We start from the raw sequence: 45,928 nt of genomic DNA, 5'->3' as shown, positions 1-45,928 counted from the left end.
GCGGCTTCGAGCAGCATGCCGGCGGCCAGATGGACATTGAAGCCGGACCACATGGCCGAGCCGCCGGTTTCGGCGGCCACGGCGGCGGCGAAGGCGTCGGCCTTGGCTTCGAGGGCCTGGGCGGCCTTCATCAGCAGGCCGCGGCGTTCGCCCGGACCCATGGCGGCCCAGGCCGGGAAGGCGCGCTCGGCGGCCTCGACGGCGGCGATGGCGTCGGCCACGGTGGCGGCGGGGGCGACGGTGGCGACGCTGCCGTCGAGCGGGTTGCGGCGCTCGAAGGTGGCGCCATTGGAAGCGGCTTGCGATTCGCCGCCGATCAGCAGATCGGTCTTGAGCATCTCAGTCTCCTCGAGATGGAATATGGAGCGACGGGCCGGCGTGAAGCCGGCCCTCTCGTGTGTGCGGTTCGTGGCCCGCTGCGCTTCAGGAGCGCTTGTAGGATTGCAGGCCGGGCTTGATGGTCTTGTCGTCCAGGAACTGCTTCAGGCCTTCCTTGCGGCCCTTTTCCGGATCGCGGTAGTTGGACTGGTCGGTCTTGGCGTAGAGGTAGTCCTCGTTCTGGTCCCAGGTCAGTTCGCGGCAGCGCTTGAAGCCCTGCTTGGCATAGCGCAGCACCACCGGATTCTTCTGCAGCAGGTTCTCAGCCAGCTTGATCACCTCTTCGCGCAGCTGCTCTTTCGGCACCGCCTTGTTGACCAGGCCCATCTGCGCCGCCTGCGCGCCGGTGAAGGTTTCGCCGGTCATGATGTAGTGCAGGGCCTGGCGGTGGCCCATGGTGTCGGCCACGGCCTTGCTCACCAGGTTGCCCGGCGGGATGCCCCAGTTCACTTCCGACAGGCCGAACACCGCATCTTCGGCGGCGATGGCGAGGTCGCAGGCGACCAGCGGCGAGAAGGCGCCGCCGAAGCACCAGCCGTTGACCATGGCGATGGTGGCCTTGCTGTACATGCGCAGTAGCTTCCACTGCCATTGCGAGCAGTCGCGGCGGATGCGTTCCTGCATGATTTCCGGCTTGCCGTCGGTCTCGCGGAAATACTCCTTCAGGTCCATGCCGGCGGTCCAGGCGTCGCCGGCGCCGGTGAGCACGATCACCTGAGCTTCGTCGTCGAGTTCCAGGGTCTCCAGCACGTCGATCATCTCGCGGTTGAGCGTCGGGCTCATCGCGTTGCGCTTTTCCGGGCGGTTGAGGGTGATCCAGCCGATGCCGGCTTCCACCTGGACGTCGACGGTTTTCCAACGGGCTTCGTATTTGGACATACAATGTCTCCTGATGTGTGAGAGTAATATCAGGTAGCCTGATATGTGGCTTATACTATACGCACGTCCCCGGAATGACAAGAAAATTTTTTATGGCCTCGAAAAAACAAGCAGGGCCCGGCGCCGGGCCGCAAAAGCCTTCCGGCGTCGCCTACCTGATCGGCCGCCTCGACCACGTGCTCAACAAGCGCATGCGCGATGCGCTCGCGCCGATCGGGTTGACGGTGCCGCACTACACCGCGCTCTCGGTGTTCCGCTCGCTCGGCAGCATTTCGAATGCCCAGCTGGCGGAACGCACCATGGTGTCGCCGCAATCCGCCAATGAAATGGTGAAGGCGCTGGAGGCGAAGGGCTGGATCGGCCGGGCGCCCGACCCTTCGCACGGACGCATCATCCAGATCAGCCTGACCGAGGCCGGCGAGGAAGTGCTGCGGCGCTGCGACGGCGAGGTGGCGGCGATCGAGCGGCTGATGTTCCATGACATGGGCGAGGAGGAGCAGGCGCTGCTCTACCGCCAGCTCAGGGCGGCGGTGCGCTCGCTCAGCCTGCACGGGATCTGAGAAACCGTTCCTGCCTGCGGCCGTGGCACCCTCCCTTCGCGAGGGCGATCCATGCCGCGCTGAACCAGCGACACATTCTCCTGTCTATGCGGCATGGCCGTCAGCCGGACATCCTTCCTGGCGTGCCCGGATGCCGAGGAGGCTGCTTGAAAACCGAAAAGGAAAAGATGCTCGCCGGCGAGCTCTATGATCCCGCCGATCCGCAGCTGCGCGACGAGCGCCGCGCGGCCCGCCTCCTCCTCAAGATGTTCAACGACAGCCATGAAGCACAGACCGCCGAGCGGCTGCGGCTGCTGAGGCAGCTGATTCCCGCATCCGGAGAAGGCGTGTGGATCGAGCCGCCTTTTTATTGCGACTACGGCGGCAACATCACGCTCGGCGACAAGGTTTACTTCAACTTCAATTGCGTCATCCTCGACATCGCGCCGGTACGCATCGGCGCGCGCGTGATGTTCGGCCCGGCGGTGCAGGTCTATGCCGCCACCCATCCGCTCGACGCGGCGGAGCGTGCCTCCGGCCTTGAGCTTGGCGAAGCGATCGAGATCGGCGAGGATGCGTGGATCGGCGGCGGCACGGTGATCTGCCCCGGCGTGCGCATCGGCCGGCGCACCGTGATCGGGGCCGGCAGCGTCGTCACCAAAGACATTCCGGATGACGTGCTGGCCGCGGGCAATCCCTGCCGGGTGATTCGTTCGCTCAAGAAGTAAGGCAGCGGGACGAAGCGGGCAAATGGTCGTTTCCCCTGACCGAGTCGGCTCGCGGCCCTTGCGACCGTCGCCGACGCGGGGATGCGGTTCGGTGGCTGGAACATCAGCTTGGCGCATTCCCATCCACGTCTGAAACGGTGCAGAACGCAATGGAAGCGTTGCGAGCGTGATTGCCATACCGGCGCCCGGTTCGCCATGTTAACCTCGTGCCGTCTCAGCAAGAAGACGCGGATCGAGCGTGAATGAACCACGACCATATCCGGATACCGAAAACACACTTCCTGAAGCCTTCAGTGGACTGGTTGAACGACATTCGAATCAATTCAGTAAGGGCCAAGCATGGCAACAGCAATCGGCTTTGATAAGAAGCCATCGACCGCACCGGTCAATCGACCTCATCCCAGCCTTCCCGCTGGCGGCGTCAACCTGGTTGCAAGCGGTGGCGGGGAAATCTCCATTGATGTTTTCGGCAAATCCTGGAATGTGTTCGTCAATGGCTTGTCTACTCTTTCCGTCGCTGCGGCAAGCGCGTTGCTTTCTCTTTCGGCTCTTCAGATACGAAATCTGGTGCAGTCCGCGTTCAGGGAGAAGGCGCTGAATCTTCCGAAATTCGGAACGTGGCTGCTGGATAGTTATGCGTTGAATGAAGGCCAGCCGGTGTACAGGAAAGACAAGACGCCGCTGACGGACAACCGAGGCAGACCTGTTCTCCGGGATGGGAAGGGTTTGTATGTGGTGGGCGAAAAAGATTCCAGGACCGGATTGAGGCCGAAGATGCGGCTGCCAACAAAAAGCGCGCATGATATTGATCGCTTCGAATCGATTCCCCCTAAAGTCCCGGGTTTCGTCGGTCCATCCAATCCATCGGGCTCTGGTTGCATCTTAAGGACGATGGTTCATGAAATCGAAATGGATCTATTTCTCGTGACTGGCATTGGCGAGAATCGGAACGGCGGCCTCGTTACATTGGACGCCGAGATAATCAAGGACCCATTCGGCATCATGCCGGCGGAAGCTCATGCGCAAAATTTTGGCAGTGTGATGCTCAATGTCGATAATGTTCAACTTGGCGGAAGCGTTGTGTTCCATATCAGATGCGACGGCGCTGAAAAGCCCAGTGACACGGCGACCATAGAGTTGAACGAAGAATAGGCCTGGGCCTGCGCGCCCCATGTTAACGTTGAGAGCGGATTCTTGGTTCTCATGTTGATCAAGCACGTCAGTGAATTTGGCATTGGGCTTGCTAAGCCTGGAAGCCTTCGGTTCGGCCTGAGCTGACGAGGCGTGAATCAATTTAAATGGGGAGTCCTTCATGGCAACAGCAGTTACAGTCGGGCAGGGAGCAGGGATGCCTGTGTCCGTTAATCCAGCAGGTCCTGTCATCTCCTCCGCTGAAAGCGTCAGGGCGCGGAGCGGTCGACAAGTCAATGGCATGCAAATCGCTTCAAGTAGCGAAGTGTTGGATGGGGAGCAGCTGCGAGGTCTCGCAATAGGGTTATGGGATCTGCTGATGGAAGTCAAAAATACTGCCGTTGCAGGGGCAGTCGGTCTGCTTACGTGGGACCAGTGGAAGAACTTGGTGCAAGTGGCAAATCTTGGCAAATCTCCTACTGCGAAGGCAATGGGGGACTTTTTACTAAACACCTACTTCTTTCAGAACGATCCGCCTGTGCTTGATGACAAAGGCCGGCAAACAAAATACAGGGGACAGGTGGTCTATCAGAATGGACAAAAGTTTTATGTAAGAGGCGGGACTGATCCGTTAACCGGATGGACGCTGAAACAATTTGTAGACACAAAAGAGATCGCCAATGCCCGGCGAAACCTTGTTAGGCAGTGGCACGAGTCCGGGAGCGGGAGCGGCGGCTCGGTTCCATCGGGTCCCCTCCCTAACCCGTCCGGCTGCTTATTGCGCAGTGAAATCCATCCGGAAAATTCGGAAACGTTTACCGTTATTGGCATCGGTAAAAATGTAAGCGGGGGCCCTGTCAAGGTTGATGCGCGTGTGTGGTGGCATAAGGATAACAACGAAGGAAAAACTGCTGATGAATGGTTGCACGCCGAGGGGTCATATGAAATACCGCTTATGGTGAACCACATGCGGCCGGGAGCAAGAATAAAGTTTGAAGTCAGGTGCGACAATTCCGAGGATGCCAATGGGACGTTGATTACGGACGTGGAAAAGCCTCCCAAATAATCAGTGCGAAGTCCGTTTCATGGAGCCGGCGGACAGGCAAGGGCCACGACCACGTTTTGAGCCTCGAACCTGCCAGCCTTCTCGGAAAATATGAGGATTTAGCTCCATGAACGTGCACTCACTCGGATATAGCGGCACGAACCGTTAATCGTTCGTTAATGAATTCAGTTGTTTGTAAGCAACCAAATTCTCTAGGAAAGCGTGTTCGCCTATTTCAGTGTACTTTTTGATGGATCGCACCCATATCTGGCGCTATCATTCTTTCCCCACGGAAACGTGCGGCCTGCGCCGTGGTTTCCATGCGGGCAGCTTCTCTGCCTGGCGCCGCGATGCTTCCTCCCGTGAGTGCAGGAACATGCCCGGCGCGGAAAAACAAACGACAAGGCAAACCCGATAAAGATCGGCGCTTTCCCGGCTTCCGCTACCTGGCACGGGCCGGCAAGCCGACCGGGTGACATTGGATACATCAAGATCAATATTGGCGAACCGGTTCATGAAGCATTCACCCTAGTCCTTTCCCTCGAGCGTCCCGCTGCAATGGGAACGCTGCCCGCATCGATTGCTGACGTTGCGGCCTTCATGGCTGCACCACCCGACAATACCGCGCCTGTCCGCTGCCCTTCGGCCAAAGTCATGCGCCGTGCCGACCTGAACGGCATGGCTGGACTCCGCTCGACGTCGGCATGCGGCTCATGCTGCTCAACCACTCTGCCTCACCATGACTATCCTCACCAAGATGAAGATCGGCAACCGGCTCGCGCTCGGCTTTGCCATCGTGCTCGGACTCTCCATTCTCACCACCCTCATCGGCATCCTCAAGCTCAATGCCGTGGCCGATGCCGCGGAGCGCATGCTCGACGAGCCGATCAAGAAGGAGCGCCTCGCCAGCGACTGGAGCCGCAACATCGATGTCGCGGTGAATCGCACCACTGCCATTGCCAAGAGCAGCGATGCATCGCTTGCGTCTTTCTTCGCCAGGAAGGCGGAAGAGACCACGAAGAGCACCTCGGAGATCGTCAAGAAGATCGAGCCGCTGCTGAGCCGCGAGCAGGAGAAGCAGGCCTTCGCCAAGGCCATGGAGATCCGCAAGACCTATCTCGCCACCCGCGATCAGGTGATCAAGCTGAAGCAGGACGGCAGGCTGGAGGAAGCCAATGCGCTGCTGGACAAGAGCTATCTGCCGGCGGCCGAAGCTTACCAGGCGACGGTGGCGGAATTCGTCACCGCGCAACGCGATTACCTCGACAAGCTCGCCGCCGACATCGCCGTCATCAAGCAGGAAAGCCGCAATCGCGTCATCCTGCTGGCCCTGCTGTGCGTGGCGATCGGCGTGGCCAGCGCCTGGTGGCTCACCCGCAGCATCACCCGTCCGATGCGCAATGCGCTGGCGGTGGCGCGCCGCGTGGCCGACGGCGATCTCACCGGCCGCGTCGAAATCGAATCGAGCGACGAAGTCGGCCAGCTGCAGCAGGCGCTGAAGGACATGAACAACAACCTGCAGCGCATCGTCAGCGATATCCGCGGCGGCACCGACACCATCGCCACCGCGTCGAGCCAGATCGCGTCCGGCAACCTGGACCTGTCGTCCCGCACCGAGCAGCAGGCAAGCTCGCTGGAGGAAACCGCATCGTCGATGGAAGAACTGACTTCCACTGTCAAGCAGAGCGCCGACAATGCGCGCCAGGCCAACCAGCTGGCACTGTCGGCGTCCGAAGTCGCCGGCCGCGGCGGCGCCGTGGTGACGCAGGTGGTCAGCACCATGGCGTCCATCAATGAATCCTCGCGCAAGATCGTGGACATCATCGGCGTGATCGATGGCATCGCCTTCCAGACCAACATCCTGGCGCTGAATGCGGCGGTGGAAGCGGCGCGCGCCGGCGAGCAGGGCAGGGGCTTTGCGGTGGTGGCGTCCGAAGTGCGCAGCCTGGCGCAGCGCAGCGCCAATGCTGCCAAGGAGATCAAGACCCTGATTTCCGATTCGGTGGAAAAAGTGGATGACGGCGCCAGGCTGGTGGACCAGGCCGGCGCCACCATGAACGAGATCGTCGAGAGCGTGCGCCGGGTGTCGGACATCATCGGCGAGATCACCGCCGCCAGCGAAGAGCAGCGCGTGGGCATCGAGCAGATCAACCAGGCCATCGTGCAGATGGACCAGGTGACCCAGCAGAACGCGTCGCTGGTAGAGCAGGCCGCTGCCGCCGCCGAAGCGATGCAGGACCAGGCGTCCGGACTGGCGCAGTCGGTGCGGGTGTTCAAGATCGACGGCATGCAGTCAAGCGCTGTGGCGCTTCCGGCCGTGCGGCAAGCGAAGTCGGTACCGGCAGTCGGCAGGCCGGCCCCGGCCCGGACGGCGCCGGTGCTGAAGAAACCGGCAAGCGGCAAGCGCCCGGCTGCGCTGCCCGGTCACTCGTCGGCAGACGGCTGGGAGGAGTTTTAAGCCAGTCCGATGCCAGGGTGGGCAGGAGGATTGCGGCAGCATGCCGCTCGACGCCCTGCTTCGCCCTCGCGCTGCACGCCTTCATGCGTGTACGCATGCCGCAAGGATGCCGCAGCGATGCCGAACAGGCGTTGAGGCAGCGGTAAGTTGCCAAGCTCAAATCGGTAAACCGCTCGCCGCCATCGGCTCCGCCTTCGCTTGCGGTACGACGGGTACTGCATCCCGATACCCCTTCATTGGCCGATGGAACGTCCCGCGCGCCCTTTCTACACTCCGACCCATATCAATCGTCGGAAGGAGCGGGAAATGTGGGCCTGGGTATCTTGCGCGTTCATCGCATTCTTTTTCCTGGAAAGGCTGGTTCCGGGTTGGAAGCTCCCGGCAGTCAGGACATGGCCGATACGGGTCTTTGCCATCAATCTCGCCCAGTTGGGCGTCATGCTTGTCGCGGGCCTTCTGTGGGAACGCTGGCACCCGGAATACGCCGTGTTTTCGCTTTCCGGGCGCATACCGGATTGGGCGGGCGGTCTCATCGCCTACTTCATCGGCACCTTCGTTTTCTATTGGTGGCATCGGGCGCGCCACGAGAGCGACTTTCTTTGGAAGCACCTTCACCAGATCCACCACAGTCCGCAGCGGCTGGAAGTGATCACCGCGTTCTATAAGCACCCCATTGAAATGGCCGTCAATGCCCTCATCGGCGGCGTGCTGGTCTACATGCTGCTGGGGTTGTCGGCTGCAGGTGGCGGCTTTTTTGCGCTCTACTCGGCCCTGGGCACCTTCTTCTACCATGCCAGCGTGAGAACGCCGCACTGGGTCGGATACGTCTTCCAGCGGCCGGAGATGCACAGGACTCACCACCAATACGAGCGGCACCGGAACAACTACGGCGACATCGCATGGTGGGACATGTTGTTCGGCACCTATGAAAATCCGAATGACTTCACCGCCACGTGCGGCTTCAAACCGGAAGATGAGGAACGTCTCCTGGAAATGCTTCGTTTCGTTGACGTGCACAAGAGGAAGCGCCGCCTTGGCATCCTGGTCCCATCGCATTCTCGACCCGCCCATGCTTCCCCGCCATGTGGCCAATCTTCCAGGAAGCCGTAAAGCCAAGGACGAGCTGTGTCTTCGCCGACGATGCCGCTGAGGAGGATGCTTGCAGGTTCGGCCAAGGCGCGGCGGCCAGGGAATAGGTCGCGAAGTGGGCCCGCGTTGCATGTGCGAGGCAAGGAAAGCAGGCTGGCTCGACATGCAGTTCAATTTCGTCGTCAGCACGAACCAGGCCGTGGCCTCGCTGTGGGAAGAGTCCGGCTTCTCCATCGTCGGAACGCTGCCGCAAGCGTTTCGACATCATGCGTTGGGTATGTCGACGCATATGTGATGTACCGTTGTCCTGTAGACAGCCAGGCTTTAACTGGTCTTTCCGCATCCGTGAGGTTGACGCTTTCCGCGCCTGCACTCAGCGCCTGAGGAGCAGCCTCGAGAAGTGTGTCCAACCCATCCCGGCGCCCAGGCAGGATCATGCCCTCATCAAGAAAACGGCGCCGTCGCCTCGTCTTCGCTTCACGAGGCAACTGCCTGACACTCCAGATGGTGCCAAATTATTCTAAAGTATAAAAAACGCTATAGTTTTATACTTTGGTATAATACCAGAATAAAAACGTTGGCGTAAATTTATACGATAATGTAATTTAGAGTGACAAATTACACGAAAGCTTAAATGCGCCTCTTCCAGCAACTGAAACAGCGAAAGGCCTTGCTTGACAGGAACCTGGCGGAGATCAGCCAGCTGACCGGCATGCCTGCTTCCCACATCAGCACCATTCTCAATGGCCGCAAGGATGCCCAGGCGAGTACGCTGGAAGCCCTGGCCAGCGCCATGGACGCAAAATGGATGCTGATTCCCCGCCATCTTCTGCCCGAGGTGGAGCGGCTGCTGGCAGGGAAGGCGGTCGGGCCGGATGACGTGCCGTCCACCATCGACCGTCTCTTCAACCAGGACGGCCATGAGTGACGGCCTGGCGCCCCGCTATGTCGAGGTATGGCTGCACGACCGCCTGGCCGGGTGGCTGTGCGAAGCCGGCCGGGTGACGCGCTTCGTCGCGGCCGAGCCCTATCTGGCCGATCTGCGGCGGCCGACGCTGTCCCTGTCGATGACGGTGCCGGGTGAGGAAGGATTGACCCGGGAAACCCTGGGCAATCATTTCGATCCGGCGGTGTACCGCGAGCGCGGCGAGCTGCCGCCCTTCTTTGCCGGCCTGCTGCCCGAAGGCGCGTTGCGCCGGCGCCTGGCGGCAACCCGCAAACAGGTCCAGGACATGGACGACTTCGGCATCCTGGCGGCGGCCGGGGAGGACCTGCCGGGCGCAATCAGGATCCGCCCGGCCAACCTCGACCGGCTGACGGCGGCCGCGCGCGCCTTCGGCGTCACCGGCGGCGCCGATAACCTGGAGATCGGCGTGCCGGAAGCGGCGGCCGAGGGCGCCGCTTCGCTGTCCGGCGTGCAGGACAAGCTGGCGCTGTCGCTTGCCCGCAATGGCAAACGCTATTGCCTGCCGGTGAGGGGCAGCCAGTCCGACCTGATCGCCAAGCTGCCGCTGCCCGGCGACGATGCGCAGGTGCTCAATGAATACGCCTGCATGCAGCTGGCCTCGATGGCCGGGGTGCAGGTGGCGACATGCCGGCCGGTCGCCATGCGCGACATGGCCGACCATCCCGACCTGGTCGAAGCGCTCGGGCCGGACACCCGCTTCCTGGCGGTGGAGCGCTTCGACCGCACCGCCGGCGGCCCGTTGCACATGGAAGACGCCTGCCAGCTGCTCACCCTCATGCCCGCACAGAAGTACGCCGGCGCGGCGAGCTTCGTCAAGCTGCTGCGCGTGCTCGACCGCTTTAGCCCGCGCGGCATCGAGGATGTGCGGCAGTTCTTCATTCGTCAGGCGGTGAATGCCCTCATCGGCAATTCCGATGCCCACCTCAAGAATTTTTCCGTGCTGTATCGGGACGGCGCCCTGCCCGAATTGTCGCCGGCCTATGACATCGTCTGTGTCGCGGCGCTGCCGGGTTTTCGCGGCTTCGCCACCAATGTCGCCATCGATGACTTGCAACGCCGGGAAACCCTCGATGCCTATGCCGCCATCGCGCGCCAGGCCGGCATCGCGGAGCGCATCGCTAGGGCCGCCGTCAGGCAGACGGTCGCCCTGGCCAGGGAGCACTGGCCATCAGCATTGCGGGAGATGGATGTCAGCGACGCAGTGCGTACGGAAATCCTGGATCGGCTGGCCACCCTGCCGCTGGCCAGGTAAGAAGGCAATTCCTGCAGGCATGCGGCCCGGCCGCGGCGGGCGATCATGCAAGGAGCGTCTTGCGCCGGAATCGCGTCTTGCGTCGAGCGAACGGGCGCGATCATGCGCCTGGCCCGGCATGGACCCGTCCATGGCGCGAACCGGCACTGGATTGGGGCAGCATGCCCAGGAACGGTTTGCGCTAGCATGAGCCTGAAAGAGTAAGCCGTTCCGCGACACTGCACTGCCAACCGGATGACTCCATGAAACGCGACAACATACCCAATGCCTCCAGGCCGGGACTGCCCTTCGGCAGCCGGCAGCCGGGCGGGCCGAACAAGCCCGGCCAGAACAAGATGCCGCCGCGCCGGGCCTGGCTGATCTTCGTGCTGGTGCTGCTGGCCAATTACTTCGTGGCCAAGATCTTTTACCAGGGCGCGGATGCGCCGGTCACCGTGCCCTACACCATCTTCAAGCAGGAAGCGGCCAAGGGCAACGTCAAGTCCATCTACAGCCAGGGCGCCAGCATCGAAGGCCGCTTCGCCGCGCCGGTGACCTGGCCGCCGACCGAGACCGCCAACGACCCCGAGCACCGTCCGCCCGGCCAGAAGCTGCAGGTGCCCAGCCGCAGCTCGAGCACCTTCACCACCACCCTGCCGGCCTTCGTCGATCCCGGGCTGGAAGAGTTCCTCATCAACAACAAGGTCGAGATCAGCGCCGTGCCGATCCAGGAAGGCAACGCCCTGGCCAGCCTGCTGCTCGGCTTCGGGCCGGCGCTGCTGCTGATCGGCTTCTACGTCTGGCTCTATCGCCGCGCGGCGCAGCAGGGCGGCGGCATGGGTGGCGGCATCTTCGGCATCGGCAAGAGCAAGGCGCGCCGCTACGACCAGGAACAGGACGCACGGGTCACCTTCAACGACGTGGCCGGCATCGACGAAGCCGAGAACGAGCTGGTGGAAGTGGTGGACTTCCTGAAAGACCCCGGCAAGTACACCCGGCTCGGCGGGGCCGCACCCAAGGGCGTATTGCTGGTCGGCGCGCCGGGCACCGGCAAGACGCTGCTGGCGCGCGCCGTCGCCGGCGAGGCCGGCGTGCCGTTCTTCTCGATGAGCGCCGCCGAGTTCGTGGAGATGATCGTCGGCGTCGGCGCGGCACGGGTGCGCGACCTGTTCAAGCAGGCGCGGGAGAACGCGCCGGCCATCATCTTCATCGACGAGCTCGATTCCATCGGCCGCGCCCGCGGCCAGGTGGCGCTGGGCGGCTCCAGCGAGCAGGAGCAGACCCTGAACCAGATCCTGACCGAAATGGACGGCTTCTCCAGCCGCGAGGGCATCATCGTGCTGGCCGCCACCAATCAGCCCGACGTGCTCGACAAGGCGCTGCTGCGCCCCGGCCGCTTTGACCGCCGGGTGGTGGTCAACCTGCCGGACAAGACCGGGCGCGAAGCCATCCTGAGGGTCCACACCCGCAAGGTGCCGCTGGCGCCGGACGTCGACCTGTCCGACATGGCGGCGGCCACGCCCGGCCTGTCCGGCGCCGACCTGAAGAACCTGGTGAACGAGGCCGCGCTGCTGGCGGCGCGGCGCGGCCAGGACGACGTGCGCCAGAAGGACTTCATGGATGCGCTGGAGAAGATCGTGCTCGGCCCGGAGCGGCCCATCCTGCTGAGCCAGGCCGACCGCGAGCGCATCGCCTACCACGAGAGCGGACATGCCATCCTCGGGCTGGTGGTGCCGGGCGCCGACCCGGTGCATCGCGTCACCATCGTGCCGCGCGGGCAGGCGCTCGGCGTGACCTACCAGCGGCCCCAGACCGACCGCTACAACTATCCCGAGGCCTATCTGCGCGCCCGCATCGTCGGCATGCTCGGCGGCCGCGTTGCCGAAGAGGTGGTGTACGGCACCCGCACCACCGGCGCAGAGAACGACATCGAGCAAGCCACCAACCTGGCACGCAGCATGGTCACGCGCTGGGGCATGAGCGACAAGCTCGGCATGGTGCAGCTGGCGCCGTATCAAAATCCCTATCTCGGCGGCAGCGCAGGCTTCGGCGGCGAGAAGCCGTTCAGCGACGAAACGGCGCGGCTGATCGACCTGGAAGTGCAGCGCATCATCGATGAAAGCCATGCGGATGCGACACGATTGCTGCGGGCCCATCGCGGCGCGCTCGATGCGCTGGTGCGCGCCCTGCTGGACCGCGAAACGCTGGACGAGCAGGAAATCCTCGCGGTGACCGGCCTGCCGCCGGCGCCGGAACTGGAAAACCAGCACATCTCGGATGCGGCGGGCGGAGGCCGGGCCCTGGGCTGATCAGAACGGCTTCGACCACGTGATGCAGGGCTCGCCTTCGCATGCATCAGCCGCCATGCGGCATGGGATGGCCCGCGCCTTTATCGTTCCTGCGGCGGATGGTGGTAGGAGGGGCAGCCGTTGCGTCCCCACTGACCGCTGCACAGCCGCCATTTGCAGGCTTCCCGCGCGAACAGGCTCGGCTCGCGTTCGCACTGCGCCGTCCGGTAAGCCCCTGGCCAATGCGCCGCCCGCGCCTTGACCTTCGCACCGGCATCCTTGCGCTTGGCTGCGCGGGCGGAAGCGGAAGCATCCGCTTGCATCTGCTGCCGCGGTGCATGGCGCTTCTCGATCCGTTCAGCCTGTCTTGCCGGCGCGGCGCCGGCAGGGGTGCCGCCATTGGCATGTCGTCCCGCCGGCGCTGTCTCCGCCAGGGCCAGAGGCTGCTCGGGCGGAAGCGTTGCGCGCGCCGCCGGCGCGTCGGGCGGTTTTCCTTCGTAAGGCAGCTCGCGCGGATCGATGCCCTGGCGGCCGCCCGGCGCGGCCAGCCCCGCGGCTGCCTCGGCCATCGGCGCCCGAGCCGGTGCTGCCGGCACTGCTTTCACCGCCTGCGCCAGGGCCGGCGTCGCCGGCGTCCGCAGCATCCCGCCTCTTAATTCCGTCAGCACTGCCACGCCGAGATAAAGCAGGACCATCGAGGCGCCCTGGACCCAGGGCATCCAGGAACGGGTCCCTGCCGCGCAAGGCGGCGCGCCTCCCGGCACAGCATCTTTGTCAGGGGAGGGCGGCTCGCCCACAGGCGCGGCTTGTTTCACTGAAGAGGACGCGCCGATGGCGGGCTGGGGATCGTCGTTACGGGAGTCGAATGGAACCGTCATGAAGCCTTCGAAGTGGGCGCTGCAGAAATCTGCAGCGGCGCGATCTGGTTTCCGGCGCGGGCAACATGCCGCTGCGCCGGCGGGCAGCCATGGTGGCAGCCGCGATGTCGCACCATTCTAAGAAAGGGGAGGCGAGAGGCGTTGAGGCAAGTCACCGCCTGTTTTCGGAGCGGACAGCAAGCCGTTCGCAAATTGCAACCGGATGTATCGGGTCCGATACGGATCAAGGAATCGGGACGGCATGGCCGCCGAACTGCGGGAAGTACGTGATGAGGCTGCTAAGGTCGCCCGATGCGACGGGCGACCGCATGAGGGTTAGAGCGTGTCATGAGCTCAACCAGGGTTGCGCTCGAACCTGGTCGGTCAGCCACGGCGAGCAGATCCACGGCACTGCCTGCAGACAGTGCCGACCGCGCGGGCGCCGCGCATGCGTGGCGAAACCCCTGTTCGAGTCCGCAACACGCTCCAGGATCAGCCGGTCAGGTATTGACGTGCAGCCGCACGTCGATGTTGTCGCGGGTGGCGTTCGAGTACGGGCAGACGATGTGGGCCTTGTCCACCAGATTCTGCAGTTGCTGCTTGTCCATGCCGGGCGCTTCGATGGTGAGGTCGACTTCGATCCCGAAGCCGGTGGGAATCTGGCCGATGCCGACATCGCCGGTCACGCTGAGATTCTGCGGCAGCGTCACCTTTTCCTTGCCGGCCACGAACTTCAGCGCGCCGAGGAAGCAGGCGGAATAGCCGGCCGCGAACAACTGCTCCGGATTGGTGCCGGTGGCGCCGCCGCCGCCGAGTTCCTTCGGCGTGGTGAGCTTCAGATCCAGCACGCCGTCGGAACTGCGCGACGTGCCCTCGCGGCCGCCGGACGACGTGGCCTTGGCGCGGTACAGCACTTTTTCGATGCTCATGGTGCTCCTTTCTCGTTGGAAGTAAGCCGGTGCTTGCTCAACCCGCATCGGGGCGCCCGGCAAAAGCGCCTCGCGCGGACAAGGGATCGGAACGGGTCCGAACTCACATGGTAGCGAATTCCCGGTGCACGGTTTTGGCCCGCAGTCTTCGGTGCTCATCCCGCCGAAGCGGGATGAGCGGCCGCGCGCAGACCGGGTTCGACCATGGCGCGGCCGATTGGTGCGCGCCATGCGCACCCGCCGTGATATGCGGCAATGCGATCAGACAAGCGGCCGGCCGTGCAGCGCCGGCAGGGAGCCGCGCGCATCGGCATGCGCCAGGCTGCGGGCGAGATCGATCTTGGTATGCACGCCGAGCTTGGCGTACACATGGGCAAGATGGGTTCGAACCGTGTTGTGGGAGATGCCGCGGCGGCGCGCGATCTCGCTGTGCTTCATGCCCATGGCAAAATCGTCCGCGATGCGGCGCTCGGCGCGCGTCAGTTCGCCGCCATGGCCGATCGGCGCGGCTTCGCACACGGCGTAGCCATCCTGGGTGGCGAAGGCTACTTTTATGTGACGCCCTGTGTAGCAGGTGCCCGCGCGCCAGCATTGCAGCAGCGGCGCCGGCAGGCGGCGGCTGGAACGATGGTCGAACTCGAGCGCCAGCCAGCGATGGAAGCCGGGGTCGGCCATGCAGACGGCGCCTTCCGCGCCGATCACCGCGCGGGCCACGCCGCCATGGCCGCTGCCGGCCCGGCTGGCGGCGCGATTGATCGCCAGCGCCCGGTAGACATGCGGCCAGAGCGCGCTGATGCGTTCTTCGTCGGCGGGCCGGAAAGGCTCGTCGGCGGCGCGATAGAGCAGCAGCCAGATCGGAATCATGCGGGACAGCGGCGGGTCGCCCTGCAGCAGCAGATGATGGAGGCGATGGCGCCGCCCGAATGCAGCCAGCGCCGCGAGCGGCCGGTTGCGGCACACCAGGTGGCTCGGGAATTGAAGCGCCTGCGACAGGCCCTGCATCAGGCAGATGATGCTGGGTTCATGCCAGCAGGCGAGATTGTCGCCGCGCCACGGCGGGCAAGCCTCCGGAGCAAGCGGCGGCACCTGGGCCAGCAGGTGATCGGCGCTGGCCGGCGCGACCTCGCCTTCGCCGAGCATGGCGCCATCGCAGGGCACCTGCCGGCGCACGATCTGCAGCACTTCACTCGGGAAATCGCGGGTGGACAGGCACTCGGCGCTTTCGTACAGGTCCACCAGCGATCGGGATAAAGCCTTCATTGTTCTTCTCGGCCGGGCGCTTGGCGACGCCGGCGTCTTTCCCGACACCCTTGCCAGCAATAGGGAGACGAGGGAGTTGAATGACGTGATCAATGTAGCCCAGCGCCGGCGGATGTCCAGCGCAGTTTTTCAATCCCCATCGCGCCATCCATAGTGCGTCGCTCAGCGTGTGGGCTTGAGCGCCTCTGCGGCAGGCATTGGCGCGGAGGAAGGCGCTGCCTTCGGCTTCAGCCGGGAGACGCCGAACATCACCAGCGCCAGGCCGCCGATCTGAAAGACCGACAGGGCTTCGTCCAGCAGCGCCCAGGAGGCGAACAGGGTCATGACCGGCCCCAGGCTGCCTACCGCCGCCGCCTGCACCGCGCCGAGGCGCCGGATCGCCAAGGCCAGCCAGTAGATCGGCAGGGCGGTCGACACGATCGCCATCAAGCCTGCGTTCAGCCAGACGCCGGAAGGCAGCGTTGGCAGGGAAGACGGCCTGCCTGCGAGGAAGAAATGCGCCAATACCAGCAGGCTGGAAGCGCCGCCTGCCAGACCGGACAGGCGCAGCGAGCCGATCCGCTGCACCATGGCGCCGGTGCCGAGATAGTAGAGGGCATAGGTGACGGCGCTGGCGAAGACCCAGGCGGAACCGGTCGCCACGGTGATGCCCTGACCGGCGGTGCCGAGGTCGTGCACGAAGGCGATGCCGAGCCCCAGATAGCAGATGCCCATGGCTTGCACCGTGCGTCCGGCGGGCAGACGCCGCGTGGCGCACGCCTGGAACACCAGCACCAGGGTCGGGTACAGGTACAGGATCAGCCGCTCCAGCCCGGCGCTGATGGATTCCAGTCCATAGAAATCAAACAGGCTCGACAGGTAGTAGCCGGAGGCGCCGAGCAGGACGATGCGCACGCCGTCCATGAGGGTAAGGCTGCCCTGGCTCTCACCGCGTCCGAGCCAAGCCAGCCAGGCAAATAGCGGCAAGGCGATGCCCATGCGCAGCGCGAGCAGGGTCAGCACATCCACCGGTCCGGCCGCATAGCCCAGCTTGACGAAAACCGCCTTCAGGCTGAAGCCGGCGGCGGCGAGCACCGCATACAGGCGGCCATCCCTGGCCCATTGGGAAAGAAGCGGTTTCATGGCGTCCTCAAGATACGAATGGGAAATGAAGCCTTATTCTGAAGCGAAGCGTTCGCGGCTAGAATGCTCCATTCATGTACTTAGCCTTCTCTTCAGGAGAAACCTTGCATTTCGACCTGATTGATCTTCGCCTCATCGTCGCCATCGCCGATGCGGGCAGCCTGAGCAAGGCGGCCGCGGCCTTTCCGATCGCGCTGTCGGCTGCGAGCAACCGGCTGCGCCAATTCGAGCAGCGTTGCGGGGTGACCTTATTCCTGAGAACGGCCGACGGCATGAATGCCACGCCGGCGGGACGGCTGGTGCTCGACCGGGCGCGCCAGACCCTGGGCGAGGCGGACCGCCTGAAGGAAGTGCTGCACGACCTCGCTGGCCAGCGCCGGGTGACCCTGAAGCTCGGCGCCAACTCGGCGGCCAACAGCACTTTCCTGCCGGCGGCCCTCGGGCCTTTCCTGGCCGACTATCCCGAGATCGACCTGGAACTGGTCGAGCGCAACAGCCCGGATGTGCTGGCCGCCGTGCAGGCCGGCGAGATTGACATGGGCGTCCTCGACGGCAACCTCGCCACCAGCGGCGTCGTTTCCCTGCCTTTCCGCGACGACCGGCTGGTGCTGCTGGTGCAGGCGGAACATCCGCTCGCATCGCGCCGTTCCGCCCGGCTGAAGGATGCGCTCGGCCATGCCTTCGTGTGCCTGCCGCCGGCGCGGGCGATGCAGCGCTTCATCGAAGAGATGGCGGCGCGGAACGCGCGGCCGCTGAAGATACGGGTGCGGGCGCCGAGCTTCTACGCCATCGCGCAGCTGGTGGCGCAAGGCGCCGGCATCGCCATGCTGCCGCAAGCCGCGGCGCAGCGGCATGTGGAGGATTTGCCGCTGCGGATGGTCCTGCTGGAAGATGCGTGGGCGACGCGGGAATTGAGGATCTGCATACGCGCCTGGGAGGGCTTGTCGCCGCATGCGCGTCAGCTGCTGGAGTATCTCGGGCAACGTGCGCCGGCGTGAGCTCGCCGGAGCCGGTCAGCCTTGGCGCAGAAGTTCCCGAACCTGGCCGCACCAGTAGGCCGCGGCCTGAAGATAACCTTCCCAGACGCAGCCGTTGCAGCCGCGCCCGCAGCAGGTGGTGGGTTCCTCCGGCGGGTCGCGGAACAGGATGTCGCGCTGCGCCAGCTGCGCGCCGAGTTCGGCGATCCATTGCCTGGCTTGATGGGCGCTTTCGGGCATCGGGTCCGGCGCCGCATCAATCATGGCGTGCCATCCGCGTTCGATTCGTGCGTGGTCGAGGCTGGCGTGTTTGCCCGGATCAGCGCCAGCAGCCCATGCAGGTTCCGGTTTTCCAGGGCCTGATGAGAAGCGGCGCGCAGCGCGCCGGTATCGATGCGGAAGCAGAGGAAGTCGACTTCGTTGCCGCCGGCAACCGGCATCGAAAAGTCTTCCTCCGGGCAGTGCAGGAAGCCGAGCGAGCGCGCCAGCGCCGCCGAAGGCAGGTTGTCGGCACGGCTTTCGATGTTGGCGAAATCCATCTCCGGGTGAAGCTGGTCGCAGGCGAGGAAGGCGAGGCAGGTCAGCAGCTTCGCCAGTCCGCGTCCTTCATGGTCGGCGTCGACCGCATAGCTGAGGTTGCATCCGACGCCGCCGTCTTCGGTCTGCATCGGCGCGGCCCAGGCGCAGGCCGTCACCTTGCCATCCGCCACGGCGGTGAAGCAGACCGGCTCGGCCAGGAATTGCCATCCCGTGTCGGCGATACCCTGGATGTCGTCGCCGCAGATGTCGGCAAAGCGGCCATTCTCCTCGCCGGCCATCATCGCGCCGGGACGCGGCAGCGCCCAGCCATATCCTTCGAAGCAGATCTCGAAGCCGTCCCAGCGCGCGCAGGGCACGGGCGCGGCCTGGCTTGCTTCATCGATTTGGGTGCTGTCCTGCATGTGGGCCATCCTCGCGTCAATCGTGGGCGGCAGTATAGCAAGCGCATGCCATTGGAGAGGATGCGATGAGGGCGCTCGCCCGGCGCTGCAATCAGGTGCAAGCAAAAACGCCCCGGCCGGCAGCATGGCACGCTGCGCAAGTCGGGGCGATCGCAGGGAGCCGCAGGAGCGGCCTCATGCGGCTCAGGCCAGGTCGAAGCGGTCGAGGTTCATCACCTTGTCCCAAGCCGCCACGAAATCCCGCACGAACTTCTTCTGCGCATCGCGGCATGCATACACTTCCGCGATGGCGCGCAGCTGCGAATTGGAGCCGAACACCAGGTCGGTCACGGTGCCGGTCCACCTGACCTCGCCGGTCTTGCGGTCGCGGCCTTCGAGCACGCCTTCGTTGGCGGCGGATTTCTGCCACGCCGTATCCATGTCGAGCAGGTTGACGAAGAAGTCGTTGGACAGCGTGCCGGGACGCCTGGTGAATACGCCATGCTTCGCCTGACCGGCGTTGGCATCCAGCACGCGCATGCCGCCGATCAGCACCGTCATTTCCGGCGCGGTGAGGGTGAGCATCTGCGCCTTGTTCACCAGCATCTCCGCCACCGAACCCTGCACGCCCTGGCGCACGTAATTGCGGAAGCCGTCGGCAACCGGCTCCAGCGGCGCGAAGGAGTGCACGTCGGTCTGCTCCTGCGAAGCGTCGGTGCGGCCCGGCGTGAAGGGCACCTTCACTTCCACATCGGCGTCCCTGGCCGCTTGCTCGATGGCAGCCGCGCCGCCCAGCACGATCAGGTCCGCCAGCGACACCTGCTTGCTGCCGGACTGCTTGGCATTGAATGCCTGTTGAATCGCTTCAAGACTGGCGATCACCTGCTGCAGCTGCCCGGGCTGATTGGCTTCCCAATCCTTCTGCGGCGCGAGGCGGATGCGCGCGCCGTTGGCGCCGCCGCGCTTGTCGCCGCCGCGGAAGGTGGAGGCCGATGCCCAGGCGGTGGAGACCAGCTGGGAGACCGTCAGGCCGGAGGCGAGGATCTGCGCCTTCAGGCCGGCAATGTCCCGCTCGCCGACCAGCGGATGATCGACCGCCGGCACCGGGTCCTGCCACACCAGCACTTCGCTCGGGACCAGCTTGCCGAGATAGCGGGCGCGCGGGCCCATGTCGCGGTGGGTCAGCTTGAACCAGGCGCGGGCGAAGGCATCGGCGAACTCGTCCGGGTTCTCCAGGAAGCGGCGCGAGATCTTTTCGTAGGCCGGATCGAAGCGCAGCGCGAGGTCGGCGGTAGACATCATCGGCGCATGGCGCTTGCTTGGGTCATGCGCATCGACTACCGTGTCGGCGCCGGCGCCATCCTTCGGAATCCACTGGTGCGCGCCGGCCGGGCTCCTGGTCAGTTCCCACTCGTAGCCGAACAGGGTTTCGAAGTAGCCGTTGTCCCACCGGGTGGGGTTCGGCTTCCAGGCGCCTTCCAGGCCGCTGGTGATGGTGTGCGCGCCCTTGCCGCTGCCGAAGGAATTGATCCAGCCGAAGCCCTGGTCTTCGATGCCCGCGCCTTCCGGCTCGGCGCCGACATGGCCCGGATCGCCGGCGCCGTGCGCCTTGCCGAAGGTATGCCCGCCGGCGACGAGCGCCACGGTTTCCACGTCATCCATCGCCATGCGGGCGAAGGTGTCGCGGATGTCGCGCGCCGAGGCGACCGGATCCGGGTTGCCGTTGGGGCCTTCCGGATTCACGTAGATCAGGCCCATCTGCACCGCGGCGAGCGGTCCGGCGAGTTCGCGTTCCTTGCTGTAGCGCTCGTCGGCCAACCACTTGCCTTCGGAACCCCAGTAGATGTCTTCTTCCGGCTCCCAGGTGTCGGCGCGGCCGCCGGCGAAGCCGAAGGTCTTGAAGCCCATGGACTCCAGCGCGACGTTGCCGGTGAGGATGAACAGGTCGGCCCACGAGAGCGCCCGGCCGTATTTCTGCTTGATCGGCCACAGCAGGCGGCGCGCCTTGTCGAGGTTGCCGTTGTCGGGCCAGCTGTTGAGCGGCGCGAAGCGCTGCTGCCCCATGCCTGCGCCGCCGCGGCCGTCGGCGATGCGGTAGGTGCCGGCCGCATGCCAGGCCATGCGGATGAACAGCGGGCCGTAATGGCCATAGTCGGCCGGCCACCATTCCTGGGAATCGGTCATCAGGGCATGGAGATCCTTGGTCACCGCATCGAGGTCAAGCTGCTTGAACGCTTCCGCATAGTTGAATGATTCGCCCATCGGGTTCGATTCCGCCGAGTGCTGGTGCAGCGGCTTCAGGTTGAGCTGGTTGGGCCACCAGTCGGTGTTGGTGGTGCCCTTGTTCACGGTTTGCGTGGCGGGCTTGCGGGCTTGACCCGAGAACGGGCAGGTGGCTTCGGTCGACATGCTTGGCTCCATGGTTGTTTTCGAATTGCAACGGAGCCAGTGTAGGGGAACGGGTTTAATTTAAGAAACAAATTAAAATTATTGTGGCGATAGTAAATGGCAATGAATCCTCTGCCATCCGGGCATCGGCGCGGTCCAGGCATGTAAAGAAAAGCCGCATGTGAACCCGCCAAGTGACCTCCAGGCGTGGAGCAGGGGCGAAATCAAGCTTGGCACCGCGGTCTTGAGCACCCGCACATCGCTGTCGTTGTCAGGATTTGGCTGCAGCAGTCATCCGGGCAGGATCACACCGTTCAGCGGCGCATTGGCTGCCCACGGGAGCAGACATGGGAGCGCCAAGCCGTCCGCAGGGTTGGCCGGCGGGCAGATGCGGCTCACTGCCCCCGGCGGTTGTCGCCTTGCCCGGTCTGCGTGCCGCCCGGACTGCCCGCGGCAGTCGAGGCGCCGGAGGACGGCCCCGATGCGGAAGAAGCGGCGCCCGATGACTTGCCGCCTCCCTTCTTCCGGTTCTGGATCACTTCCTTGGTCGGCGATTCGCCGGCCGTCCCGATGCTGTCCTGGGGGCCGGTCGTCTTGCTGTCGATATGGGTGGGATGCTTTGCATTCTTCCCCGACCCGAGGCCTTGGGCCGGAGCCGTGCCCGAGAACACGATCGACGCCATCAGTACTGCCAGCCGGATCATCATTTGCCGCCTCCAGGGTGGGGTTCTCACATCGCATGACATGTTCGGCCCAGATGACGGGCGAATTCATGCAGTCTAAATTTCTTAGATGCCCCGCTCCCCCGAAGTTCAGCCATGTCGGCCCGGCGCCAACGCTTTGCCGGCCGCCGCCAGCATAAGGATTCGGCGTCAGAACCCCTTGCCGAGCAGGCGCGCAAACTGGCCCTGGACGATGCCGTAGCACTCGCATGACGTCTCTTCCAGGCCCTTGCGGTCGAGGATCTGCACCTTGCCCCGCTTGTAATCGATGATGCCGGCACGCTGCAGCACGCTGGCCACCACGCTGACGCTGGGGCGCTGCACGCCGAGCATCGCGGCCAGGTATTCCTGGGTCAGGAAGAAGTCCTGATGGCCCATGCGGTCATGACACATCAGCAGCCAGCGCGCCAGCCTGTGCTCCAGCGCATGCAGCCGGTTGCAGGCAGCCGATTGCGACACCATGCCGAGATAGGCATGCAGGTAGCGCAGGGCGATGCGGCGCAGCGGCGTATCGCCCTGCGCCATCTGCATGAACACCTCTGCCGGCATGCGCAGCGCCGTGCCGGGTATCTGGCACACCGTGGTTTCGACAGCGATGTCGCTGCCCATGATCAGGTCTACCGCGGCAAAGCCTTCGTAGCCGACCGTGCCGATTTCCACCGCCGAACCGTCTTCCATGGTGGCAAGGACGGAGTGCCCGCCGGTCAGCGGGAAGTAGACGTGGGGAATCGGTTTGTCACGTTCGAACAGCGTGAAATGAAGTGGCGTGTCGACCAGTTCCAGATGGGGTAGCAGCGCCTGGTAATCCGATTCCGGCAGCCGTGACAGCAGCAGGTTGGAACAGTCGGTCGGCGACTGCGCAATCGCATTCATGAAGGCTCCCGACGCCTGTATGTTTTTTCCTGGATTCGGCTAAGACGCGAAGGATTCGCCTTGGTTTCATCCGCCTTCGCCGGGATGAAGGTTTCGGTGAGAACGTCTTTCCTGCCGCGCCCATGGCGCAGGGAAGAAGCGGTGAAGAAGGCTTTCCCCGAGGTATGTCGGACTCATGACAGACAGCGCTCAGGCCGTCCACGATAATTATTTCTTTTGCAACACGAGGGCGCCGGAAATGAAAAGCCACGTGAAAGCATCTGCCCGCTACTGGATCTTCGGGACCTTCGTCGTCTATGCCAGAAGCGCGCAACTGGCGCGCAAGGTCTACGAAGAACAGTGCGCCAAGTCGTTGACGGAGCCGTTCGGCGTCGTCGCCCTGGATACGGGCGATGAAGTGATCTGGCTCAACCTCGAATCCCCGGGCCTCGCCAGGCAGCTTTTTCACTGATTTTTCACTGATCATCCACGCCAGGGTGAAGCCGCGCCGATGAACCAGCCATGCAAATTCGACCGACCGATCATTTGACTGAAGACCTCAAGACATCGACCAACCTGGTGCGCCGCCCCGTCGATGGCATCGTGCTTACTTCGAGCGGCCGCGCCATTCCCCAGCCTCCCTGGATCTTCCCGGACGACCCGCAATCGCAGGCGGATTACGACAACTGGCTTCTCGCACAGAGCAGGGAAGAGGCAGTCCTCCTCGATGAAGCATTGATCCTGGCCCGGCTGGACGATCTCGCCGCGGGCGGCTTGGACGGCACTTCCCGCCAGCTGCTGAGCGATTTCCTGTTCGGGATCCTGGCGCCGGAGTTCGAGGCAAGACCCTTGCCGGAAGCGGGGCTTCCCGAACTGCTGTCGGATGGCGTGCGGCTGCGCTGGTGATGCCCGCCGGCGCTAGGCTGCGCCAGCCGCAGCCGATTTCCCGCTGCGGTCATCGTCCGCACCCATGTCCTGCGCTTCGCGCGTAGAATCTTCCGCTTGCGAAAGTCATGGCTTCTCATTGGTTGGGAGACCATGGCTCTCGGGTTCAGCGGAGCAAACATGGAAAATAAGGACAGCCTGTCTCCAGCAGGGCTGGATGCGCTGCGCGCGCGGTTCGAGCAGCAATCGCGCAGGGCGCAGGCTTACTACACCGTCATGCATCTGGTGCGGGACGCGGTTGGCAGCGACGAGGCCGCGAGCGACTGGATGAATCAGCCATCGCCCGCGCTCGGCGGCCTGACGCCAGGGCAGTTGGTCGAACAGGGCCGCGAGGAAGAAGCGCTGAGGCATGCCGCAGCCCTGAAGCGGCCGGCACCCGGCTGATCGAGCCGGCTTTCATCAGCAGCGCCTTTCCTGCATTCCGGCAAACCCGCGTACACTCTTGCCTTTGATACGGAGACCGCGATGACGCAAGAGGAAATACTTGCCCTGTTCAGGGAACATGCGGACACGCTTCCGCTCGAGGCGCAGGCGCCGATGCTGCGCGATGTGATTCTCGACCTGGCCCAACTGCTGGCGGATTCGCGCGGACGCCTGTCGAAGGAAAACTTCGACACCCTGACGGCCATCGGCGGTGTGCTGTACCGACAGGCGAAGAGCGATTTCGACGCCATCTCGGATCTCGATTCGATGATGAAGCAATCTCTCAAGAAATAGCTCGCCGCCCCAGCCGATTTTCCCCTTGCCGGCGGTCGGTGCGCTGGCCGCCGCTCCTGACGCAAAGCCTTTTTTGCAATACACTTTGCCCCTCGCACGGGCCGGAGTGCGGGCATGGCAGCTCCGGCCCGGTCTATACACTCGCCTTTCATCGCGCGGCATGGCAGTGGGCCGCGTCCATCATCTCTGACCAGTATGGCAACGATCTTTTCCTTTTCCGTCCGGAACCTCATTTCTCCATCGTCCATGAAGCAGATGCTGGTGGCCGCCGTTCTCTCCTGCAGCGCCGTCGCCGCCCATGCGCAGGCATGGCCGACCGCGCCGATCAAGATGATCGTGCCGTTTCCTCCCGGCGGCGGCACCGACATCCTGGCGCGCATCGTCGCCGCGCGGCTGGCGGAGACGAACAAGTGGACCGTGTATGCGGAGAACCGGGGCGGCGCCGGCGGCACCATCGGCGTGGCCGAGGCGGTGAAGGCGGCGCCCAACGGCTACACCGTGCTGATGGGACAGAAGGACAACATGGCCGTCGCGCCGTGGCTGTACAAGAACCTGGCCTACGACCCGCTGCGCGACGCCATCCCGGTGGCCCACGTGGCCTATACGCCGGTGGTGATCGTCACCAGCGTCAATTCCCGCTTCAAGACCCTGGCCGACGTGGTCAATGCCGCGCGCAGCGCGCCCGGCACCATTTCCTACGGCTCGCCGGGCAGCGGCACCACCATTCACCTCGCCGGCGAGGCCTTCAACAATGCCGCCCATATCAAGCTGATGCACGTGCCCTACAAGGGCTCGAACCCGGCGATGATCGATGTCATGAGCGGGAACGTCGACCTGGCGCTGTCTTCGGTGCCTTCGGCGATGAGCCAGATCAAGGCCGGCAAGGTGCGGGCGCTGGCGGTGACGTCGGCGGCGCGCAGCACCTCGCTGCCGGATGTGCCCACCATCGCCGAATCGGGCTACAAGGGCTTCGACGTCAGCACCTGGTATGGCTTGTTCCTGCCGGCCAAGGCGCCGAAGGAAGTGGTGACGCGCCTCAACCAGGAAGTCAACAAGCTGCTCGAGACGCCGGAAATGAAGAATGCGATCCATGCGCAGGGCGCCGAGCCGCAAGTCATGACGCCGGAAAAATTCTCGGCACTGCTGCAGAAGGATCACCAGGAAATGCGGGACGTGGTGAAGAAAGCCGGCCTGACGATGGAGTGACATGCCGCGCTTGCCATGATTCCTGAAGCACCTTGAAGAAAGTGATGAAGCGATCATGGTGAGCACGCGAGCCGGCGCTTTCGAGTGAACGTCGGTTCGCTGATGCCCATGCCTCGGCCGCGATTCACACGCCGGCCGGCCCCAGGCGCTGAACGCCATCCGAAGCGGCGTCATCTGCCCCACTATCCCTCCCCAATAGGCACAAAAGCAGCGACGTCAAGTGGCAGGCATGCCACACGGTCTTACGGTTTTGACATTTTTCAACGGCGAAGCCCCCGGGATATAATCGCCGCTTTTTCCACGCCATGACGCTTTCGTCGAACCCATAGGCAGTTCACGGCGACTGTGCGTGCGGGGAGCGGCGTAATCCGCCAGCCGCCCCGGCTTCACCGATTCAGTTTGCATCCGCCTATGACAAGAGCGTTACCGCGCACGACTTTCCACAGCTCGACCCTGATCCGCTGCCTCGCCGACCTGGCCCTGGCGGATGCTGCCGAATCCGGAAACGCTTTCGCGGAAAGGCTGGGCGAGTGGATGCACTTCACCGATGCCATCACCCTCTCCGCGGTGCACGGCGCTGCTCCTGAAAATCTGCCGGCGGTCCCCCAAAGGCCGCAAGCCGCCGCACGCGCCGTCGACGAATTCAACCGCCTGCAAACCCTGCTGGCGAACGGCATCGCCAAGAGCTTTTCCACCCCGCCCGGCAAGGCCTACCTCACGTTGCCGACCCCGCCTGTCGAACTGCCCGGCGACCTGGGCGCCGCCTACCTGCCATACCGCCGTTTCTTCGAGGCGCATCAGCGTGACATGGAGCTCAGCATTCAGCCGCTGCGCACGAATGTTCGGGCCATGGCGGCGCAGGCGTCCCCCGGTTTGAAGAAGCTGGCCGAGCTGGATGCCACGATGGAGAAGATCCTGCGCGAGCGGGAGCGGGCGCTGCTGGCGAAGGTGCCGGTATGGCTCAGGAGCCGGTTCGAACAGCGGGTGCGGGAACATCGAACCAAACTCGGCGAGACCGGCGAGGCGGACGATCCCGCCGCCTGGACGCGTCCGGGAGGCTGGCTGGCGCGCTTCTGCGGCGAGATGCAGATGCTGCTGCTGGCCGAACTCGAGCTGCGCCTGCAGACCACGCTGGGCCTCATAGAAGCATTACAACAAGATACGCCATGAACAGACATTTATTTGCAGCCGCCTTCGCGCTCGGCGCCCTCGGCATCATCTGGGCCGGGGCCGGCTTCATCGATTCCAGCCTGCTCGCGCTGGCCATGACCATGCTCATCGGCGCGGTGTACGGGTACGGCGCGCTCGAGCTGAAACGGTTTCGCCAGGCGACGTCCAGCCTGGTTTCGGCGCTGAACGCGATTCCCGGCGACCTGGAGGATATCGGCGCGTGGCTGGGGAAACTGCCCCCCTCGCTGCAGAACCCGGTGCGCCTGCGCATCGAAGGCGAGCGCGTCGGCCTGCCGGGCCCGGCGCTCACGCCTTACCTGGTCGGCCTGCTGGTCATGCTCGGCATGCTCGGCACCTTCCTCGGCATGGTGGTCACCCTGAAGGGCGCGGTGTTCGCGCTGGAGAAAACCACCGACCTGCAGGCGATCCGTTCCGCCCTCGCGGTGCCGGTCAAGGGCCTCGGCCTCGCCTTCGGCACCTCGGTCGCCGGCGTCATCGCTTCCGCCATGCTGGGCCTGATGTCGGCGCTCAGCCGCCGCGAGCGAGGACAGGCCGCGCAGCTGCTCGATACCCGCATCGCCACGGTGCTGCGCCGCTTCTCGTTTGCCCATCAGCGCCAGGAAACCTTCAAGGCGCTGCAGCAGCAATCCCATGCCCTGCCTGCGGTGGTCGATACGCTGCAGACGATGATGACGCGCATGGAAGACATGAGCTGGCAGCTGAACCAGCGCCTGCTCGCCAACCAGGAAGATTTCCACGGCAACGCCAAGGCGGCGTACACGGAACTGGCGCGGTCGGTGGACCAGTCGCTGCGCGACAGCCTGCACCAGAGCGCCCATGCCGCCGGCGAAAGCATCAGGCCGGTGGTCGAGGCGGCGATGAACGACATCGCCCGCGAAGCCACCGCAATGCATGCGCGCATGGCCGATACCGTTCAGGCCCAGCTCGACGGCTTGACGGCACGATTCGGCGCCGCCGCCGACAACGCGGCCGCCACCTGGACTGCGGCGCAGCGCGGCCAGGAACAAGCCAGCGCCGCTGCGGTTGCCGATCTGCGCCGCGCGCTGACCGAATTCAACCTCGCCTTCGAGCAGCGCTCGGGCGCGCTCGTCGCCACGCTCGGCGAGCAGTACGCCGGCCTGCATGCCGGCCAGGCGCAGCGCGACGAGCAGCGCCGGCAGGCATGGACGCAGTCGCTGCACGAGACGGCGGCAGCCATTACCGGCGAACTGCGCGAGGCCGGGACGCAGATGCTCTCGCGGCAGCAGCAGGCCGCCGACATCCTGGCTCGCACCTCGCGCGAGATTGCCGATCAGGCTCAGGCCGGCGCACGCGACACGCTGGCCGAGACGACGCGCCTGATCGCCGGCGCGGAAGAGCTGATGCGCAGCCGCATCGCCTCCGAAGCGCAGTGGCTGGAGCAGCACCGCGAGCGCATGGACCAGATCGCCGCGCTGCTGCGCACCGAACTCGGCGCGCTGAAGGAGGCGGAAGCGGCGCGCGGCAACGCGGCCGTGGAGCGGCTGGGCGATCTGCAGAGCGCCGTCGCCGCCCACCTCGCCACGCTCGGCACGGCGCTGGAGCAGCCGATCGCGGGCCTCATCGAGACCGCCTCCCAGGCGCCGCGCGCCGCGGCGGAAGTGATCGCCCAGCTGCGCCAGGAAATTTCCAATGGCATCGCCCGCGACAACGCGCTGCTGGAAGAACGCAGCCGCATCATGGAAACCCTGAATGCGCTGCTCGACGCCATCAATCACGCCTCGCAGGAACAGCGCGCGGTGATCGATTCGCTGGTGGCGAACTCCTCCACGGCGCTGCAGGCCACCGCCGGCGCCTTCACGGAGAACGTGGCGGCCGAAACCGCGAGGCTGTCGGAAATGGCGGCGCATGTCACCAGCAGCGCGGCCGATGTGGCCAGCCTGAGCGACGCCTTCGGCTTCGCGGTGCAATCCTTCAATGAAGCCAACGACAAGCTGATCGCCAACCTGGAGCGCATCGAGGCGGCGATGGAGAAGTCGCAGTCGAGAGGCGACGAGCAGCTTGCCTATTACGTCGCGCAGGCGCGGGAGATCATCGATCTCAGCATGAGCTCGCAGAAGGAATTCGTCGAGTCGCTGCGCCGCCTGCCCGCGCAGCAGGCCGGCTTCGCCGAAGAGGCGCGGTGATGGACGACGTCGACGCAGGCGTCGAGCAGGGCGCGCCGGTCTGGCCGGTCTTCGGCGACCTCATGTCCAGCCTGCTGGGCGCCTTCGTGCTGCTGTTGGTGGCCGTGGTGGCGGTGCAGATGGAACTGACGTCGAATCTGCAGGACGAGGTGAAGAAGCGCCAGCTCGAGGAGCAGCGCCGCATGAGCCTGGAAAAAGCGCTGGCGGTGCCGCTGGCGTCGGGGCGCATCACGCTGAACAATGGCCGCATCGGCATCAGCGGGCAGGTCCTGTTCGCCCTCAATTCCGACCAGCTGCAGCCGGAAGGGCGGCAATTGCTGAACAGCCTGGTGCCGCCGCTGCGGGCCTACCTGGCTTCCCGCGATGAAATGCTGATGGTCAGCGGCTTCACCGACGACAAGGCGATACGCGGCGGCCGCTTCGCCGACAACTGGGAGCTGTCGGCGCAGCGCGCGCTCACCGTCACGCGCACCCTGATCGAGGAAGGCATGCCATCCTCCCTGGTGTTCGCCGCCGCCTTCGGTTCCGAGCAGCCGGTCAAGCCCAACACCGATGAAGCGGCCCGCGCCCAGAACCGGCGGGTGGAAATGGCGCCGGTGCCGAAGGGCGCCAACGCCAAGGCGCAGCATGGATGAGGCAATCCGGCTCGACGCAGCCGAGCCCGCTGCCGATGGCCGCGTCGATCCTGCGACGCTGATCGCCTCGCTGCGCGCTGCAGGCGCCGGCACGCTGGCGCCGGTGCGCTTGCGCCACGTCGAGGCGCTTGCCTTGCGTGCGTCTTCGCACCGGGGCGAAATCCGGCGCATGCTCGACGCCAGGCTGGCGCGGGCGGTTGGCGCGCTCCGGGAACAGCTCGCCGGCGCGCAGCGGGAAATGCAGGAGGCGGTTGCCCGTGCCATCCAGTCCCATCCGCAGGCGGCGGGAGAGCTGCAGCGCCTGTCGGAAGCGGCCGATCTCAAGGGCGTGCGGCGGCGCATTGACAGGTTACGGGCGGAAGAGCACGGCAAGGCGCTTGGCCAGCTGGTTCGCCGACTCGAACAGTCTTCCAACGAGCAATCAACCCTTCGACCGGCGGCGGACATGGCGCCGCGCGCCGAACTGAAGGCGGTGCGGGAGTCGCGCAACACCTGGGCAAAGCTGAGCGCCGGCAAGCAGGTGGCGCAGGCGCTCGAGCAGGCGCCGAAGAATGCCGGCCCGATCAATTCCCACATGCTGATGCTGCGCTCGCTGGCGCTGATGCGGGAAATCTCGCCCGACTATCTCAACCGTTTCATTTCCTACGCCGATACCCTGCTGTGCCTTGACCAGCGCGAGAAGGATCAGATGGGGAAGGCGGAAAAGCCGAAGAAGGTGAAGAAGCCGCAGGGGGCGAAGCCGGCAAAGAAGTAACGAACTCAGCATCGACGGTGCGCCCGCTAATGTGAGTTGGCGGCGACACGGGCTTATTGCGCCTGCATTGCACGTCCATTGAGGCGCATGAAGTTTCCTCCTAGAATGAACGCTTTTTCGGGAACACCATCATGAAACGCGCCTTCGTCGTCGCATCGCTGGTTCTTTGCTTCATGGCGCCCGCCGCGGCGGTGGGGCCGCTTGCCTCCATCGTCATCGGCTACGTCAAGCAGGCATTGAAGGAAAAGGTGATTGCTTACGCCAAGGAGCAGGCCTCCGGCTTCATCGGCGACTCGCTCGCCGGCGTGCCAGGCGCCAGCATGCTCGGCCTCGTGCCCGGGATGGCCGGCCTGGCGCCGCGTCCCGGCATGCCGGCGGAGGCGACTGCAGCGCTGAAGGCGGCCGGCTTCTACGATACCAGTGCCAAGCCGCTGAGCGATGCAGAGTGGGACGAATACGAGCAGACGATCAGCATGATGGCCAAGGCCGGCGGCATGGAAGACGACGATGTGCCCGACGTAAAGCGAATGCGGACCATGACGGCGAGCATGCCGCAGATGTCCGGCATGCTGCGCATGCAGCTGCAGCAGTTCCGGGAGATGAAGGCGGAACAGGCGCGCATGCGGGAAGCCTATGCGCAGATGCCGGAGGCCGAGCGGCAGGAAGTGGTGGCGGAGCTGGTGAAGAATTTCCGCGAGCAGCCGCCGGAGGTTCAGCCGAATGCGATGAAGGTCCTGGAGAGCGATGCACTTGGGTTGCCGGAGGATTTGAGGAGGCGGCTTTTGGCGGTGTTGAAAGCGTAGGGAGGATTTCTCGGAGCACTGCTTTGCCCTTGCGGAGCCGAATGCGATTGCAAGCGCATTTGTACGTGAGATTCAAAGCCCGGCTACGGGTCCCCTCCCTTTCAAGGGGAGGGCTAGGGTGGGGATGGGGTTCTTTCGCATTTAAAGGATGTTCATTAATTGCAGCGGAAACCCACCCTCACCCACGAATGCGCTTGGAAGCGCATTCGCCTTCGCAGGCGCGGAGCAGTGCTCCTCGAAACCCCTGCTGCGCCCCCAGCCCTCCCCTGAAGGGGAGGGAGTTTCCTTTATGGCTCGGCCTCACCCACGGTCGGGCCTGCATGCCCGACCGGCTTCGCAGGCGCGAAGCGGTGCTTCGCGAATTCCCTGCTACGCCCGCCATCCCTTGCGCAGCAACCCGAACGGATCGGGCAACCGCGTCACCACTTCCGTATAGGGACTGTGCTGAAAGGTCATCCCCTTGCGTTCCTCGCTTTCCTGCAGCGAGCCGTCGCCAGCGGAAGCGAACAGATTGCCGTTGTGGCTGCGATGGTCGCTTTCATCCTTCTGCTGCAGATCGATCGCAAACGTGCGCAGCACCATGTCGGTCATGCCCGGCGCAAGAAACGCGAAAGACGGCCCGGCCACCGCCGGCTCGCCGACGCGGACGTCGCGCAGCGGATGTTCCGCTGCCTGCAGGATGGCGTCGGCGACCACGCGCGGCGCGTACACCGGCGGCGGCAGGTCCGGTTCTTTCTCCATGTAGTTGCGCGCATGCTGGGTCAGCATGCTGTTGACCGACGCCGGCTTGACCAGGGTATAGGAAATGGGGTCGCCGGCATGCTCGCTTTCCATGCGCAGTGAATTGATGAAGCCTTTGACCGCATGCTTGGAAGCGCAATACATGCCCTGCATCGGAATGCTCATGTCCGAAAGCATGCTGCCCACGGTGATGATGGCGCCGCCGTGCTGCCGCAGGTGCGCCCGAGCCGTCAGCGCGCCATGCACCACGCCCCAGAAATTGGTGTCGAACAGGCGCCGGTTTTCTGCCATCGTCGGCTGCTCGATCAGGCCGAAAAGCGACACGCCGGCATTGTTCACCCAGGTGTCGAAGCGGCCGAAATGCGCGAGCGCCCGCTCGGCCACGCGGCGCACATCCGCTTCCACGCCGACGTCGGCAGTCACGGCGATTGCCTCATGCTGACCTTGCCCCAGCTCATCGACGAGCGCCTGCAAGGCCGCCTCGTCGCGCGATACTAGCACCAACCGGGCGCCGCGCTCGGCGGCGGCCCTCGCCGTTGCAAGGCCGATGCCGCTGCTGGCGCCGGTGATCACCATGACCTGTTCCGACAAGGGTTTGAGTTCCGGTTTCATCGAGGGCTCCTCCATCGCGAGCGTTGCATCCAATGGAAAAGCAGACTGCATCAGGGCAAGGGGGTTCCTGATGCGCCGACCCTTGCGTCGGCATCATGGTGACAAACCCGGGACGACGGTGAACAGTGCCGTCGTGCGCGACGCACGAGCTCTTGGCTCAAGGCTTCACGCCGGTGCCGCGCGGCGTGGCTTGATCGGTCGGCGCGCCTTCCGCACCGCCGGTCAGCGTGCTGCCGGCCGCGCCCGGCGATCCGCCCGAACTCCGCGGCGTCGCCTGATCGGTGGGCGCCGCTTCTGCGCCGCCGGTCAGGGAGCTGCCTCCGCCGGAGCCGGTCGCCTGTCCGACGCGGCTCCCGCCCTGGGCGCAGGCTGCTAGCAGCACCGAGACGGCGATGAGAAGAGGGCGTCGGCAGCCGTGGCGGCGCCTATCGATGGTTTCCATGGTTCGGTTCCTTCGTGATGTATCGGCCAGCCTGTTTTGCCGGAGACCGCTACTTGGCTTTCACCTCGATGGCGATGCCGCTGAAATAGGCGGCGGCGTCCGCAATGTCGGCAGTCGAGAGCGGCGCCGCCATCATCGACATCACCTCGTGCTTGCGCGCGCCGGACTTGTAATCGGTCAGCGCCTTCACCAGATAGCTTTCATTCTGGCCCGCCAGGTTAGGCGCATCCGGCACCTTGGCCAGGCCGTCCCGCCCGTGGCAAGTGAAGCATTGCCCCAGCTTCGGATTGGCGCCCGGCCCCCCGTCGGCGGCACCGGCCGGCGGGGCGGCCGCTCCCAGGAGCAGCAATGCGGCGAGGACCCTAACGTGCTTGTCAGCCGCCATAGGAAATCCTGTAGATGGCGCCGGCATAGTCATCCGAAACCAGCAGCGAGCCGTCGGGCAGCTGAGCCACGTCCACCGGCCTGCCCATGTACTCGTTGGTCGGCGTCAGCCAGCCTTCGGCGAAGACTTCCGCCTTGCCCGCATGGCCATCGGCGCCCACCGGCACGAACATGATGCGCGCGCCGATCGGCGTGGTGCGGTTCCAGGAGCCGTGTTCCGCCACGAAGAGGCCGCCCTGGTACCGCGCCGGGAACATGCTGCCGCGGTTGAAGGTCATGCCGAGGTCGGCGGCATGAGCCGCCATTTCCACTTCGGGGAAGACCACGCCGGCCGGCGGATTCTGGCTCTTGTATTCCGTGGTGCGCACCTTGCCGCCGCCGTACCAGGGAAAGCCGAAATGCTGGCCGGCGCGGGCGGCGCGATTCACCTCGCCCGGCGGAATGTCGTCGCCCATGCCGTCGACCTGGTTGTCGGTGAACCAGAGCGTCTTGTCGCGCGGATTGAAATCCATGCCGACCGAATTGCGCACGCCTCGCGCATACACCTCGCGGTTCTTGCCGTCGCGGTCCATGCGGATGATGCCCATCATGCCGATGCGGTCATACAGCGCCAGCTTCTCCTGCGCCGGCACGTTGAACGGGTTGCCCATGGTGATGTACAGCTTGTTGTCGGGGCCGATGCGGCAGGTGCGGGCGCCGTGGTTGAAGCTTTCCTCCTCCACCGGAATCAGCTGGCCCTGCGCCACCACGGTGGCCGCCGCCACGTCCGGCCCTTCATAGAAAAACTCGGCGGCCGGGAAGCTGAGCACCCGGTTGTGCTCCGCCACGTAGAGAATGCCGTCGGGCGAGAAGCAGACGCCATTGGGCACCCGGAAGCGGATGGAAGGCGAGAACACCTTCACCTCGTCCGCCACCCGCGTCTTGGTGCGGTCGGTCACGGCCCACACCCGCGTCTTGCGGGTGCCGACGTAGACGATGCCGGTCGATGGGCCGATTGCCATCTGGCGCGCGTCCGGCACCACCGCATACAGGTCGATCTTGAATCCCGGCGGCAGCTTGATGCGCTTCAGGTTGGCGCGCAGGGCATCGGCCCGGGCGCCGGTTTGCGGGATGGTCTCCATGTCCAGCGAGGCGCCCGTCGTCCTGAAGCCTTCGAGCTGCTTCAGGGTGTCGCCGCCGGGAGGCTGAGCGGACTGCGGCGCGGCTGCGACGGTTGCCGGCGGGCTGACGCCTTGCGCCGGCGGCGGACTGGCAGGGGCCGCCGCGACGGCGGTGGACGCGGCGGGCGCCGCCGAGGCCGATGCGTCATTCCGTTGCGAGGTGCCGCAAGCGGCAAGCAGACTGCAGGCAAGGGCGGCCGGCATCAGGCTGCGGGATCGATGCATGTCCATCTCCTTTCGTTCTTTGAGATTCTTGGAGGAAAAGCATGGATTCGGCGGTCCGAGCCTCGGGCCGGCCTGCTGTCAGTACAGACGGTTTTTGCACTGCCGGTTTGCATAGGATCAAACCGCGGTCACTTTCACCTCATTCTTTTCGACATGAGTGAAAGTGCGCAGAGAGTCGGTCCCGCTGCGCTTGCGCTCGCTCATGTCCCGGCGATTGTTTGCGCCGAACGTGAAATCGGGCAAAACTATTTTTGCTGAATGCCATCTTTAGAGGGCGGCGCTGCCGCCGCTTCACGCAAAAGGCGAGCGATGAACATCCCCGGACTGCATGGCCTGGGCATCGGCAAGGTGCTGATGTCGGCGGCAAAAAACTTCATCCGCAACGACATGGCAACCTATGCCGCGGCGCTGGCCTACCAGATGCTGTTTTCGCTGTTTCCATTCTTCATCTTTCTCATTGCCCTGATCGGCACGCTGCACCTGCCGGATTTCATGTTGTGGCTGCGCGAGCAGGCCGCGATGCTCTTGCCCCATCAGGCAATGGACCAGGTCAACCGCGTGCTGGAACAATTGCGGCAGCCGCCCGGCGGCCTGATGTCGGCTGGCGCCTTCCTCGCGCTCTGGACCGCGTCGGCCGCCGCGCGCGCCACCATGAATGCCTTCAATGTCGCCTACCGGGTGGAAGAGTCGCGCCCGATCTGGGTGCTGTATCCGCTATCCGTCTTGTACACGGTGGCGGTGGCCGCACTGCTCATCGCTTCCGCCGCCCTGCTGCTGGTCGGGCCCAGGGCGATGGAATGGCTGGAGGCGGAAATCGGCTTCGACTACGGGCTGGTGAAACTATGGACCTGGATGCGCTGGCCAGTGGCCGTCATCCTGCTCAGCCTGTCGGCCGCCGTGGTCTACTACTCCGCGCCCGCCGCCCAGCCGCGCTTTCCCTACGTCACCCCCGGTGCGGTGCTGGCGGTGCTGATCTGGGCGCTGGCCTCGCTGGGGTTCGACTATTACGTAAGCCACTTCGCCAACTACAACGCCACCTACGGCAGCATGGGTTCGGTGGTGCTGCTGCTGCTCTACTTCTATCTTTCCTCGGCGGTGCTGCTGTATGGCGCCGAGATCAATGCCTTCATCGCCTGCAACAAGGGAGAGAATGCGGTGCGCGGCGGCCAGCGCCCGGGGACGGCCGGGCAGGATGCGAAACAGACGGCGCACTGAACATGACACCTGCAGGAATCACGCTGGCATCGTCGCGGCTACGCTTTTAACCATGCGCTCCGACTCCATCGCTGCCTCGCCGCTCATTCTCACGCTGTCCATGGACGATGCCAGCTTCGCGCAGTTCGATAGCCTGCGCCGCGCCCATTTCCCGCCCGAGCGAAATTTCATCCCGGCGCACATCACGCTGTTCCATGTCTTGCCCGCAAGCGAGGAAGAGGCGGTGCTGGCGCAGCTTCGCGAAGTTTGCGCCGGCATGTCAGGGTTTGCATTGCGCTTTCCGGGCCTGCGCAGTCTCGGGCGTGGCGTCGCCGTCGAGGTGGACAGCCCGGGATTGCTGCAGCTGCGCACGGAACTGGCGCACCGCTTCCGCGATTGGCTGTCGCCGCAGGACCGGCAAGGTTACCGGCCCCATGTCACGATCCAGAACAAGGTGGCGCCGGCGGCTGCGCGGGAGCTGATGGCGCGGCTGGGCGCGGGCTGGGAACCCAGGGAGGGCAGGGCAAACGGCTTGCTGCTGTGGCGTTACCTTGGCGGGCCGTGGCAGCGGGTGGAAGCGTTGTCGTTCAGCGGTACTTGAACGGGCGGAGCGCGGGCGCCACTTATGCGCCGCGCACCAGGGCCAAACGCGCCGGCGACTCTTCCTCGTCGGCCGGCCTTGCCTGCGGGCTGCGCCCCGCCTCGACGGCTTCATCCGCATGCAGCGGAATCGCCACGGCGGCATCCCAAAGCTTGTCGGCCAGCATCCGTATTTCCCTGGCTTCGCGTTCTAGGTTTCTTCTCAAGGGAAGGCCGAGCATATTGGCGCGAATGACTTCGGCGTCGAGCAGGCCCGCCAGTGTAACGAGATGCTCGGCGATCCGGCGGCTTTCAATGATGTTGGACATGCCTGGTTCCTGTGATGTAGCGCGACATGGCGATGCATGCGCTGCCTGGCGGACACGCCGCCTGCTTGATAGAGAGGCAGCTCTTTGCAATGCTGAAATTTATGCACGATCGCAGCGCATTGCTGCGCTGCTCCTCTCCTTTGCCAGCAAGCTTCGCAAGCCGCGTGCCAACGCACCGCTGATGCGCCGCGCCAACCCATCGCTTGGCCACGCATGGCAATTGCGCCGGCCTTTTCTATACTGGAAGCGGCCGGCCATGCCCCGATGCTGCGCTTCGGGACGCGGAGGCGCTCAGACCCACCCGGGTCGACAACCAATCAACCGAAGGGAAGCGAATGAACCAGCACGCCATCGACAAGCGCTTCGCAGGCTCCATTCCGAAGCTCTACGATCAGTACTTGGTGCCGCTCATCTTCGCGCCCTATGCGCTCGATCTGGCGCATCGGCTCAGGAAGAGGCCGATGCGCCGGCTGCTGGAAGTGGCCGCGGGCACCGGCGCGGTGACGCGCGCGCTGGACGAGGCGCTGCCGCCGGACGTCTCCATGACCATCACCGACCTGAATCAGGCCATGCTGGATCAGGCCGCGGCAAGCGGCACGGCCCGCAAGGTCGAGTGGCGCCAGGCCGATGCGCTCGATCTGCCATTCGGTGACGCCGGATTCGATGTGGTGGTGTGCCAGTTCGGCGCCATGTTTTTCCCGGACAAGGAAAGGGCCTACGCGGAAGCTTGGCGTGTGCTGAACCCGGACGGGCTGCTGCTCTTCAATGTCTGGGACCGGATCGAGGAAAATGAATTCGCCTGTACGATCACCGAGGCGCTGGCCGCACTCTTTCCGGAGGATCCGCCGCGTTTCCTGGCGCGGACGCCCCATGGCTATGCCGATCCTGGCGTCATTGCGCGGGACTTGAAAGCCGCGGGTGTCGACGCGCCGGCCCGCATCGATACCGTCGCCGCTCGCAGTCGAGCCGCTTCGCCGGAGATGCCGGCCATCGCCTATTGCCAGGGCACGCCGTTGCGGAGCGAAATCGAAGCATTCGGGCCAGATCGGCTCGCCGAGGCTACGGCTGCGTGCAAGGATGCGCTTGCCCGCCGTTTCGGGCAGGGCGCCGTGGACGGCAAGATCCAGGCGCATGTCATTGCGGTGGAGAAGGCGGGGTAATCTGCGCGGGATGACGGTTGGCGGTGCTGCCCGATGCTGCTTGCGGCGAGTGCTGTTCGGCCCGGCAGCCCGTAAATCTTGTGCCGAGAGCAAATCCCAAGCCGGTATCGACGCGCGAAGCCGGGCTGCAAAGAAAATCCCTCCCCTTGAAGGGAGGGATTTTCTTTATGCGTGAGCCTTACTCCACGGTAAGGCTTGAAAGCCCACCCATCAATGCCCATGCAAACGTCCTCGCAGCTGCGTAAAGGTGAGCAGGTACGCGAATCGGTCGGGCATGGCGCGCTTATTTGCCCTTCCAGGCCGGCTCCAGCCCGCTCCTGACGATGGCCGGCTCGGCCGCCTCGGAGGAGAGATAGCGCACCAGTTCCATGCCGCCCTGCTCATTGGGCGCGCCCTTGACCACGCCGGCCGAGAACACCGTCACCTTCTGCACTTCCGCCGGAATCGGGCCGACGATGGTGATGCCCTTGATCGGCTTGAGCTCGCTCATCTGCTGGAAGCCGATCTCGGCTTCGCCGCGCGCCACCACCTTGGCCACCGGCTCGGCCGGAATCGCGCGGCTCTTGCCCTTGACCTGTTCCTCGATGCCCAGCTTCTTCAGCATCTCGGTGGCGATGTAGACGCCGCTGGCGCTGTCCGAATAGGCGATGGACTTCGCCTCGAGCATGGCCTTCTTCAGGTCGTCCGTGGTTTCCAGCTTGGGCACCGGCGCGCCTTCCTTGACCGCCATGGCGATGATCGAGCGGACCAGGTCGGTGCGCGAGGCGGGAAGCACCTTGCCCTGCTCGATCAGCTTGTCGAGCGAGGTGTCGGCCAGGATCACCACGTCGGCGCTTTCGCCGCGCGCCAGGCGGTTGGGAATCGCCTGCGGCGTGGCGCCCATGGATGGGCCGTGGACGGTGGTGACCTTGACGCCATGCCTGGCTTCGAACTGCGGCACCAGTTCATCGTAGGCGGCGCTGAAGCCGCCGGAGATCATCACCTTGATTTCGCCGTTCGTCTGCGCCTGGGCCGGGGAAAAGGCGAGCGACGAAGCCAGGAAGGACAGCGCAAGCACGTTGCGCGCGGTGTGCAGGAATTTCAAGCGGATCACGGGTATCTCCTCTGTTTGGATTGAATTTGGATGGTGCCAGGGCTTATTGGGCTTCGATCTTGGCCGACTTGATGACCTTGGCCCAGGTGTCGGTCTCGCTCCGGATGAATTTCGCGAAGTCTTCCGGCGAGCCGCCGCCTACTTCCGCGCCGGTTTCCTCGATGCTGGCCCTCATGTCCGGGGCGGCGAGCGCGGCATTGATTTCCTTGTTAAGGCGGTTGACGATGTCGGACGGCGTGCCGGCCGGCGCCACCACGCCCTGCCAGTTGTAGGAAGCGAAGTTCTTCAGGCCGGCCTCCTGCATCGTCATCACGTCGGGCGCGACCGCGAGGCGCCTGGTGCTGCTGACCGCCAGCGCCTTCACCTTGCCGGTTCGCAGATTCGGCAGCGCGGAGTAGCCCATCTCGAACATCAGGGGAACATGGCCGGCGAACAGGTCGGTGGTGGCCGGCGCGCCGCCCTTGTACGGCACGTGGGTCAATTGCACGCCGGCGAGCATGTTCAGCATTTCGCCGGAGAGATGGTGGGCGCCGCCGATGCCGGAGGAGGCGAAGCCGTACTTGCCGGGATTGGCCTTGGCCTTGGCGATCAGATCGGCCACGCTGGCAATGCCGGAGCTCGGATTGGTCATCAGGAACAGCGGCGCCTTTTCGATCAGCACCACCGGCTGAAGGTCCTTGGCGGCGTTGTAGGGCATCTGCTTCATCAGCGTCGGGTTCACCGCCAGCGGCGCCAGGTTGCCCATGCCGAGCGTGTAGCCGTCCGGCGCCGACTTCGCCACGAAATCGGTGCCGACCACGCCGCCGGCGCCTGGCTTGTTCTCGACGATGACGTTGGCGCCGAGCGATTTGCTCAGCTTGGTCGCCAGCTGACGCGCCCGAAGATCGGCGAAGCCGCCGGCGGCATAGGGCACCACCAGCTTGATCGGCTGCTTGGCCGGCCACTGCTGGGCATGGGACGCGAGCGGCGCGAAGGCGGCCATCACGGCGGCGGCCAGGCTGGCCTGGAGAAGAAGTCGCTTGCTTGATTTCATGATGATTGAGTCGGCTGAAGGTTGAATGGGCGCCTTTTGCTCAATGGATGCGTGCGGCCCGGCCCTGTTTCGACCGGTTGAGCAAAATTGAATCATGCAGAATATGCATTAGGATGTAAATTGCCCGATTTCTATTAATTAATGCACGATGCGTATCGATCTCCAAACCGATGAAATCCTTGCATTTCTCGCGGTGGCTGAAAAGTCCAGCTTCAAGGCGGCGGCCGAGGAGCTGTTCGTTTCCCAGCCGGCCCTCAGCCGCAGGATAGAGCGACTGGAAAGCGCGCTGGGCAGCCAGCTCTTCGAGCGCACCACCCGGCGGGTATCGCTGACCCAGGCGGGCCGCCAGTTCCTGCCGCATGCGCAGGCGGCGATGGAAGAGCTCGAGCTGGCCATACGCGGCATCTCCGAAACCTCGATCCAGCGCGGCGGCATGGTGACCCTGGCCTGCGTGCCCACCGTGGCCAACCATCTGGTGCCTTCGGTCCTCAAGGAATTTGCCGCGAAGTTTCCGAAGGCCCGGGTAAAGGTCATCGACGAAGGGGCGGCTCAGGTGCTGGAGAGCGTGGTGGCGGGCATCGCCGACTTCGGCATCAATTTCATCGGCGCGCAGGAATCCGACATCGAGTTCGAAGGCGTCTATCAGGAGAATTTCGTGCTCGCGGTGCCGCGCCGGCATTCGCTGGCAAGGCAGGCATCGGTGTCATGGGACGAGCTGGCCGAGGAAAGCTTCATCTCGGTGGGAGGCACCAGCGGCAACCGGACATTGATCGATCACGCGCTGGCGAAGTTGAAGAAGCGGCCGGCCATACGCTATGAAGCGAATCATATCGCCGGCGCGATGGGGCTGGTGGCCGCCGGGCTCGGCGTGGCGGCGGTGCCCAGCCTGGCGCTGTTCGGCGATGCCTATCCGACGCTGACCGGTCTGCCGCTCACCGGGCCGCGCATCAGCCGCACCATCGGCCTAATTCATCGCAAGGGCAGCAAGCTGCATCCCACTGCCCAGGCATTGTTCGGCATGGTGAAGAAGGCGATGTCCTCGCGGAAGCCGAAGCCGGCGGCGGGTCATTAGCCGCGCGCATCGGCACAGGCGCAGGCAGGGCGTGCCCGCTGCCTCGGGACGCGAACATCTCGAGGATGGGCAGGCCGGCGGCGGGGCCGGCTCAATCGCCCGTGATCTTCGCCGCCTTCACGAATTTTCCCCAGTTCTGAAACTCGCGATTGGTGAAGTCGCCCAGCTCCTGCGGATTCATGTAGATCGCATGCGCGCCCTGCGCCTCCGCCTTGGCGCGGAATTCTTCCGTCTTCATGATCTTGCCGATCTCGTTGCTGAGGCGCTCCACGACGGCCTTCGGCGTGCCGGCCGGGGCATAGACGGCGAACCATGAAGTGGCGTCGAGCTTCTCGAAGCCCTTGATTTTCGCGGTGGTCGGCACGTCCGGCAGGCTGGACAGCGGCGCATTGCCGGTGACCGCCAGGGCCCGCATCTTGCCGGCCTTGATATGGCCGAGCAGCGGCGGCGCGGTGGTGAAGGTCATGTCGATGTTGCCGCCGAGGAGGTCGGTCAGCGCCGGGCCGGTGCCCTTGTACGGGATGTGCGCGATTTCCGCGCCCGTGAGCTGGCGGATCATCTCGCCGGTGACATGCTGCAGGGAACCGTTGCCGGAAGAGGCGTAGTTGAGCTTGCCGGGATTGGCCTTGGCGTAGGCGACCAGTTCCGGCAGCGTCTTCACCGGCAGATCGGGGCGGATGACGATCACCTGCGGCGCGATCAGCAGATTGGCGACCGGGGCGAAATCCTTCACCGGATCGAAGGCGGCCTTGGTGAGGTGCGGCGTGATGACCTGGAAGCCGGAATACTGGACCAGCAGCGTATGGCCGTCAGGCGCGGCGCGCTTCACCGCGGCGGCCGCGATGGCGCCGGAACCGCCCGGCCGGTTCTCGACGATGACCGCCTTGCCCAGCGCCTTGGACAGCGGCTCGGCGATCATGCGCGCGGCGAGGTCGGTGGTGCCGCCCGGGGCGGCGGATGCGACCAGCGTCACGGTCTGGGTGGGATAGGGGGACTGGGCATGGGCTGCGCCGGCAACGGCCAGCACGGCGCACAAGCCAAGCAGGCGCTTGGCGGCGAGTTTGAACTTCATCGATGGCTCCTCTTGTGCCGATGGCGTGGCGCGCCTCCGGCCTTTTCATGAACTGATCAGGCCGATGACTATAGGGGAACCTTTTGTGGCGGGCTTTCGTAAACCGCGAAAGGGGGCTTCGCCTTTTGCAGGCGATGGCATCGGTTTCACAGCAGGCCAGGCGCGTGCCGGTGAAGGGACGCTGCCAGCGTGGAAACGATGCGGCCTCGGGGACTTGCGCCATCATCCGATGACGCAAGCCGCCGCCGGAGCATGGCGGTCAGGCGGTCTGCGCAGCGCTCTGCTCGGTTGCCGAAGTCGATGCCTGCTTGGCGGCGGCATCTTTCTCGGCCTTGGTCTTGCCCGGCGGCGTGCGCTTGGTATTGCGGAATTCGCTGTACTTGGTGCCGGTCTTGTCGGCCGGATACTTGTTCTTCACGTTCTTTGCCATCTAATTTCCCTCGGTAAAAATGGACTGATCGCCCAATTCGCTTAGTCGCGCCGGCTTGAATAAGGTTTCATTCGATGCTCGGAAAACAGAACGAACCGGCGCCGGCGCAATCTTCGCCACGAAGAAGATCCCAAGGAAGGCCGGCCGCCGCGTAGCCCAAAATAAATGCGACTTGATTGATCCTGGTTTACGTTTCCGCGCTTGCATCGAACATGAAGCCGCGATTGGACTCATAATGCAAGGAACCAATTCTTCTTGTCCCGGTTTCATCGCCTGGCGAGCCAGGCTTGCAGATGCTCGCAGCTGCGGCTTCTCCACGGAACGCGTCAAGCATTTCAATAGGCAGGCAGCGTCTCCTCCGGATGATTCAGCGCTTCACCCGATCGGCGATGAAGCCAGGGACGCAACGCGGCTCCATAACAGTGAAGGATTTCAACGTGAACCACCATGACCACGCACCGCATCTAAGCGGGGAAGATATTGCTTTCTTCGTGAACGTCGATGCCCTGGACCGAGAATGCCTCATCCGCAAGGAAGCGTTGCAGCAGCTGTCCGGCATAAAGGCGGACGAGGTATCCCAGTTCAGCCCGCTCGAGGTATTCCACGCCTACGAGGGCAAGATCAAGGGCGTGGCGCGGCGGCTGGTCGCTGCCGGGGTATCGGGCACGCCGCTGGTGCTGACGCCAGAGACCTTTTCCAGCCCGCCGCGCACCTCTTGACCGCATTTGAAGCCTGATTCGACACAAGGGATACCGTGCTATAGTGCGGTCGTCCGATGGCAGTTTGCCGTTTTGCCAGAGCAGGGCTTGCCTGTCTCTTCCATCCGCCAAGCGCTGCAGAGAAGTTCTTGACCGCGCGCTTCCTACCTTCATCGTTCGCATCCGCACCAACGTCCGCTGGCTGACAGCGGACGCACCTGCTCCCGCATGCCCCACCCGGCATGGCCGGAGCCATCACACTAATCCTGCTGCGCCCCGCGCGGCCGCCGGCTCGCCTCGATGCATGATCGCGGGCCATCCAGGCGGCTGCGGATCGCGCAGCCACTCATGGGGAATGCACATGGCCAAAGAAGAACTGCTGGAGATGCTCGGTCTCGTCACCGAGGTATTGCCGGATTCGCGCTTTCGCGTCGATCTGGAGAACGGGCACCAGCTGATCGCCTATACCTCGGGCAAGATGCGCCAGCACCATATCCGCATTCTTGCGGGAGACAAGGTATCGATCGAGATGTCGCCTTATGATCTGAGCAAGGGCCGCATCACCTTCCGCCACCTGGAAAAGCGCGGCCCCGCGCCAGCCTCCAACTATCGCCGCCGTTGACGGCAAGATCATGCCGCCAGGCGCGCTGCCGAAATAAATGAAATAAATGAAGTATCGCTAGGTGATCAGGGGCTTTGCCTGTATAGTGGGTCTCTGCACTTGCATCAAGCCGTCATTGTTGGTCTCTCTCCCGTCTTGCTCGTTTCGAGCCATTCCTGTTTGATTCTCTTCGGTAGCATCCTTGATTTCAGGTGCCGTTCGGGCGCCAAGCCCTCCCTACAATTAAAGGAAAAAACATGAGCACGCAAACCGGCACAGTCAAATGGTTCAACGATTCGAAGGGCTTCGGCTTCATCGCCCCCGATAACGGCGGCAACGACGTCTTCGCCCACTTCCAGGACATCCAGTCCAACGGCTTCAAGAGCCTCGCGGAAAACCAGCGCGTCTCCTTCGAGATCGGCAAGGGTCCGAAAGGCGACAAGGCCACCAACATCCGGGCCATCTAAGCCCGAGGCGATTCGTCGCCGCAAAACGTTTGTTGTCCAGCCGGGAAATTTTCCCGCGCTGGATTGCATGAAGATGGATCGGCCGGTGGCGCACCATGCAGATAGCATGGGCAGCCATTGACCGATCGAGCAGGCCGCGCATCGCGGCCGCTTCCCGGTCCCATGCATTGAATGAAAGCCCGCCTCGGCGGGCTTTTTCATTTCCGCCGCCATATTCGTGCCTTCCTTTTGCGCTCCTGTCGAGGCGCGAGTCAAATCTGGCCACGGGCGGGTGAATCGACCGGAAACCGTAGCGGGCCGGCGACATCTGGAATCAAGCGAAAAGTAAGGCTTAAAACGGATGCTACTATGACAACTTCCTTCCGGCGCCCTGCCGATCGATGGGGCGCAATCAGAAAGTGCCCAACCAACGCGAATTAATTTAAGGGAGAACGCCAGATGATCGTGTCCAATGAATTCGTCCAGCAGATGCAGATGGCGGTGCTCGATTATTTTGCCGGCGAGCGCCAGGAGATGCTGATCATCCTGAGCGGATCCGCCGTGCTCGCGATCGTCGCGGCCTGGCTATGGGCCGCGACGCGAACCGGTTTCGCCATGGCGCTCGCCATCACGGTGCTCGTCTCAGCCTCGCTCCTGTCGGCCATGGCGGTGTCGCTGCTGGTCCGCGACAAGGGACTCTCCGGCAACGTGACGCAGGCATTGGGCAGCGAGCAGCGCGCCTCGGCTATCTCTGCCGAACGGGAGCGCATCAGCGTGGTGATATCCCTCTACAAATACTATCGCTATGCCGCTGCAGCCGTCGGCGTGCTGGCCCTGGCCGGCTTGCTGCTGACGCAGCGGGGATGGGTGCATGGCTTGGCGGCCGGGCTGCTGTTGCTCGTCGTTGCCCAGACCATGATCGATCACTATTCGGAGAAGCGGGCGAGGCTGTATTTTGAGAAGTTGAATGTCATGAGCGGCTCATGACACGCCCTGGCTGCAACAGAGGAAAACCGAGGAATTCACAAAGCCGTTGTGCGGGTTCACGGCAAGCCTGATCGATGACTTCCTGACAGCGCGTGTTGGCTCCTGTACGCCGAAAAAAGGTCACTGCTGAATGAACCGCCATTCGATGAACCAGCAATTGTCGATGGCGGGTGGCGTAATGAAATGCGTCGTCTTGCCGGCAGTATCGAGGACCTGCCAATTTTCTTCCTCCATCAGGCCAAGCTCGAAAACCTGTGCCCACATTGCCTCATTTTCTTCATCTTCCTGCGTCATGAATTTGAGCAGTGCCTCTTTCTTCAGGCATTCGTCAGTCGGTAACAGCAGGCCGTTCTGCCACGGAAACTCATAGCGGTCGTCAATCACACACCCTATTGGCTCGCCTTTGAAGGAATGTAACGGCCCACTGAAAACCTGCTCAGGTCATAATCTTGAAAGGAAGATGACATGAGCGTAAAGATGGACGATGAATTCAAGCGCTGGACGGCCAAGCGCAA

At 64.3% G+C, this 45,928-nt stretch carries 50 protein-coding genes; 29 read left to right on the top strand and 21 right to left on the bottom strand.

Annotation, left to right across the window (positions count from 1 at the left end; all coding sequences use genetic code 11):
- Both CHB88_RS23185 and CHB88_RS23180 read right to left on the bottom strand, forming a co-directional pair.
- Nucleotides 1–338 (bottom strand): aldehyde dehydrogenase family protein (locus CHB88_RS23185; RefSeq protein ID WP_143131453.1); only part of this gene is annotated, 338 nt, incomplete at its 3' end.
- An 85-nt stretch (nt 339–423) separates the two neighbouring features.
- Entirely contained in the window at nt 424–1,257 is an 834-nt protein-coding gene (locus tag CHB88_RS23180) for a p-hydroxycinnamoyl CoA hydratase/lyase (protein WP_089401732.1), read from the bottom strand.
- A gap of 92 nt (nt 1,258–1,349) precedes the next feature.
- Here CHB88_RS23180 and CHB88_RS23175 point away from each other — a divergent pair, with 92 nt between their 5' ends.
- The 10 genes from CHB88_RS23175 (at nt 1,350) to ftsH (ending at nt 12,754) form a co-directional block, all read left to right on the top strand.
- Nucleotides 1,350–1,817: a MarR family winged helix-turn-helix transcriptional regulator gene (locus CHB88_RS23175; protein WP_089401731.1), complete on the top strand. Its 468-nt coding sequence runs from the start codon at nt 1,350–1,352 to the stop codon at nt 1,815–1,817.
- A 146-nt stretch (nt 1,818–1,963) separates the two neighbouring features.
- Nucleotides 1,964–2,524, top strand: a complete 561-nt coding sequence (locus CHB88_RS23170; protein ID WP_089401730.1) for a sugar O-acetyltransferase — start codon at nt 1,964–1,966, stop codon at nt 2,522–2,524.
- Between the two features lie 339 nt (nt 2,525–2,863).
- Nucleotides 2,864–3,676: a hypothetical protein gene (locus CHB88_RS23165; RefSeq protein ID WP_089401729.1), complete on the top strand. Its 813-nt coding sequence runs from the start codon at nt 2,864–2,866 to the stop codon at nt 3,674–3,676.
- A gap of 160 nt (nt 3,677–3,836) precedes the next feature.
- Complete coding sequence (locus CHB88_RS23160) at nt 3,837–4,721, top strand: hypothetical protein (protein ID WP_143131452.1); 885 nt, start codon at nt 3,837–3,839, stop codon at nt 4,719–4,721.
- A 718-nt stretch (nt 4,722–5,439) separates the two neighbouring features.
- Entirely contained in the window at nt 5,440–7,158 is a 1,719-nt protein-coding gene (locus CHB88_RS23155; RefSeq protein WP_089401727.1) for a methyl-accepting chemotaxis protein, read from the top strand.
- 306 nt (nt 7,159–7,464) lie between these two features.
- Nucleotides 7,465–8,268 carry a sterol desaturase family protein gene (locus tag CHB88_RS23150; protein WP_089401726.1) on the top strand — a complete coding sequence of 268 codons (804 nt, stop codon included), beginning with the start codon at nt 7,465–7,467 and terminating at the stop codon, nt 8,266–8,268.
- 142 nt (nt 8,269–8,410) lie between these two features.
- On the top strand, nt 8,411–8,542 hold the full coding sequence (locus tag CHB88_RS25930; protein ID WP_281255042.1) for a hypothetical protein: 132 nt from the start codon (nt 8,411–8,413) through the stop codon (nt 8,540–8,542).
- A 375-nt stretch (nt 8,543–8,917) separates the two neighbouring features.
- Nucleotides 8,918–9,175, top strand: a complete 258-nt coding sequence (locus CHB88_RS23145; RefSeq protein WP_245845207.1) for a helix-turn-helix domain-containing protein — start codon at nt 8,918–8,920, stop codon at nt 9,173–9,175.
- Nucleotides 9,168–10,466 carry a type II toxin-antitoxin system HipA family toxin gene (locus tag CHB88_RS23140; RefSeq protein ID WP_089401724.1) on the top strand — a complete coding sequence of 433 codons (1,299 nt, stop codon included), beginning with the start codon at nt 9,168–9,170 and terminating at the stop codon, nt 10,464–10,466. Before CHB88_RS23145 ends, CHB88_RS23140 begins: the two co-directional genes overlap by 8 nt.
- Nucleotides 10,467–10,708: 242 nt before the next feature.
- A complete protein-coding gene (gene ftsH, locus CHB88_RS23135) occupies nt 10,709–12,754 on the top strand; it encodes an ATP-dependent zinc metalloprotease FtsH (protein WP_089401723.1) in 2,046 nt (681 codons plus the stop codon).
- Between the two features lie 80 nt (nt 12,755–12,834).
- On the opposite strand, the gene CHB88_RS23130 is transcribed toward ftsH, so the two are convergent.
- The 4 genes from CHB88_RS23130 to CHB88_RS23115 form a co-directional block, all read right to left on the bottom strand.
- Complete coding sequence (locus CHB88_RS23130) at nt 12,835–13,452, bottom strand: hypothetical protein (RefSeq protein ID WP_143131451.1); 618 nt, start codon at nt 13,450–13,452, stop codon at nt 12,835–12,837.
- Between the two features lie 638 nt (nt 13,453–14,090).
- Nucleotides 14,091–14,519 (bottom strand): organic hydroperoxide resistance protein, encoded by a 429-nt coding sequence (locus CHB88_RS23125; protein WP_089401721.1) that lies wholly within the window; start codon nt 14,517–14,519, stop codon nt 14,091–14,093.
- Nucleotides 14,520–14,780: 261 nt separating this feature from the next.
- Nucleotides 14,781–15,779, bottom strand: a complete 999-nt coding sequence (locus tag CHB88_RS23120) for a helix-turn-helix transcriptional regulator (protein ID WP_089401720.1) — start codon at nt 15,777–15,779, stop codon at nt 14,781–14,783.
- Nucleotides 15,780–15,941: 162 nt separating this feature from the next.
- A complete protein-coding gene (locus tag CHB88_RS23115; RefSeq protein WP_089401719.1) occupies nt 15,942–16,901 on the bottom strand; it encodes a DMT family transporter in 960 nt (319 codons plus the stop codon).
- Between the two features lie 104 nt (nt 16,902–17,005).
- Between CHB88_RS23115 and CHB88_RS23110 the strand changes: the two genes are divergently transcribed.
- Nucleotides 17,006–17,899 (top strand): LysR family transcriptional regulator, encoded by an 894-nt coding sequence (locus tag CHB88_RS23110; RefSeq protein ID WP_089401718.1) that lies wholly within the window; start codon nt 17,006–17,008, stop codon nt 17,897–17,899.
- A 15-nt stretch (nt 17,900–17,914) separates the two neighbouring features.
- Here CHB88_RS23110 and CHB88_RS23105 read toward each other — a convergent pair whose 3' ends face one another.
- The 5 genes from CHB88_RS23105 to CHB88_RS23085 all read right to left on the bottom strand — a co-directional run bounded on the left by CHB88_RS23105 (nt 17,915) and on the right by CHB88_RS23085 (nt 22,781).
- Entirely contained in the window at nt 17,915–18,142 is a 228-nt protein-coding gene (locus CHB88_RS23105; protein WP_089401717.1) for an oxidoreductase-like domain-containing protein, read from the bottom strand.
- Nucleotides 18,139–18,819 (bottom strand): GNAT family N-acetyltransferase, encoded by a 681-nt coding sequence (locus CHB88_RS23100; RefSeq protein WP_143131450.1) that lies wholly within the window; start codon nt 18,817–18,819, stop codon nt 18,139–18,141. Before CHB88_RS23100 ends, CHB88_RS23105 begins: the two co-directional genes overlap by 4 nt.
- Before the next feature lie 183 nt (nt 18,820–19,002).
- On the bottom strand, nt 19,003–21,207 hold the full coding sequence (katG, locus tag CHB88_RS23095; protein WP_089401715.1) for a catalase/peroxidase HPI: 2,205 nt from the start codon (nt 21,205–21,207) through the stop codon (nt 19,003–19,005).
- 374 nt (nt 21,208–21,581) lie between these two features.
- Nucleotides 21,582–21,893, bottom strand: a complete 312-nt coding sequence (locus CHB88_RS23090; protein WP_089401714.1) for a hypothetical protein — start codon at nt 21,891–21,893, stop codon at nt 21,582–21,584.
- Between the two features lie 165 nt (nt 21,894–22,058).
- Nucleotides 22,059–22,781, bottom strand: coding sequence for a Crp/Fnr family transcriptional regulator (locus CHB88_RS23085; RefSeq protein WP_089401713.1), 723 nt, complete (start codon nt 22,779–22,781; stop codon nt 22,059–22,061).
- A gap of 250 nt (nt 22,782–23,031) precedes the next feature.
- Between CHB88_RS23085 and CHB88_RS23080 the strand changes: the two genes are divergently transcribed.
- The 10 genes from CHB88_RS23080 (at nt 23,032) to CHB88_RS23035 (ending at nt 31,155) form a co-directional block, all read left to right on the top strand.
- Nucleotides 23,032–23,232, top strand: coding sequence for a hypothetical protein (locus tag CHB88_RS23080; protein WP_143131449.1), 201 nt, complete (start codon nt 23,032–23,034; stop codon nt 23,230–23,232).
- A 50-nt stretch (nt 23,233–23,282) separates the two neighbouring features.
- Complete coding sequence (locus CHB88_RS23075) at nt 23,283–23,666, top strand: hypothetical protein (RefSeq protein WP_089401711.1); 384 nt, start codon at nt 23,283–23,285, stop codon at nt 23,664–23,666.
- 159 nt (nt 23,667–23,825) lie between these two features.
- Nucleotides 23,826–24,089 carry an MbcA/ParS/Xre antitoxin family protein gene (locus CHB88_RS23070; RefSeq protein WP_245845205.1) on the top strand — a complete coding sequence of 88 codons (264 nt, stop codon included), beginning with the start codon at nt 23,826–23,828 and terminating at the stop codon, nt 24,087–24,089.
- 81 nt (nt 24,090–24,170) lie between these two features.
- On the top strand, nt 24,171–24,422 hold the full coding sequence (locus tag CHB88_RS23065; protein WP_089401710.1) for a hypothetical protein: 252 nt from the start codon (nt 24,171–24,173) through the stop codon (nt 24,420–24,422).
- A gap of 246 nt (nt 24,423–24,668) precedes the next feature.
- Nucleotides 24,669–25,628 carry a Bug family tripartite tricarboxylate transporter substrate binding protein gene (locus CHB88_RS23060; RefSeq protein ID WP_089401709.1) on the top strand — a complete coding sequence of 320 codons (960 nt, stop codon included), beginning with the start codon at nt 24,669–24,671 and terminating at the stop codon, nt 25,626–25,628.
- Nucleotides 25,629–26,039: 411 nt separating this feature from the next.
- Nucleotides 26,040–26,798 (top strand): DUF3348 family protein, encoded by a 759-nt coding sequence (locus CHB88_RS23055; protein WP_089401708.1) that lies wholly within the window; start codon nt 26,040–26,042, stop codon nt 26,796–26,798.
- The gene (locus CHB88_RS23050) at nt 26,795–28,963 is read left to right on the top strand and encodes a DUF802 domain-containing protein (protein ID WP_089401707.1); all 2,169 of its coding nucleotides are present in this window, start codon (nt 26,795–26,797) and stop codon (nt 28,961–28,963) included. Before CHB88_RS23055 ends, CHB88_RS23050 begins: the two co-directional genes overlap by 4 nt.
- Nucleotides 28,963–29,598 (top strand): OmpA family protein, encoded by a 636-nt coding sequence (locus tag CHB88_RS23045; protein ID WP_089401706.1) that lies wholly within the window; start codon nt 28,963–28,965, stop codon nt 29,596–29,598. The genes CHB88_RS23050 and CHB88_RS23045 overlap by 1 nt, the downstream gene beginning before the upstream one ends.
- Nucleotides 29,591–30,352, top strand: a complete 762-nt coding sequence (locus CHB88_RS23040; protein ID WP_176442628.1) for a DUF2894 domain-containing protein — start codon at nt 29,591–29,593, stop codon at nt 30,350–30,352. The genes CHB88_RS23045 and CHB88_RS23040 overlap by 8 nt, the downstream gene beginning before the upstream one ends.
- A 131-nt stretch (nt 30,353–30,483) precedes the next feature.
- Nucleotides 30,484–31,155, top strand: a complete 672-nt coding sequence (locus CHB88_RS23035) for a hypothetical protein (protein WP_089401704.1) — start codon at nt 30,484–30,486, stop codon at nt 31,153–31,155.
- Nucleotides 31,156–31,524: 369 nt separating this feature from the next.
- Here the strand turns inward: CHB88_RS23035 and CHB88_RS23030 are convergent, their stop codons facing one another.
- From CHB88_RS23030 to CHB88_RS23015, 4 genes are all read right to left on the bottom strand, one after another.
- Entirely contained in the window at nt 31,525–32,508 is a 984-nt protein-coding gene (locus CHB88_RS23030) for an SDR family oxidoreductase (protein ID WP_089401736.1), read from the bottom strand.
- A 157-nt stretch (nt 32,509–32,665) separates the two neighbouring features.
- Entirely contained in the window at nt 32,666–32,950 is a 285-nt protein-coding gene (locus tag CHB88_RS23025; RefSeq protein WP_089401703.1) for a hypothetical protein, read from the bottom strand.
- Between the two features lie 49 nt (nt 32,951–32,999).
- Nucleotides 33,000–33,335 carry a c-type cytochrome gene (locus CHB88_RS23020; RefSeq protein ID WP_089401702.1) on the bottom strand — a complete coding sequence of 112 codons (336 nt, stop codon included), beginning with the start codon at nt 33,333–33,335 and terminating at the stop codon, nt 33,000–33,002.
- On the bottom strand, nt 33,325–34,719 hold the full coding sequence (locus CHB88_RS23015) for a PQQ-dependent sugar dehydrogenase (RefSeq protein ID WP_245845203.1): 1,395 nt from the start codon (nt 34,717–34,719) through the stop codon (nt 33,325–33,327). Before CHB88_RS23015 ends, CHB88_RS23020 begins: the two co-directional genes overlap by 11 nt.
- 309 nt (nt 34,720–35,028) lie before the next feature.
- Here CHB88_RS23015 and CHB88_RS23010 point away from each other — a divergent pair, with 309 nt between their 5' ends.
- Nucleotides 35,029–35,934 carry a YihY/virulence factor BrkB family protein gene (locus CHB88_RS23010; RefSeq protein WP_176442627.1) on the top strand — a complete coding sequence of 302 codons (906 nt, stop codon included), beginning with the start codon at nt 35,029–35,031 and terminating at the stop codon, nt 35,932–35,934.
- A gap of 52 nt (nt 35,935–35,986) precedes the next feature.
- Complete coding sequence (locus CHB88_RS23005; protein WP_089401700.1) at nt 35,987–36,514, top strand: 2'-5' RNA ligase family protein; 528 nt, start codon at nt 35,987–35,989, stop codon at nt 36,512–36,514.
- Nucleotides 36,515–36,536: 22 nt separating this feature from the next.
- Here the strand turns inward: CHB88_RS23005 and CHB88_RS23000 are convergent, their stop codons facing one another.
- Complete coding sequence (locus CHB88_RS23000) at nt 36,537–36,821, bottom strand: hypothetical protein (protein WP_089401699.1); 285 nt, start codon at nt 36,819–36,821, stop codon at nt 36,537–36,539.
- A 335-nt stretch (nt 36,822–37,156) separates the two neighbouring features.
- Here CHB88_RS23000 and CHB88_RS22995 point away from each other — a divergent pair, with 335 nt between their 5' ends.
- The gene (locus CHB88_RS22995) at nt 37,157–37,981 is read left to right on the top strand and encodes a class I SAM-dependent methyltransferase (protein ID WP_089401698.1); all 825 of its coding nucleotides are present in this window, start codon (nt 37,157–37,159) and stop codon (nt 37,979–37,981) included.
- Between the two features lie 283 nt (nt 37,982–38,264).
- Here the strand turns inward: CHB88_RS22995 and modA are convergent, their stop codons facing one another.
- Both modA and CHB88_RS22985 read right to left on the bottom strand, forming a co-directional pair.
- Complete coding sequence (gene modA, locus CHB88_RS22990; RefSeq protein WP_245845201.1) at nt 38,265–39,074, bottom strand: molybdate ABC transporter substrate-binding protein; 810 nt, start codon at nt 39,072–39,074, stop codon at nt 38,265–38,267.
- A 43-nt stretch (nt 39,075–39,117) separates the two neighbouring features.
- The gene (locus tag CHB88_RS22985; protein ID WP_089401697.1) at nt 39,118–40,107 is read right to left on the bottom strand and encodes a tripartite tricarboxylate transporter substrate binding protein; all 990 of its coding nucleotides are present in this window, start codon (nt 40,105–40,107) and stop codon (nt 39,118–39,120) included.
- Between the two features lie 148 nt (nt 40,108–40,255).
- On the opposite strand from CHB88_RS22985, the gene CHB88_RS22980 reads away from it, so the two are divergent.
- Nucleotides 40,256–41,179 carry a LysR family transcriptional regulator gene (locus CHB88_RS22980; RefSeq protein WP_089401696.1) on the top strand — a complete coding sequence of 308 codons (924 nt, stop codon included), beginning with the start codon at nt 40,256–40,258 and terminating at the stop codon, nt 41,177–41,179.
- A 91-nt stretch (nt 41,180–41,270) separates the two neighbouring features.
- On the opposite strand, the gene CHB88_RS22975 is transcribed toward CHB88_RS22980, so the two are convergent.
- Both CHB88_RS22975 and CHB88_RS25330 read right to left on the bottom strand, forming a co-directional pair.
- Nucleotides 41,271–42,251: a Bug family tripartite tricarboxylate transporter substrate binding protein gene (locus CHB88_RS22975; RefSeq protein ID WP_089401695.1), complete on the bottom strand. Its 981-nt coding sequence runs from the start codon at nt 42,249–42,251 to the stop codon at nt 41,271–41,273.
- Between the two features lie 259 nt (nt 42,252–42,510).
- Nucleotides 42,511–42,681, bottom strand: a complete 171-nt coding sequence (locus CHB88_RS25330) for a hypothetical protein (RefSeq protein WP_176442626.1) — start codon at nt 42,679–42,681, stop codon at nt 42,511–42,513.
- A 437-nt stretch (nt 42,682–43,118) separates the two neighbouring features.
- Here CHB88_RS25330 and CHB88_RS22970 point away from each other — a divergent pair, with 437 nt between their 5' ends.
- The 4 genes from CHB88_RS22970 (at nt 43,119) to CHB88_RS22955 (ending at nt 45,413) form a co-directional block, all read left to right on the top strand.
- The gene (locus CHB88_RS22970; protein ID WP_176442625.1) at nt 43,119–43,400 is read left to right on the top strand and encodes a DUF1488 family protein; all 282 of its coding nucleotides are present in this window, start codon (nt 43,119–43,121) and stop codon (nt 43,398–43,400) included.
- 340 nt (nt 43,401–43,740) lie between these two features.
- The gene (infA, locus tag CHB88_RS22965; protein WP_089401733.1) at nt 43,741–44,001 is read left to right on the top strand and encodes a translation initiation factor IF-1; all 261 of its coding nucleotides are present in this window, start codon (nt 43,741–43,743) and stop codon (nt 43,999–44,001) included.
- A gap of 236 nt (nt 44,002–44,237) precedes the next feature.
- Nucleotides 44,238–44,447 carry a cold-shock protein gene (locus tag CHB88_RS22960; RefSeq protein ID WP_089401693.1) on the top strand — a complete coding sequence of 70 codons (210 nt, stop codon included), beginning with the start codon at nt 44,238–44,240 and terminating at the stop codon, nt 44,445–44,447.
- 474 nt (nt 44,448–44,921) lie between these two features.
- The gene (locus CHB88_RS22955; protein ID WP_176442624.1) at nt 44,922–45,413 is read left to right on the top strand and encodes a hypothetical protein; all 492 of its coding nucleotides are present in this window, start codon (nt 44,922–44,924) and stop codon (nt 45,411–45,413) included.
- 120 nt (nt 45,414–45,533) lie between these two features.
- Here the strand turns inward: CHB88_RS22955 and CHB88_RS22950 are convergent, their stop codons facing one another.
- Entirely contained in the window at nt 45,534–45,797 is a 264-nt protein-coding gene (locus CHB88_RS22950) for a hypothetical protein (RefSeq protein WP_089401691.1), read from the bottom strand.
- Nucleotides 45,798–45,928: the final 131 nt, after the last annotated feature.

This window comes from Noviherbaspirillum humi (genome assembly GCF_900188095.1).
Taxonomy (GTDB): Bacteria; Pseudomonadota; Gammaproteobacteria; order Burkholderiales; family Burkholderiaceae_D; genus Noviherbaspirillum; species Noviherbaspirillum humi.
This window is presented reverse-complemented; position numbering and strand designations above follow the sequence as displayed.

What these genes read in the sequence shown, in the direction of transcription:
- CHB88_RS23180 (WP_089401732.1), bottom strand. Translation starts at nt 1,257, where the DNA reads ATGTCCAAATACGAAGCCCGTTGGAAAACCGTCGACGTCCAGGTGGAA.
- CHB88_RS23175 (WP_089401731.1), top strand. Translation starts at nt 1,350, where the DNA reads ATGGCCTCGAAAAAACAAGCAGGGCCCGGCGCCGGGCCGCAAAAGCCT.
- CHB88_RS23165 (WP_089401729.1), top strand. Translation starts at nt 2,864, where the DNA reads ATGGCAACAGCAATCGGCTTTGATAAGAAGCCATCGACCGCACCGGTC.
- CHB88_RS23160 (WP_143131452.1), top strand. Translation starts at nt 3,837, where the DNA reads ATGGCAACAGCAGTTACAGTCGGGCAGGGAGCAGGGATGCCTGTGTCC.
- CHB88_RS23155 (WP_089401727.1), top strand. Translation starts at nt 5,440, where the DNA reads ATGACTATCCTCACCAAGATGAAGATCGGCAACCGGCTCGCGCTCGGC.
- CHB88_RS23150 (WP_089401726.1), top strand. Translation starts at nt 7,465, where the DNA reads ATGTGGGCCTGGGTATCTTGCGCGTTCATCGCATTCTTTTTCCTGGAA.
- CHB88_RS25930 (WP_281255042.1), top strand. Translation starts at nt 8,411, where the DNA reads ATGCAGTTCAATTTCGTCGTCAGCACGAACCAGGCCGTGGCCTCGCTG.
- CHB88_RS23140 (WP_089401724.1), top strand. Translation starts at nt 9,168, where the DNA reads ATGAGTGACGGCCTGGCGCCCCGCTATGTCGAGGTATGGCTGCACGAC.
- ftsH (WP_089401723.1), top strand. Translation starts at nt 10,709, where the DNA reads ATGAAACGCGACAACATACCCAATGCCTCCAGGCCGGGACTGCCCTTC.
- CHB88_RS23130 (WP_143131451.1), bottom strand. Translation starts at nt 13,452, where the DNA reads ATGCCCTGGGTCCAGGGCGCCTCGATGGTCCTGCTTTATCTCGGCGTG.
- CHB88_RS23125 (WP_089401721.1), bottom strand. Translation starts at nt 14,519, where the DNA reads ATGAGCATCGAAAAAGTGCTGTACCGCGCCAAGGCCACGTCGTCCGGC.
- CHB88_RS23120 (WP_089401720.1), bottom strand. Translation starts at nt 15,779, where the DNA reads ATGAAGGCTTTATCCCGATCGCTGGTGGACCTGTACGAAAGCGCCGAG.
- CHB88_RS23115 (WP_089401719.1), bottom strand. Translation starts at nt 16,901, where the DNA reads ATGAAACCGCTTCTTTCCCAATGGGCCAGGGATGGCCGCCTGTATGCG.
- CHB88_RS23105 (WP_089401717.1), bottom strand. Translation starts at nt 18,142, where the DNA reads ATGATTGATGCGGCGCCGGACCCGATGCCCGAAAGCGCCCATCAAGCC.
- CHB88_RS23100 (WP_143131450.1), bottom strand. Translation starts at nt 18,819, where the DNA reads ATGCAGGACAGCACCCAAATCGATGAAGCAAGCCAGGCCGCGCCCGTG.
- katG (WP_089401715.1), bottom strand. Translation starts at nt 21,207, where the DNA reads ATGTCGACCGAAGCCACCTGCCCGTTCTCGGGTCAAGCCCGCAAGCCC.
- CHB88_RS23090 (WP_089401714.1), bottom strand. Translation starts at nt 21,893, where the DNA reads ATGATGATCCGGCTGGCAGTACTGATGGCGTCGATCGTGTTCTCGGGC.
- CHB88_RS23085 (WP_089401713.1), bottom strand. Translation starts at nt 22,781, where the DNA reads ATGAATGCGATTGCGCAGTCGCCGACCGACTGTTCCAACCTGCTGCTG.
- CHB88_RS23075 (WP_089401711.1), top strand. Translation starts at nt 23,283, where the DNA reads ATGCAAATTCGACCGACCGATCATTTGACTGAAGACCTCAAGACATCG.
- CHB88_RS23070 (WP_245845205.1), top strand. Translation starts at nt 23,826, where the DNA reads ATGGAAAATAAGGACAGCCTGTCTCCAGCAGGGCTGGATGCGCTGCGC.
- CHB88_RS23065 (WP_089401710.1), top strand. Translation starts at nt 24,171, where the DNA reads ATGACGCAAGAGGAAATACTTGCCCTGTTCAGGGAACATGCGGACACG.
- CHB88_RS23060 (WP_089401709.1), top strand. Translation starts at nt 24,669, where the DNA reads ATGAAGCAGATGCTGGTGGCCGCCGTTCTCTCCTGCAGCGCCGTCGCC.
- CHB88_RS23055 (WP_089401708.1), top strand. Translation starts at nt 26,040, where the DNA reads ATGACAAGAGCGTTACCGCGCACGACTTTCCACAGCTCGACCCTGATC.
- CHB88_RS23050 (WP_089401707.1), top strand. Translation starts at nt 26,795, where the DNA reads ATGAACAGACATTTATTTGCAGCCGCCTTCGCGCTCGGCGCCCTCGGC.
- CHB88_RS23045 (WP_089401706.1), top strand. Translation starts at nt 28,963, where the DNA reads ATGGACGACGTCGACGCAGGCGTCGAGCAGGGCGCGCCGGTCTGGCCG.
- CHB88_RS23040 (WP_176442628.1), top strand. Translation starts at nt 29,591, where the DNA reads ATGGATGAGGCAATCCGGCTCGACGCAGCCGAGCCCGCTGCCGATGGC.
- CHB88_RS23035 (WP_089401704.1), top strand. Translation starts at nt 30,484, where the DNA reads ATGAAACGCGCCTTCGTCGTCGCATCGCTGGTTCTTTGCTTCATGGCG.
- CHB88_RS23030 (WP_089401736.1), bottom strand. Translation starts at nt 32,508, where the DNA reads ATGAAACCGGAACTCAAACCCTTGTCGGAACAGGTCATGGTGATCACC.
- CHB88_RS23025 (WP_089401703.1), bottom strand. Translation starts at nt 32,950, where the DNA reads ATGGAAACCATCGATAGGCGCCGCCACGGCTGCCGACGCCCTCTTCTC.
- CHB88_RS23020 (WP_089401702.1), bottom strand. Translation starts at nt 33,335, where the DNA reads ATGGCGGCTGACAAGCACGTTAGGGTCCTCGCCGCATTGCTGCTCCTG.
- CHB88_RS23015 (WP_245845203.1), bottom strand. Translation starts at nt 34,719, where the DNA reads ATGCATCGATCCCGCAGCCTGATGCCGGCCGCCCTTGCCTGCAGTCTG.
- CHB88_RS23010 (WP_176442627.1), top strand. Translation starts at nt 35,029, where the DNA reads ATGAACATCCCCGGACTGCATGGCCTGGGCATCGGCAAGGTGCTGATG.
- CHB88_RS23005 (WP_089401700.1), top strand. Translation starts at nt 35,987, where the DNA reads ATGCGCTCCGACTCCATCGCTGCCTCGCCGCTCATTCTCACGCTGTCC.
- CHB88_RS23000 (WP_089401699.1), bottom strand. Translation starts at nt 36,821, where the DNA reads ATGTCCAACATCATTGAAAGCCGCCGGATCGCCGAGCATCTCGTTACA.
- CHB88_RS22995 (WP_089401698.1), top strand. Translation starts at nt 37,157, where the DNA reads ATGAACCAGCACGCCATCGACAAGCGCTTCGCAGGCTCCATTCCGAAG.
- CHB88_RS22985 (WP_089401697.1), bottom strand. Translation starts at nt 40,107, where the DNA reads ATGAAATCAAGCAAGCGACTTCTTCTCCAGGCCAGCCTGGCCGCCGCC.
- CHB88_RS22980 (WP_089401696.1), top strand. Translation starts at nt 40,256, where the DNA reads ATGCGTATCGATCTCCAAACCGATGAAATCCTTGCATTTCTCGCGGTG.
- CHB88_RS22975 (WP_089401695.1), bottom strand. Translation starts at nt 42,251, where the DNA reads ATGAAGTTCAAACTCGCCGCCAAGCGCCTGCTTGGCTTGTGCGCCGTG.
- CHB88_RS25330 (WP_176442626.1), bottom strand. Translation starts at nt 42,681, where the DNA reads ATGGCAAAGAACGTGAAGAACAAGTATCCGGCCGACAAGACCGGCACC.
- infA (WP_089401733.1), top strand. Translation starts at nt 43,741, where the DNA reads ATGGCCAAAGAAGAACTGCTGGAGATGCTCGGTCTCGTCACCGAGGTA.
- CHB88_RS22960 (WP_089401693.1), top strand. Translation starts at nt 44,238, where the DNA reads ATGAGCACGCAAACCGGCACAGTCAAATGGTTCAACGATTCGAAGGGC.
- CHB88_RS22955 (WP_176442624.1), top strand. Translation starts at nt 44,922, where the DNA reads ATGGCGGTGCTCGATTATTTTGCCGGCGAGCGCCAGGAGATGCTGATC.